49 protein-coding genes, 2 tRNA genes, 1 other RNA gene and 1 pseudogene (1 of these 53 running past the window's edge) are annotated in these 57671 nt (G+C 57.7%); 21 read left to right on the top strand and 32 right to left on the bottom strand.

Annotation, left to right across the window (positions count from 1 at the left end; translation table 11 throughout):
• The 7 genes from panB to K7431_RS21160 all read left to right on the top strand — a co-directional run.
• Positions 1-384, top strand: the 3' end of a protein-coding gene (gene panB / locus K7431_RS21190) for a 3-methyl-2-oxobutanoate hydroxymethyltransferase (protein WP_015885907.1). The gene continues 417 nt to the left of window position 1, outside the view; the window shows 384 of its 801 coding nt (coding positions 418-801); the start codon falls outside the window, past its left edge; it ends in the stop codon at positions 382-384.
• Entirely contained in the window at positions 381-1232 is an 852-nt protein-coding gene (panC, locus tag K7431_RS21185; protein ID WP_015885908.1) for a pantoate--beta-alanine ligase, read from the top strand. Before panB ends, panC begins: the two co-directional genes overlap by 4 nt.
• 213 nt (positions 1233-1445) lie before the next feature.
• Positions 1446-3110 (top strand): glucose-6-phosphate isomerase, encoded by a 1665-nt coding sequence (pgi, locus tag K7431_RS21180; protein WP_015885909.1) that lies wholly within the window; start codon positions 1446-1448, stop codon positions 3108-3110.
• 105 nt (positions 3111-3215) lie between these two features.
• Entirely contained in the window at positions 3216-5153 is a 1938-nt protein-coding gene (gene acs / locus K7431_RS21175; RefSeq protein ID WP_015885910.1) for an acetate--CoA ligase, read from the top strand.
• 16 nt (positions 5154-5169) lie between these two features.
• Positions 5170-6039, top strand: a complete 870-nt coding sequence (locus tag K7431_RS21170) for an oxygenase MpaB family protein (protein ID WP_015885911.1) — start codon at positions 5170-5172, stop codon at positions 6037-6039.
• A 57-nt stretch (positions 6040-6096) separates the two neighbouring features.
• Positions 6097-7113: a class I SAM-dependent rRNA methyltransferase gene (locus tag K7431_RS21165; RefSeq protein WP_015885912.1), complete on the top strand. Its 1017-nt coding sequence runs from the start codon at positions 6097-6099 to the stop codon at positions 7111-7113.
• 87 nt (positions 7114-7200) lie between these two features.
• Positions 7201-10119 (top strand): DUF748 domain-containing protein, encoded by a 2919-nt coding sequence (locus tag K7431_RS21160; RefSeq protein WP_015885913.1) that lies wholly within the window; start codon positions 7201-7203, stop codon positions 10117-10119.
• Between the two features lie 221 nt (positions 10120-10340).
• On the opposite strand, the gene K7431_RS21155 is transcribed toward K7431_RS21160, so the two are convergent.
• The 16 genes from K7431_RS21155 to rlmE form a co-directional block, all read right to left on the bottom strand.
• Positions 10341-10964, bottom strand: a complete 624-nt coding sequence (locus tag K7431_RS21155; protein WP_015885914.1) for a BON domain-containing protein — start codon at positions 10962-10964, stop codon at positions 10341-10343.
• A 296-nt stretch (positions 10965-11260) separates the two neighbouring features.
• Complete coding sequence (gene pnp, locus K7431_RS21150; RefSeq protein ID WP_015885915.1) at positions 11261-13366, bottom strand: polyribonucleotide nucleotidyltransferase; 2106 nt, start codon at positions 13364-13366, stop codon at positions 11261-11263.
• Positions 13367-13560: 194 nt separating this feature from the next.
• Positions 13561-13830: a 30S ribosomal protein S15 gene (gene rpsO / locus K7431_RS21145; protein WP_003177875.1), complete on the bottom strand. Its 270-nt coding sequence runs from the start codon at positions 13828-13830 to the stop codon at positions 13561-13563.
• A 115-nt stretch (positions 13831-13945) separates the two neighbouring features.
• Entirely contained in the window at positions 13946-14863 is a 918-nt protein-coding gene (truB, locus tag K7431_RS21140) for a tRNA pseudouridine(55) synthase TruB (RefSeq protein ID WP_015885916.1), read from the bottom strand.
• Positions 14864-14866: 3 nt separating this feature from the next.
• A complete protein-coding gene (rbfA, locus tag K7431_RS21135) occupies positions 14867-15262 on the bottom strand; it encodes a 30S ribosome-binding factor RbfA (RefSeq protein ID WP_015885917.1) in 396 nt (131 codons plus the stop codon).
• Positions 15263-15421: 159 nt separating this feature from the next.
• Entirely contained in the window at positions 15422-17947 is a 2526-nt protein-coding gene (gene infB, locus K7431_RS21130; RefSeq protein ID WP_015885918.1) for a translation initiation factor IF-2, read from the bottom strand.
• A gap of 27 nt (positions 17948-17974) precedes the next feature.
• Positions 17975-19456 carry a transcription termination factor NusA gene (gene nusA, locus K7431_RS21125; protein ID WP_003212187.1) on the bottom strand — a complete coding sequence of 494 codons (1482 nt, stop codon included), beginning with the start codon at positions 19454-19456 and terminating at the stop codon, positions 17975-17977.
• A 47-nt stretch (positions 19457-19503) separates the two neighbouring features.
• Positions 19504-19962 carry a ribosome maturation factor RimP gene (gene rimP, locus K7431_RS21120; RefSeq protein WP_003235029.1) on the bottom strand — a complete coding sequence of 153 codons (459 nt, stop codon included), beginning with the start codon at positions 19960-19962 and terminating at the stop codon, positions 19504-19506.
• A gap of 140 nt (positions 19963-20102) precedes the next feature.
• Positions 20103-20179, bottom strand: a tRNA-Met gene (locus tag K7431_RS21115).
• Between the two features lie 96 nt (positions 20180-20275).
• Positions 20276-20361, bottom strand: a tRNA-Leu gene (locus K7431_RS21110).
• 22 nt (positions 20362-20383) lie between these two features.
• Positions 20384-20767 (bottom strand): preprotein translocase subunit SecG, encoded by a 384-nt coding sequence (secG, locus tag K7431_RS21105; protein WP_010206600.1) that lies wholly within the window; start codon positions 20765-20767, stop codon positions 20384-20386.
• Positions 20768-20771: 4 nt separating this feature from the next.
• A complete protein-coding gene (gene tpiA / locus K7431_RS21100) occupies positions 20772-21527 on the bottom strand; it encodes a triose-phosphate isomerase (RefSeq protein ID WP_015885920.1) in 756 nt (251 codons plus the stop codon).
• A gap of 66 nt (positions 21528-21593) precedes the next feature.
• Positions 21594-22931 (bottom strand): phosphoglucosamine mutase, encoded by a 1338-nt coding sequence (gene glmM, locus K7431_RS21095; protein WP_015885921.1) that lies wholly within the window; start codon positions 22929-22931, stop codon positions 21594-21596.
• 16 nt (positions 22932-22947) lie between these two features.
• Positions 22948-23799, bottom strand: coding sequence for a dihydropteroate synthase (gene folP, locus K7431_RS21090; RefSeq protein WP_015885922.1), 852 nt, complete (start codon positions 23797-23799; stop codon positions 22948-22950).
• Positions 23800-23807: 8 nt separating this feature from the next.
• Entirely contained in the window at positions 23808-25718 is a 1911-nt protein-coding gene (gene ftsH / locus K7431_RS21085; protein WP_043205904.1) for an ATP-dependent zinc metalloprotease FtsH, read from the bottom strand.
• A 200-nt stretch (positions 25719-25918) separates the two neighbouring features.
• The gene (rlmE, locus tag K7431_RS21080) at positions 25919-26569 is read right to left on the bottom strand and encodes a 23S rRNA (uridine(2552)-2'-O)-methyltransferase RlmE (protein WP_015885924.1); all 651 of its coding nucleotides are present in this window, start codon (positions 26567-26569) and stop codon (positions 25919-25921) included.
• Positions 26570-26675: 106 nt separating this feature from the next.
• Here rlmE and K7431_RS21075 point away from each other — a divergent pair, with 106 nt between their 5' ends.
• Complete coding sequence (locus K7431_RS21075; RefSeq protein WP_010206607.1) at positions 26676-26984, top strand: YhbY family RNA-binding protein; 309 nt, start codon at positions 26676-26678, stop codon at positions 26982-26984.
• Positions 26985-27004: 20 nt separating this feature from the next.
• Here K7431_RS21075 and K7431_RS21070 read toward each other — a convergent pair whose 3' ends face one another.
• The 8 genes from K7431_RS21070 to grpE form a co-directional block, all read right to left on the bottom strand.
• On the bottom strand, positions 27005-27409 hold the full coding sequence (locus tag K7431_RS21070) for a hypothetical protein (protein ID WP_043205906.1): 405 nt from the start codon (positions 27407-27409) through the stop codon (positions 27005-27007).
• Between the two features lie 28 nt (positions 27410-27437).
• Positions 27438-27914, bottom strand: a complete 477-nt coding sequence (gene greA, locus K7431_RS21065) for a transcription elongation factor GreA (protein WP_015885926.1) — start codon at positions 27912-27914, stop codon at positions 27438-27440.
• Entirely contained in the window at positions 27911-31132 is a 3222-nt protein-coding gene (carB, locus tag K7431_RS21060; RefSeq protein ID WP_015885927.1) for a carbamoyl-phosphate synthase large subunit, read from the bottom strand. The genes greA and carB overlap by 4 nt, the downstream gene beginning before the upstream one ends.
• Before the next feature lie 105 nt (positions 31133-31237).
• Positions 31238-32374: a glutamine-hydrolyzing carbamoyl-phosphate synthase small subunit gene (carA, locus tag K7431_RS21055; RefSeq protein WP_015885928.1), complete on the bottom strand. Its 1137-nt coding sequence runs from the start codon at positions 32372-32374 to the stop codon at positions 31238-31240.
• Between the two features lie 259 nt (positions 32375-32633).
• Positions 32634-33440 carry a 4-hydroxy-tetrahydrodipicolinate reductase gene (dapB, locus tag K7431_RS21050; protein ID WP_015885929.1) on the bottom strand — a complete coding sequence of 269 codons (807 nt, stop codon included), beginning with the start codon at positions 33438-33440 and terminating at the stop codon, positions 32634-32636.
• 10 nt (positions 33441-33450) lie between these two features.
• Positions 33451-34575: a molecular chaperone DnaJ gene (gene dnaJ / locus K7431_RS21045; RefSeq protein ID WP_015885930.1), complete on the bottom strand. Its 1125-nt coding sequence runs from the start codon at positions 34573-34575 to the stop codon at positions 33451-33453.
• 316 nt (positions 34576-34891) lie between these two features.
• Positions 34892-36808 carry a molecular chaperone DnaK gene (dnaK, locus tag K7431_RS21040; protein WP_015885931.1) on the bottom strand — a complete coding sequence of 639 codons (1917 nt, stop codon included), beginning with the start codon at positions 36806-36808 and terminating at the stop codon, positions 34892-34894.
• A gap of 102 nt (positions 36809-36910) precedes the next feature.
• Positions 36911-37471, bottom strand: coding sequence for a nucleotide exchange factor GrpE (gene grpE, locus K7431_RS21035; RefSeq protein WP_015885932.1), 561 nt, complete (start codon positions 37469-37471; stop codon positions 36911-36913).
• 254 nt (positions 37472-37725) lie between these two features.
• Between grpE and recN the strand changes: the two genes are divergently transcribed.
• A complete protein-coding gene (gene recN, locus K7431_RS21030; protein WP_015885933.1) occupies positions 37726-39399 on the top strand; it encodes a DNA repair protein RecN in 1674 nt (557 codons plus the stop codon).
• Positions 39400-39496: 97 nt separating this feature from the next.
• Here recN and fur read toward each other — a convergent pair whose 3' ends face one another.
• Positions 39497-39901 carry a ferric iron uptake transcriptional regulator gene (gene fur, locus K7431_RS21025; protein WP_003194220.1) on the bottom strand — a complete coding sequence of 135 codons (405 nt, stop codon included), beginning with the start codon at positions 39899-39901 and terminating at the stop codon, positions 39497-39499.
• A gap of 98 nt (positions 39902-39999) precedes the next feature.
• On the opposite strand from fur, the gene K7431_RS21020 reads away from it, so the two are divergent.
• On the top strand, positions 40000-40527 hold the full coding sequence (locus K7431_RS21020; RefSeq protein WP_015885934.1) for an outer membrane protein assembly factor BamE: 528 nt from the start codon (positions 40000-40002) through the stop codon (positions 40525-40527).
• A gap of 63 nt (positions 40528-40590) precedes the next feature.
• On the opposite strand, the gene K7431_RS21015 is transcribed toward K7431_RS21020, so the two are convergent.
• Positions 40591-40893: an RnfH family protein gene (locus K7431_RS21015; protein WP_015885935.1), complete on the bottom strand. Its 303-nt coding sequence runs from the start codon at positions 40891-40893 to the stop codon at positions 40591-40593.
• The gene (locus K7431_RS21010) at positions 40886-41320 is read right to left on the bottom strand and encodes a type II toxin-antitoxin system RatA family toxin (protein ID WP_015885936.1); all 435 of its coding nucleotides are present in this window, start codon (positions 41318-41320) and stop codon (positions 40886-40888) included. The genes K7431_RS21015 and K7431_RS21010 overlap by 8 nt, the downstream gene beginning before the upstream one ends.
• Before the next feature lie 168 nt (positions 41321-41488).
• Here K7431_RS21010 and smpB point away from each other — a divergent pair, with 168 nt between their 5' ends.
• Positions 41489-41971: an SsrA-binding protein SmpB gene (gene smpB, locus K7431_RS21005; RefSeq protein ID WP_003235073.1), complete on the top strand. Its 483-nt coding sequence runs from the start codon at positions 41489-41491 to the stop codon at positions 41969-41971.
• A gap of 36 nt (positions 41972-42007) precedes the next feature.
• On the opposite strand, the gene K7431_RS21000 is transcribed toward smpB, so the two are convergent.
• A complete protein-coding gene (locus K7431_RS21000; protein WP_015885937.1) occupies positions 42008-42775 on the bottom strand; it encodes an FCD domain-containing protein in 768 nt (255 codons plus the stop codon).
• 250 nt (positions 42776-43025) lie between these two features.
• Here K7431_RS21000 and K7431_RS20995 point away from each other — a divergent pair, with 250 nt between their 5' ends.
• The 6 genes and pseudogenes from K7431_RS20995 to K7431_RS20970 all read left to right on the top strand — a co-directional run.
• Positions 43026-44720, top strand: coding sequence for a lactate permease LctP family transporter (locus K7431_RS20995; RefSeq protein ID WP_015885938.1), 1695 nt, complete (start codon positions 43026-43028; stop codon positions 44718-44720).
• A gap of 69 nt (positions 44721-44789) precedes the next feature.
• Positions 44790-47600 (top strand): FAD-binding and (Fe-S)-binding domain-containing protein, encoded by a 2811-nt coding sequence (locus K7431_RS20990; RefSeq protein ID WP_015885939.1) that lies wholly within the window; start codon positions 44790-44792, stop codon positions 47598-47600.
• A 150-nt stretch (positions 47601-47750) separates the two neighbouring features.
• Positions 47751-48029 carry a hypothetical protein gene (locus K7431_RS20985; protein ID WP_015885940.1) on the top strand — a complete coding sequence of 93 codons (279 nt, stop codon included), beginning with the start codon at positions 47751-47753 and terminating at the stop codon, positions 48027-48029.
• 104 nt (positions 48030-48133) lie between these two features.
• Positions 48134-48530: a transfer-messenger RNA gene (gene ssrA, locus K7431_RS20980) on the top strand.
• Between the two features lie 173 nt (positions 48531-48703).
• Positions 48704-49909 carry a tyrosine-type recombinase/integrase gene (locus K7431_RS20975; RefSeq protein WP_015885941.1) on the top strand — a complete coding sequence of 402 codons (1206 nt, stop codon included), beginning with the start codon at positions 48704-48706 and terminating at the stop codon, positions 49907-49909.
• A gap of 140 nt (positions 49910-50049) precedes the next feature.
• Positions 50050-50733 (top strand): annotated as a pseudogene (locus tag K7431_RS20970) (restriction endonuclease); the annotation flags it as partial.
• On the opposite strand, the gene K7431_RS20965 reads toward K7431_RS20970, so the two are convergent.
• Positions 50648-51283 carry a recombinase family protein gene (locus K7431_RS20965; protein WP_015885942.1) on the bottom strand — a complete coding sequence of 212 codons (636 nt, stop codon included), beginning with the start codon at positions 51281-51283 and terminating at the stop codon, positions 50648-50650. The pseudogene K7431_RS20970 and the gene K7431_RS20965 sit on opposite strands and share 86 nt — an antisense overlap.
• A 226-nt stretch (positions 51284-51509) precedes the next feature.
• Between K7431_RS20965 and K7431_RS20960 the strand changes: the two genes are divergently transcribed.
• Positions 51510-52478, top strand: coding sequence for a hypothetical protein (locus K7431_RS20960; protein ID WP_043205918.1), 969 nt, complete (start codon positions 51510-51512; stop codon positions 52476-52478).
• Between the two features lie 540 nt (positions 52479-53018).
• A complete protein-coding gene (locus K7431_RS20955; RefSeq protein ID WP_015885944.1) occupies positions 53019-53384 on the top strand; it encodes a hypothetical protein in 366 nt (121 codons plus the stop codon).
• 379 nt (positions 53385-53763) lie between these two features.
• Here the strand turns inward: K7431_RS20955 and mobI are convergent, their stop codons facing one another.
• The 3 genes from mobI to K7431_RS20940 form a co-directional block, all read right to left on the bottom strand.
• The gene (gene mobI / locus K7431_RS20950) at positions 53764-54225 is read right to left on the bottom strand and encodes a conjugative transfer protein MobI(A/C) (protein WP_043205920.1); all 462 of its coding nucleotides are present in this window, start codon (positions 54223-54225) and stop codon (positions 53764-53766) included.
• A gap of 589 nt (positions 54226-54814) precedes the next feature.
• Positions 54815-55702, bottom strand: a complete 888-nt coding sequence (locus tag K7431_RS20945; protein ID WP_043205922.1) for a TIR domain-containing protein — start codon at positions 55700-55702, stop codon at positions 54815-54817.
• Between the two features lie 179 nt (positions 55703-55881).
• The gene (locus tag K7431_RS20940; RefSeq protein ID WP_148270938.1) at positions 55882-56526 is read right to left on the bottom strand and encodes a hypothetical protein; all 645 of its coding nucleotides are present in this window, start codon (positions 56524-56526) and stop codon (positions 55882-55884) included.
• A gap of 139 nt (positions 56527-56665) precedes the next feature.
• Here K7431_RS20940 and K7431_RS20935 point away from each other — a divergent pair, with 139 nt between their 5' ends.
• Both K7431_RS20935 and K7431_RS20930 read left to right on the top strand, forming a co-directional pair.
• The gene (locus K7431_RS20935) at positions 56666-57022 is read left to right on the top strand and encodes a hypothetical protein (protein WP_003192646.1); all 357 of its coding nucleotides are present in this window, start codon (positions 56666-56668) and stop codon (positions 57020-57022) included.
• A 159-nt stretch (positions 57023-57181) separates the two neighbouring features.
• On the top strand, positions 57182-57466 hold the full coding sequence (locus tag K7431_RS20930; protein ID WP_032900782.1) for a hypothetical protein: 285 nt from the start codon (positions 57182-57184) through the stop codon (positions 57464-57466).
• The last annotated feature ends 205 nt before the right edge of the window (positions 57467-57671 follow it).

Raw genomic sequence — 57671 nt, 5'->3', positions numbered from 1 at the left:
ACACCACAGTCGGTGAACCTCCTCGGCGGCTACAAGGTACAGGGCCGTAATGAGGCCCAGGCGCGCCAGATGCGCGCCGATGCCATCGCCTTGGAACAAGCCGGCGCGGCAATGATCCTGCTCGAATGCGTGCCAAGCGAACTGGCGGCAGAAATCACCCAGGCCGTGAAAGTGCCGGTGATCGGTATTGGCGCGGGTTCCGCCACCGATGGCCAGGTACTGGTGTTGCACGACATGCTCGGCCTGTCGATCACCGGTCGCGTGCCGAAGTTCGTGAAAAACTTCATGACCGGCCAAGCCAGCATCCACGACGCATTGAGCGCCTACGTCGCTGAAGTCAAAGGCGTGACCTTCCCTGGCGCCGAACACGGATTCTCTGCATGAACACCGTAAAAACCGTACGTGAACTGCGCGCAGCCGTAACGCACGCCCGCAGCGCCGGCAAGCGCATTGGCTTTGTGCCCACCATGGGCAACCTGCACAGCGGCCATGCCACCCTGGTGACCAAGGCCGCCCAACAGGCCGACTTCGTGGTGGCGAGCATCTTCGTCAACCCGCTGCAGTTTGGCGCGGGCGAAGACTTGGACAAGTACCCACGCACCCTCGCCGCCGACCAGGAAAAGCTGCTGCAAGCCGGCTGCAACCTGCTGTTCGCGCCCACCGTCGAGGAAATGTACCCCGGCGGCATGACCGGCCAGACCCGCGTCAGCGTGCCGCAACTGTCTGAAGGCCTGTGCGGCGCCAGCCGTCCAGGGCACTTCGAAGGCGTGGCGACGGTGGTCAGCAAGCTGTTCAACATGGTCCAGCCGGACATGGCCGTGTTTGGCCAGAAGGATTACCAGCAACTGGCGGTGATCCGCGCCATGGTCCACGACCTGAACATGCCCATCCAGATCATCGGCGAACCCACCGTGCGCGCCGACGACGGCCTCGCACTGTCGTCGCGCAATGGCTACCTCACCGATGAGCAGCGGGCCATTGCCCCGGTGCTGTACCGCAGCCTCAGCCAGATTGGCGCAGCGATCAAAGCCGGTGATCACGACTTCGCCAAGCTGCGTGCCGAACAGGTCCAGCAGATCGAAGCTGCCGGGTTGCGCCTGGACTACTTTGAAGTACGCCAGGGCGTGCATTTGCGCCCCGCCACGCCCGAGGACCGCGATATCGTGATCCTGGTAGCCGCTTATCTGGGGGCCACCCGCCTCATCGACAACCTGCACCTGACCCTCGACTGACCCCTCCTTGCTGCGGAAATAAAAAGTGCCGGTATAAAAAAGTACCGGCCTGAGCGCAGACAAAGCCAAGACATATCGACACGCTAGGTTTAATGTAATCGCCCTGCGCTATGGTTAGCGCTGTCCGGAACCCATTGCTTGATAAAAGACTGGACGTTCCGGGCTTAAAAGTGTCCTAAAGGCAGTCCCCGTAATAAAAGGAAACCCGCAGCGATGGCGTACTACCGCACTCCTCATGACGTTACCGCTCTGCCCGCCTGGCAAGCGCTCAATCAACATCGCCAAGCCATGCAGGATTTCAGCATGCGCGAAGCATTCAATGCCGATCCTCAGCGTTTCTCCCAGTTCACCTTGAGCAGCTGCGGACTTTTCCTCGATTACTCGAAAAACCTGATCACCAGCGAAACCCGTGACCTCCTCGTGGGCCTGGCCAAAGAAGTCGGCCTGAAAGACGCGATCAATTCGCTGTATGCCGGCGAGCCCGTCAACTCTTCCGAAGGTCGCCCAGCGCTGCACACCGCTCTGCGCCGTCCGGTGGGTGACAAGCTGTCGGTGAACGGCGTGAACATCATGCCGGACGTGCACAAGGTGCTGAACCAGATCACTGACCTGGTCGGCCGCATCCATGATGGCCTGTGGCGTGGCTACACCGAAAAGCCGATCACCGACGTGGTGAACATCGGTATCGGTGGCTCGTTCCTCGGCCCGGAACTGGTCTCCGAAGCGTTGTTGTCCTACGCCCATAAAGGCGTGCGCTGCCATTACCTGGCGAACATCGACGGCAGCGAGTTCCACGAGCTGACCATGAAGCTGCGCGCCGAGACCACGCTGTTTATCGTCTCGTCAAAATCCTTCAACACCCTCGAAACCCTGAAAAACGCCCAGGCCGCCCGCGCCTGGTACCTGGCTCAGGGTGGCTCGGAAGCCGAGTTGTATCGTCACTTCATCGCCGTATCCAGCAACAACGCGGCAGCCGTGGCCTTCGGTATCCGCGAAGAAAACATCTTCCCGATGTGGGACTGGGTCGGCGGCCGTTACTCACTGTGGTCGGCCATCGGCTTGCCCATCGCCCTGGCGATCGGCATGTCCAACTTCAAGGAACTGCTGTCCGGTGCCTACACCATGGACCAGCATTTCCAGAACGCCCCATTCGAAGCCAACATGCCGGTGCTGCTGGGCTTGCTGGGCGTGTGGTACGGCAACTTCTGGGGTGCGCAGAGCCACGCGATCCTGCCGTACGACCACTACCTGCGTAACATCACCAAGCACTTGCAACAGCTGGACATGGAATCCAACGGCAAGAGCGTTCGCCAGGACGGTACGCCCGTCGCTACCGATACCGGCCCGGTGATCTGGGGTGGCGTGGGTTGCAACGGCCAGCACGCTTACCACCAGTTGCTGCATCAGGGGACCCAACTGATCCCGGCCGACTTCATCGTGCCGATCGTCAGCTTCAACCCGGTGTCCGACCACCATCAGTGGCTGTACGCCAACTGCCTGTCCCAGAGCCAGGCGCTGATGCTCGGCAAGACCCGCGTCGAAGCCGAAGCCGAGCTGCGCGACAAAGGCATCCCGGAAGACGAAGTGCAGAAGCTGGCACCGCACAAGGTGATCCCGGGCAACCGTCCGAGCAACACCCTCGTGGTCGAGCGCATCAGCCCGCGTCGCCTGGGGGCACTGGTCGCCATGTATGAGCACAAAGTGTTCGTGCAGAGCGTGATCTGGGGCATCAACGCCTTCGACCAATGGGGCGTGGAACTGGGCAAAGAGCTGGGCAAAGGCGTCTACAACCGCCTGACCGGCGCCGAAGAAACCTCGGCCGAGGACGCTTCGACCCAGGGCCTGATCAACTACTTCCGCGGTCGTCACCGCGGCTGATACAGGTATTGCAGGGCCAACGTCCGTTTGGAGGTTGGCCTTGAACCCTCCCCCTGCAGGGTGCATCTTTATGACTTGTGGCTAAAACAAGAATAAGGATCGCTCATGTTCGATATCAGCACGTTTCCCACCGCCGATGCCGTCCGCCGGGCTGCGCAACTCAGTCAAGAGGACTACCAGCGCCTCTACCGCCAATCCATCGAACAGCCGGATACCTTCTGGGCTGAACAGGCCAAGGCCTTTCTCGACTGGATAACCCCTTGGCACACGGTTCATCGCTCAGACATCAACACCGGCGCCGCCCAATGGTTTGCCGGCGGGCAACTGAACGTCAGCTACAACTGCATCGACCGTCACCTGGGGCAACGCGCCGATCAGCCAGCCTTCATCTGGGAAGGCGATGATCCTGCGAAATCTTCCACAATCACTTACCGCCAGCTGCACCAGAACGTCAGCCGCCTGGCCAATGTACTGAAAAGCCGTGGCGTGAAAAAAGGCGACCGGGTGTGCATCTACATGCCGATGATCCCGGAAGCCGCCTACGCCATGCTTGCCTGCACGCGGATTGGCGCCGTGCACTCCGTGGTGTTTGGCGGGTTCTCACCGGACGCCCTGCGTGATCGCATTCTCGACGCGGACTGCCGCACCGTGATCACCGCCGACGAAGGCGTACGCGGCGGCAAGCCGGTGGCGTTGAAACAAAATGTCGACAAAGCCCTGGCCAGTTGCCCCAACGTCAGCACCGTGCTGGTGGTGGAGCGCACGGGGGCTGACCTGATCTGGGTGAAAGACCGCGACATCAAGTATCGACAAGCCCTGGACGCCGCCAGCGACGACTGCCCGCCCGAGCCGATGGACGCTGAAGACCCGCTGTTCATCCTCTACACCTCCGGCAGCACCGGCAAACCCAAGGGCGTGTTGCACACCACCGGGGGCTACCTGCTGCAAGCAGCGATGACCTTCAAGTACGTGCTCGACTACCGCGACGGCGAAGTGTTCTGGTGCACCGCCGATGTGGGCTGGGTCACCGGCCACAGTTACATCGTGTACGGCCCGCTGGCCAATGGCGCGACCTCGCTGATGTTTGAAGGGGTGCCGAGCTACCCGGACAGTTCGCGCTTCTGGCAGGTGATCGACAAGCACAAGGTCAATATTTTCTACACCGCGCCCACGGCCTTGCGTGCATTGATGCGTGAGGGCCATGGCCCGCTGGAGAACACGTCCCGCGCCAGCCTGCGCCTGCTGGGCAGCGTCGGCGAACCGATCAACCCAGAAGCCTGGGATTGGTACTTCAACGCCGTGGGCGAACAACGCTGCCCGATTGTCGACACCTGGTGGCAGACCGAAACCGGCGGCATCATGCTCAGCCCCTTGGTCAGCGCGCAACGGATCAAGCCGGGCTGTGCAACCCAGCCCATGTTCGGCGTACAGCCCGTGTTACTGGATGAACACGGCAAGGCCTTCAGCGGCGCCGGCAGTGGCGTGCTGGCGATCAAAGCGAGCTGGCCGGGGCAGATCCGCAGTGTGTACGGCGATCCGCAGCGGATGATCGACACCTACTTCAAACCCTACCCCGGCTACTACTTCACCGGTGACGGTGCGCGGCGCGATGAAGACGGTGACTACTGGATCACCGGACGCATCGACGATGTGATCAACGTGTCCGGTCACCGTATCGGCACCGCCGAGGTCGAGAGCGCCCTGGTATTGCACGACCAGGTCGCCGAAGCCGCCGTGGTGGGCTACCCCCATGACGTCAAAGGCCAGGGCATTTATGCCTTTGTCACGCCCATGAATGGCGTGGAGCCCAGCGACGCGTTAAAAAAACATTTGCTGGAATTGGTCAGCAAGGAAATTGGCAGCTTCGCCAAGCCGGAACTGATTCAATGGGCACCGGCCTTGCCCAAGACCCGCTCCGGCAAGATCATGCGCAGGATTTTGCGCAAGATCGCCTGCAACGAACTCGACAGCCTCGGCGACACGTCGACCCTGGCTGACCCGAGCGTCGTAGAGGGCTTGATCGACAAGCGCCTGAACCGATAGGAAATCCCACGTCGCCATGGAATTTATTCGCAGCCGTATCGAAACCCAGTTGATGAGCCTCACCGGCCTGTCGCTGGGCCAACTGGACCTGGAAAACCCCAAGGGTGACCCAGGCCTGTTCGGGCCTGACTCGGTGAGTTGGCAAGTCCATGGCGACTTCACCAGCATGCTCGTCGGCGGCATCAGCGCCTTGATGCTGCAGGCCTTGCACCCCTTGGCCCTGGCGGGTGTATGGGACCATTCGAACTTTCGCCAGGACATGCTCGGGCGCTTACGGCGTACCTCGCAGTTCATCTCGGGCACGACCTTTGGCTCGCGCAAAGACGCCGAATGGCTGATCGAAAAGGTCCGTACCATTCATTTGCAGGTGGTCGGCCATGCGCCGGATGGTCGGCCCTATGCGGCCAGCGATCCGGAACTGCTGACCTGGGTGCATGTGGCGGAAGTCAGTCACTTCCTGGCCGCCCACTTACGGTATCGCAACCCACACCTCTCAGGCCGGGACCAGGACCGTTACTACAGTGAAATTGCCTTGGTGGCCGAGCGGCTGGGCGCACGGCATGTTCCGCGCTCGCGGCAGGAAATTTCGGATTATCTGGCACGTATTCGTCCACAACTGCTGTGCGACGATCGCAGCCGCGAGGTCCTGCGTTTGCTGCTGAATGCGCCCTCTCCCAGTACGCTGGCCAAACCTTTTGGCGCCTTGATGATGCAAGCCGGGATCGACCTGCTGCCGGATTGGGCCAGCGCCATGCTTGGACAGCACCAGAGCCCGCTGCAACGCCAGATGATCCGAGCCGGGGTCAAACGCAGTGCGCCGATGCTGCGTTGGGCCATGCGCAACGGTTCGGTACAACGCGCCCATCGGCGGATGGGGTTGATGTAGGCGACGGCGCATAGCTGTTAAACTTCGCGCCCTCAATTCCCCAGCAAGGCGCGCTCCATGTCTTCCTTGAATCAGGCGCTGCGCGCCGCCCTCGATCATCGCCAAGACCTGATCAGCGAGTTGCACGCCCAGGGCACCGACTGCTACCGCGTGTTCCACGGCAGCCAGGAAGGCGCCGGCGGCCTGACCATCGACCGCTACGGCCCGCAATTGCTGGTGCAGAGCTTCCACCAATCCCTGCAAACCGAAGCGCTGTTGGACCTGCATCAACAGATCAACCAGTCCATGGGGCTGGAATTGCTGCTGGTGTACAACGACCGTTCCCGTGGCAATTCGCGCATCGACCGCGAAGACACGGTATACCGTGCCGAGCCCGCCGCGCTGGAAGACCTGGTTGGACACGAGTGGGGCCTCAATTACCGCGTGCGCGGGCGCCATGCCGGGCAGGACCCACTGCTGTTCCTTGACCTGCGCAATACCCGTGGCTGGGTCAAGGCGCACAGCGCCGGCAAAAGCGTGCTGAACCTGTTCGCCTACACCTGCGGCGTGGGGCTGAGCGCGGCTGCCGGCGGTGCGCGTGAGGTGTGCAACCTGGACTTTGCCGAGGGCAACCTGGCGGTCGGTCGCGAAAATGGCCTGCTCAACCCGCAATTGCCCACCATGGAGTTCGTACAATCCGACTACTTCCCGGCCATTCGCCAACTGGCCGGCCTGCCGATCACCCAGCGGCGTGGGCAGAAACTGCCGAGCTATCCGCGCCTGGAGCAACGTCAATACGACCTGGTTTTGCTTGACCCTCCGGCCTGGGCCAAGAGCGCATTCGGTACCGTCGACCTGCTGCGCGACTATCAGAGCCTGCTCAAACCCGCGCTACTTGCCACGGCTGAAAATGGCGTGCTGATCTGCTGCAACAACCTGGCAAAAGTCAGCATGGAGGATTGGCGCGAGCAGGTACTGCGTTGCGCTGAAAAAGCCGGCCGACCGGTGCGCGACTGCAAAATCATGACGCCCGGAGTGGACTTTCCCTCACAGGATCAACAGCCCCCCCTGAAAACCCTGATACTTCAACTGTAAGACCTTTCCCAAAGGCCCGGCTCTTCGGAACCGAAAACCCGTGCCATACTCCAAGGCACTCCTGTATGACATAGATGGCGCCGCCCCATGCCCAAAGGATTGATCCGCGCCGCTGGCGCCTTGTTGACTGCCCTTGCCCTGTACAGCTTACTGGGCTTTCTGATTCTCCCCGGTATTGCGCTTCGTATCGCCAACCAGCAGTTGGCGAATTACGCCACGGTGCCGGCGCGGATCGAACGGATCGAGTTCAATCCGTTCAGCCTGGAAGTGACGGCCTGGGGCCTGCAAATCGGTGAGCCCGGCAAGGAGCAGGTAGGTTTCGAACGCCTCTATGCCAACCTGCAGATCGACAGTCTCTGGACCCGCGCCTTGCACCTCGCTGATATACAACTGGACAAGCCCAAGACCGAGCTGTTGTTCGACAAGTCCGGCCAGTTGAATCTGGCGCAGTTGTTCAAGCTGCCACCCAGTGAGCCCACCCCGACCGATCCGGATGCCAAGCCGTTTCCGTTGCGTATCGACAGCATCAAGCTGGCGGCCGGCTACGTGCACTTCCAGGATTTACGCCCCAGCGAGCCTATCGAATTCCTCTACGACACACTCGACTTCGAGTTGAAGAACCTCAGCACCCTGCCAGAAGACAATGCCGACATGACCTTGGTCGCGGCAGGCCCTGAAGGTGGGCAGATCGACTGGAAAGGCAATTTCAGCCTGGTGCCGATCACCTCCGAAGGTACGTTGAAGGTCACTGGCGGCAAGATGAAAGCCTGGTGGCCCTACGTACGTGACGCGCTGCCACTGGTGCTTGAAGACGGCGTGCTCAACTTCAGCACCGAGTACACGTTCAGCCTGGCCAAAGAGACCGAACTGAAGCTGACCAACACCGCCGCCAGCATCGCACCGTTCTCCATCAAGGCCCCCGACGGCCGCCCATTGGTACGCCTGGAGCGCCTGGACGTCAGCGAGACCACCGTGGACCTGGCCAAGCAGCAGGTGGTCGTCGGCAAGATCCGCAGCAACAAACTGGAAACCTGGGCGGCGCTTGAGGCGGACGGGCAACTGGACTGGCAAAAGCTGTTCGCCGGCCAACCGAGTAAACCCGCCAAGGCGCCGGAGCCTGCGACCGCACCGGCCACTGCCGACTCGCCAAAACCCGCGCCCGCCGCGCCAAGCAAACCGTGGCAAGTGCTGCTCAAGGACGTGCAACTGCGCAATTACCAGGTGCACCTGGCTGACCGTCAGGCCAAGCCGGCGGTCGCGTTGGAAGTGGGCCCGCTGAACGTCGATATGCAGAACTTCGATAGCCTCAACCAGAGCCCGTTCACCTTGAAAGTCGACACCGGCCTGGGCAAGCAAGGCAAGCTCCAGGCGACCGGCGAAGTCAACCTCAACCCGGTCAGCGCCAAGCTCAAAGTGAACACCCAAGACATCGACCTGCGAGTTGCCCAGTCCTATATCAGCCCGTTCATCCGCCTGGAACTGCGCAGCGGCATGCTCGGCAGCGCCCTCGATGTAAACCTGAAAAGCACTGCCCCATTGAAACTGCAAGTCACTGGCCGGGCACAGATCGACCAGTTGCACACGCTGGACACCCTCAAGACCCGCGACTTCGTCAAATGGCAGCGCCTGGTGCTGGAAGGTGTGAACTATCAACACGGCGACAGTCTGTCGATTGACAAGGTCAACCTGCTGCAGCCGTATGCGCGCTTCATGATCAATGATGACCGCACCACCAACGTGGATGACCTGTTGATACCGCAACAAGCCGACAAGAGCGCCAAGCCCGCCAGCAAAGACAAGCCCTTGGGCATTCGTATCGGGCAAATTGCGATCAATGACGGTTCGGCCAACTTTGCTGACTTCAGCCTCACACCCAACTTCGCCACGGCCATTCAACAGCTCAACGGGCAGATCGGCACGATCGACAGTCGCCAGGCCAAGCCGGCCAGCGTCGATATCAAGGGCAAGGTGGACCGGTATGCGCCGGTGACCATCAAAGGCAGCGTGAACCCGTTTGATCCTATGGCAGCGCTGGATATCGCCACCAGCTTCAAACGTGTCGAGCTGACCACCCTGACCCCCTATTCCGGTAAGTTCGCGGGGTTCCGGATCCGTAAGGGGCGTCTGAATCTCGACCTGCACTACGTGATCACCAAGGGCCAATTGAAGGCTGAGAACAAAGTGGTGGTTGAACAGCTGCAACTGGGTGAGAAAGTTGACAGCGCCGATGCCGTGGACTTGCCGATTCGCCTGGCAATCGCCCTGCTGAAGGACTCCGACGGCAAGATCTCCATCGAACTGCCGGTGACCGGCGACCTGAATAACCCGCAATTCAGCGTAATGCCGATCGTCTGGCAGACCCTGCGTAACCTGGTAGTGCGTGCGGCGACAGCGCCCTTCAAGTTTATCGGGGGGTTGGTGACGGGTGGGGGATCGGAAGACCTGGGGAATGTGTCGTTCGCCGCAGGTTCCAGCGAGTTGAACAAAGACGCTGAGGGTGCGTTGAATAAGCTGGCCAACGCGCTGAAAGAGCGCCCTACCCTGCGCCTGGAAATCGAAGGTACCGCCGCTGCCAGCAGCGATGGCCCACTTCTCGCCGCACAGCGTCTGGAGCGCGAATACCAATACAACTACTACAAGATGCTCCAGCGCCGTGGCGACAAGGTTCCGGCCCAGGCTTCCTTGGTGGAAGTACCGGAAAGTGAAAAAGCGCCCTTGCTGGAAGGCATCTACCGCACCCGTCTGAAACAGCAACCGCCGGCGGAGTGGAAAGACCTTAGCCGTGATGAGCGCACAGCGAAGCTCAAGGACGGCGTGATCAAGTTCTGGAGCACAAGTGATGTACTGCTGCGCCAGTTGGGTCAGGACCGGGCCAGCACCATCAAGGACTACCTGGTCGACAAAGGGAAGTTGGAAGATGACCGGGTGTACTTCATCGATGCCAACCTGGGCCAGGCCGAGAAGGATGGTCGGGTCGTGACACCGATGCACCTGGATGCCGAGTAACGCCTGAGCGACACCTGTGCAACGGTGGGAGCTGGCTCCCACAGTTGTTATCGGCTGACCTTGCGATTGTGTTCCAGTCCACAATAGAACAGGCCCCAGCACAAGTGCCGGGGCCTGTAATGACCACATCCGTGTGGTCGGTCGCATGAACCTTAGAGGTGCATTGAGTGGATATCTAACTCACGCGCCGCCGCCGCCTAGTTCAGACGAATTATTGAGCGTTACTCTGCTTTCAGGCCGTCGGCCGATACAGCTTTGACGCCTTTGATTTTCTTGGTGATATTCACCGCGGTAGTTTTCTGAGCTTCGGTGACTGCTGCAGTCGAAGACAGGGAAACTACGCCTTTGTTGGTCTCGACTTTGATGTCGGTGCCAGGAATGCCTTTCTCGGTTACCAGATCAGCTTTTACTTTGGTAGTGATCCAAGTATCGGAGGTCGACTCTTTGGCGTTAGCCGCTGCGCCTTTGGTTTTGTCGATGTTGTCAGCCTTGGTAGCGCCGCCAGCCATCAGGCCGTCAGCAGAAACGGCAGTCACACCTTTAATTTTCTTGGTGATGGCAACAGCAGTCGCTTTTTGCGCATCCGAGATAGCGACTTCCGAGGACAGGGAAACCACACCTTTGTTGGTTTCAACCTTGATGTCCGAACCCGGAATGCCTTTTTCGGTCAGCAGATCAGCTTTAACTTTGGTGGTGATCCAAGTGTCAGAAGTCGATTCTTTTGCCTTGGTGACTTCACCGGCTGCCAGGGTCATTGGCGCCTGGGAATTCTGTGCGAAGGCTACGTTAGCCATAGCCAGGGTCAGAGCGGTAGCAGTTGCAGTAGCGAGAGCGAACTTCTTCATACGAGTAACTCCTGTTTTATTAAAAGTCTGCAGTGTGTGAACCTTGATGCTGCAGCGTTAACAGGGTTATTGCAGGCAGTGTGCCAAGTCTTGATCTGGAATTAAATCGTTATAAAACAATCACTTATAAAAACAGGTAATTTTCGAAATCGTGCAACTTGCATGAAACAGTCCGCCCCTGCATGCAAGTTGCGGCTTTTTTTGAGTTTAGTAAGCGCCTGATTATTAGGCATTTTCTCACGGGCATAAAAAAAGGACTCCGAAGAGTCCTTTTTTCAGCGTAAAGCCCGGGGTGATTAAACGCCCGAAGCCTTCGCTGCTGCTACGTCCTTGATGGACAGCTTGATACGGCCGCGGTTGTCCACGTCCAGAACCAGCACTTCCACTTCCTGGCCTTCTTTCAGAATGTCGGTCACTTTCTCAACGCGAGCGTCGCTCAGCATGGAGATGTGAACCAAACCGTCTTTGCCTGGCAGGATGTTGACGAATGCGCCGAAGTCGACGATGCGCTCAACCTTACCAACGTAGATCTTGCCGATCTCGGCTTCAGCAGTGATGCCCAGAACGCGCTGACGCGCGGCTTCTGCAGCTTCCTTGGTTTCGCCGAAGATCTTGATCGAACCGTCATCTTCGATGTCGATCGAAGCCTTGGTTTCTTCGCAGATCGCACGAATGGTCGCGCCGCCTTTACCGATAACATCACGGATTTTGTCGGTGTCGATTTTCATCGCGATCATGGTCGGAGCATTTTCCGACAGCTCGGTACGCGACTGACCAATGATCTGGTTCATCTGACCGAGGATGTTCAGGCGCGCTTCCAGGGCTTGGCCCAGAGCGATTTCCATGATTTCTTCGGTGATGCCTTTGATCTTGATGTCCATCTGCAGCGCGGTCACACCTTTGGCGGTACCGGCTACTTTGAAGTCCATGTCACCCAGGTGGTCTTCGTCGCCCAGGATGTCGGTCAGGATGGCGAACTTCTGGCCTTCTTTAACCAGACCCATGGCGATACCGGCAACCGGCGCCTTCATCGGCACACCGGCGTCCATCAGTGCCAGGGAAGCACCGCAAACGGAAGCCATGGAGCTGGAACCGTTCGACTCAGTGATTTCCGATACGACACGGATGGTGTACGGGAACACGTCGGCGGCTGGCAGCATGGCCGAAATCGAACGACGGGCCAGGCGGCCGTGACCGATTTCGCGACGACCAGCACCGCCCATGCGACCACACTCGCCCACCGAGAACGGAGGGAAGTTGTAGTGCAGCATGAAGGGGTCTTTTTTCTCGCCTTCCAGGGTGTCCAGCAGCTGTGCGTCGCGGGCAGTACCCAAGGTCGCAACAACCAGTGCCTGGGTTTCACCACGGGTGAACAGGGCCGAACCGTGAGTCTTCGGCAGAACGCCGACTTCGATGTTCAGCGGGCGCACGGTGCGGGTGTCGCGGCCGTCGATACGTGGCTTGCCGTTAACGATGTTTTCGCGAACGGTGCGGTATTCGATTTCACCGAAGGCTGCTTTGACTTCGCTGGAAGAAGGCTGGCCTTCTTCGCCGGACAGCTTGGCAACGACTTGGTCCTTCAGCTCACCCAGGCGAGCGTAACGGTCGGCCTTGACAGTGATGGTGTAGGCGTCGGAGATAGCAGCGCCGAACTCGGAGCGGATAGCGCCCAGCAGTGCGGTGGCTTCTGGCTGTGGAGCCCAGGTCCAGGTTGGCTTGGCCGCTTCGGCAGCCAGTTCTTTGACGGCGTTGATCACCACTTGGAACTCGTCGTGAGCAAACAGTACCGCGCCCAGCATCTGGTCTTCGGTCAGCTCTTTGGCTTCCGATTCAACCATCAACACGGCTTCCGAAGTACCGGCAACGACCATGTCCAGGCTCGAAGCTTTCTGCTGCTCGTAAGTCGGGTTCAGCAGGTAGCCGGTGCTTTCGTGGAAGGCGACGCGGGCAGCGCCGATCGGGCCATCGAAAGGAATGCCGGAAATAGCCAGGGCCGCCGAGGTACCGATCATCGCAGCGATGTCCGGATCGGTCTTCTTGCTGGTGGAAACGACGGTGCAGACAACCTGCACTTCGTTCATGAAGCCTTCTGGGAACAGCGGACGGATCGGACGGTCGATCAGTCGGGAAGTCAGGGTTTCTTTCTCGGAAGGACGGCCTTCGCGCTTGAAGAAACCGCCAGGGATCTTACCGGCAGCGTAAGTCTTTTCCTGGTAGTGAACGGAAAGAGGGAAGAAGCCTTTGCTCGGGTCAGCGGTCTTGGCGCCAACAACGGTCACCAATACGGTGACGTCGTCGTCAACGGTAACCAGCACTGCGCCGGAGGCTTGACGGGCGATACGGCCTGTCTCGAGGGTAACGGTCGACTGACCGAACTGGAATTTTTTGATAACCGGGTTCACGGTGTCCTACCTTCTTTGTGGCTCTTGGGGAACTTGTCTTCTTGCGAAATTCTTGGGCAATGTCGGGAATCGGCCCGCCGCTTGTCCAGGGTAAAACGTGTATCCAGATAAAACTTGAGGCTGGGAGCCTGCCATGGGCCAGCGGGAATCCCACTGACACACGGCAGACAACCAACCTCTAGCGCAATCGCTGATTAGCGACGCAGACCCAGGCGACCGATCAGAGTCTGATAACGACCCAGATCCTTGCCTTTCAGGTAGTCCAGCAGCTTACGGCGCTGGTTTACCATGCGGATCAGACCACGACGGGAGTGGTGATCTTTACCGTTGGCCTTGAAGTGACCTTGCAGCTTGTTGATGTTGTGGGTCAGCAGTGCAACTTGCACTTCTGGCGAACCAGTGTCACCAACAGCTTGCTGATAGTCAGCTACGATTTGTGCTTTTTCTTGAACGTCGAGAGCCATGAGGCAATCCTTTTTTCAGGAAACCACCCAAAGGGCGGTTTCAACAGGCCAGGGACAAATCCCTGTATCTAAAAATGAGTGTTGACCGTGCCTGTTAACAGCCACACTCGTTCGGTCATTCTGACCGAATCAGTCGACGCGGCGCGATGCGCCCGTCTTCGCTCACTTCACCGATACCGATAAAGCGACCGTTATGATCCTGTACCCGCACCATACCGAACTTCGGAGCGTCCGGGGCACGTACCGGTTGGCCGTTGAGCCAGTAGAACGCGCTGTGCTCCGAAAAGTGCAGCAATGGCCAATCCAGTAGACCGCTGTCCGACGGCATCAGGAAACGATCAACCGCTTCGTTCCCCCCTTCGGCGTGTACGGCTTCCAACTCTTCCAGCGTGACCGTCTGGGCCAGGCTGAACGGACCTGCCTGGGTGCGTCGCAGCTCTGCAACGTACGCGCCGCAACCAAGCTTTTCACCGATATCTTCCACCAGGGTACGGATATAGGTGCCTTTGCTGCAGTCCACGGCCAAGCGGGCAGTGTCGCCTTCATGAGCGAGCAATTCCAAGCGCGCAATAGTAACAGAACGCGGTTCGCGCTCCACTACTTCGCCCGCACGTGCCAGCTTGTAGAGCGGCTGGCCATCACGCTTGAGAGCCGAGTACATCGGCGGTATCTGACTGATTTCCCCACGAAAACCGGGTAAAGCAGCTTCAATATCAGCACGACCAACGGTCACGTCGCGAACCTGCAAAACATCACCTTCAGCGTCGGCCGTGGTGGTGGTCTTGCCCAGTTGCATCAGGGTTTCGTACCCCTTGTCGGAATCGAGCAGGTATTGCGAGAACTTGGTGGCCTCACCAAAGCACAACGGCAGTACGCCGGTGGCCAGGGGGTCAAGGCTGCCGGTGTGCCCGGCCTTCTCCGCATTGAGCAGCCAGCGGACTTTCTGCAACGCGGCATTGGAGGTGAAGCCAATGGGCTTGTCGAGCAGAATGATGCCGCTGACATTGCGACGGATACGTTTGACCTGAGCCACCGCTTACTCCTTGGCGTCTTCAGGTGTGGACGGATGCTGGCTGTCTTCAGCCACGGCGCGCTCGATCAGCGCCGACAGGTGCGCACCACGTACGACGCTTTCGTCGTAGTGGAAGTGCAACTGGGGAACACTGCGCAGCTTCATCTCACGGGCCAACTGCATACGCAGGAAGCCTGCGGCGGCGTTGAGCACCTTGATGCTTTGTGCAATTTCTTCGGCGCTGTCCTGCCCCATCACGGTGATGAAGATCTTGGCGTGACCCACGTCACGGCTCACTTCAACAGCAGTGATCGTGACCAGGCCAACGCGGGGGTCTTTGACTTCGCGACGGATCAGTTGGGCCAGCTCGCGCTGCATCTGATCGCCGATACGCTGGGTACGGCTGTATTCTTTTGCCATGTCTTGTTACCTGTTACTGCCACACGGTGAAACCCGTGGGGTCTGAAAGCGGCAAACGCCCGGCCTGACAAAAGCCAGACCGGGCGTTGCGTTTAGAGTCCGGACACTGCGCGGGGCATTTGCATGCCCACACACGGCGTGGCTCCTGAAGTGCGCGAGTTAGAGGCTGCGAGCAACCTGAACCTTCTCGTAGACTTCGATCTTGTCGCCAGCCTTGACGTCGTTGTAGCTCTTGACGCCGATACCGCATTCCATGCCGGCACGTACTTCGGAAGCGTCATCCTTGAAGCGGCGCAGGGATTCCAGCTCGCCTTCGAAGATAACGATGTCTTCACGCAGTACACGGATTGGACGGTTACGGTACACAGTACCTTCGATAACCATGCAACCGGCGATCGCGCCGAATTTCGGCGAGCGGAACACGTCACGCACCTCGGCCACACCCAGGATGTTCTCCCGGACGTCGCTGCCAAGCATGCCGGTGAGGGCCTTCTTGACGTCTTCGATGATGTCGTAGATGACGTTGTAGTAACGCATATCCAGGCCTTCCTGCTCGACGATCTTGCGAGCGCCAGCATCGGCACGCACGTTGAAGCCGAACAGTACAGCGTTGGAGGCCAGTGCCAGGTTGGCGTCGGATTCGGTGATACCACCGACACCGCCACCGACAACGCGCACTTGCACTTCGTCGTTACCCAGGCCGTTCAAGGCGCCGTTCAACGCCTCGAGGGAACCACGGACGTCAGATTTGAGGACGATGTTAAGCGTCTTCTTCTCTGCCTGGCCCATGTTCTCGAAGATGTTTTCCAGCTTACCGGCGTGAGCACGAGCGAGTTTGACTTCGCGGAACTTGCCTTGACGGAACAGAGCCACTTCACGGGCTTTCTTCTCGTCCGACAGCACGCTCATCTCGTCGCCAGCGTCCGGGGTACCGTCCAGGCCGAGGATCTCGACAGGGATGGAAGGACCGGCTTCTTTGATTGGCTTGCCGTTCTCGTCGAGCATGGCACGTACACGGCCGTAGTTCGAACCAACCAGCACCATGTCGCCTTGGCGCAGGGTACCGTCTTGAACCAGAACGGTTGCAACCGGGCCACGACCTTTGTCGAGACGCGATTCAACCACAACACCGCGACCTGGGGCCGATGGGGTTGCCTTGAGTTCGAGTACTTCAGCTTGCAGCAGGACGGCTTCGAGCAGCTCGTCTACGCCAGTACCGACTTTCGCCGAGACCGAAACGAACGGCGTATCACCGCCCCACTCTTCGGACGTCACGCCGTGAACCGACAGTTCGCTACGGATGCGATCGAGATCGGCGCCCGGCTTGTCGATTTTGTTCACGGCAACAACCAGTGGAACACCAGCGGCCTTAGCGTGCTGGACAGCTTCAATGGTCTGCGGCATCACGCCGTCGTCCGCTGCAACTACCAGGATCACGATGTCAGTCGCCTTGGCACCACGGGCACGCATTGCGGTAAACGCGGCGTGACCAGGGGTGTCGAGGAAGGTGACCATGCCGCGCTCGGTTTCAACGTGGTATGCACCGATGTGCTGGGTGATACCGCCGGCTTCGCCAGCAGCTACCTTGGCACGACGGATGTAGTCGAGCAGCGAAGTCTTACCATGGTCAACGTGGCCCATTACGGTCACAACTGGCGCACGGGAGAACGTCTCACCTTCAAACTTCAAGGACTCGGCCAGGGAGTCTTCCAAGGCGGTGTCGCTGACCAGGGTCACTTTGTGGCCCAGTTCTTCGGCTACCAGCTGAGCAGTTTCCTGATCAAGCACCTGGTTGATGGTCGCTGGGGTACCCAGTTTGAACATGAACTTGATGATTTCAGCAGCCTTGACCGACATCTGATTGGCGAGATCGCCAACCGTGATGGTCTCGCCGATCTGCACATCACGCACGACAGGGCCGGTTGGGCTCTGGAAACCGTGGGCGTTGCGTTTTTTCAGCTTGGCCTTGCCGCGACCACCACGACGGAAGCCATCGCTTTCTTCGTCGGTGGTGCGTGGAGCAACGCGTGGAGCAGGCGCTTTCTCTTTGACCGAGGCACGATGCGGAGCGTTTTTACGCTCGCCATCGCCACCACCACCGCGACGATTGTTATCGTCGGCACGTGGTTTGTCCGGACGACGAGGTTCGTCGCGCTTGCGGGCGTCAGCAGCCGGTGCTGGTGCGGCGGCAACCGGAGCGGCCTCACGCACAGCTTCAACAGGCGCTACAGGAGCGGCGACCGCTTCAGTACCAGCAGGTTGCGCAGCAGCAGGCTGGCGACGCGCTTCTTCTTCGGCGCGACGCTTGGCTTCTTCTTCAGCCTTCTGACGAGCAGCATTTTCTACTGCGCGACGTTCTTCCAGTTCGCGTTTGCGCTCGGCTTCGATTTCTTCCGGGCTGCGCTGTACGAAGACTTTCTTCTTGCGTACTTCAACGCTGATGCTCTTGCTACCAGCAACACGCAGGGTGCTGGTGGTTTTGCGCTGCAATGTAATCTTGCGCGGTTCTTCCACTTTCGCCTTGTGGCTGCTCTTCAAGTGAGTCAGCAAAGACTGCTTCTCACTATCGCTCACACCTTCATCGGCGGCGGTGTGCGGCAGACCTGCCTCACGCATCTGCTGCAACAGGCGCTCTACCGGTGTTTTGACCTCATCGGCCAGTTGTTTCACCGTGACTTGCGTCATGCACTTCTCTCCTCAGGCCGCGCCTAGTTACTCGAACCAATGGGCTCGGGCGGCCATGATCAACTTGCCGGCACGATCATCGTCAATGCCGTCGATGTCGAGCAGATCGTCAATAGACTGCTCGGCCAGGTCTTCGCGGGTAATTACGCCGCGCACCGCCAGTTCCATCGCCAAATCCTTGTCCATACCCTCAAGCGAGAGCAGGTCTTCGGCCGGATGGGCGTCTGCCAGCTTTTCCTCAGTAGCGATGGCTTTAGTCAACAAACGATCCTTGGCCCGAGCGCGAAGCTCGTTGACGGTGTCTTCGTCAAAGCCGTCGATGTTGAGCATTTCTTCCAACGGTACGTAGGCAATCTCTTCCAGGCTGGTGAAGCCTTCATCTACCAGCACCTGTGCCAGGTCTTCGTCGACTTCCAGCTCGTCGATGAAGTTGCGCAGGATGTCACCGGTTTCAGCTTGCTGCTTAGCCTGGATGTCCGATTCGGTCATCACGTTCAGGGTCCAACCGGTCAGTTGGCTCGCCAGACGCACGTTCTGACCACCACGACCAATGGCCTGAGCCAGATTGTCTGCGCCAACGGCGATGTCCATTGCATGGGCATCCTCGTCAACGATAATTGCCGCCACTTCAGCTGGCGACATGGCGTTGATCACGAACTGCGCCGGGTTATCGTCCCACAGGACGATGTCCACACGCTCACCACCCAGTTCGCCCGACACTGCCTGGACGCGCGAACCGCGCATACCAATGCAAGCGCCTTGCGGGTCGATGCGTTTGTCCTTGGACCGAACCGCGATCTTGGCGCGCGAACCCGGGTCGCGGGACGCAGCCATGACTTCGATCAGGCCTTCGGCAATTTCCGGCACTTCGATACGGAACAGCTCGATCAGCATTTCCGGCGCGGTACGCGACAGGATCAACTGAGGGCCGCGGTTCTCGGTGCGGATTTCCTTGAGCAGCGCACGCAAGCGCACGCCAACCCGGAAGGTTTCGCGAGAGATGATGTCTTCGCGGGCCAGCAACGCTTCGGCGTTGTTGCCCAGGTCAACGATCACGTTGTCGCGGGTTACTTTTTTCACGGTGCCGGAGATGATTTCACCCAGGCGTTCGCGATAGGCGTCAACGACTTGAGCGCGCTCAGCTTCGCGAACCTTCTGCACGATGACCTGTTTGGCGGTCTGTGCAGCAATACGGCCGAATTCGATCGACTCGATCTTTTCTTCGACGACATCACCGACCTGGGCGCCTGGATGCGTTTCGGCAACCTTGCTTGGCCAGGTTTCGATGGCCGGATCATCAAGATCGGCCTCTTCGACGACCGTCCAGCGACGGAAAGTCTCATAGGCACCGGTGTGGCGGTTGATTTCCACACGCAGATCAACTTCGTCTTCAAAACGCTTTTTGGTAGCAGTGGCCAGGGCCAGCTCCAGCGCTTCAAAAATCACGTTTGCCGGTACGCCCTTTTCATTGGATACCGACTCAACAACCAGCAGTACTTCTTTGCTCATCGTACGCCTCGCCTTTCGCAAGCCATTGGATCCGCGGGATCCGCGTCTCAGTCAAAACTGGGAATAATGTTGGCCTTGTCGATCATATCGATCGGCAACAGGAACTCATGGTCTTCTACCTGCACCACGACGTCCTGCTCTTCTACACCGCGCAGAAGGCCCTGAAAGTTGCGTCGCCCTTCGAACGGGGAGCGCAGCTTGATCTTCACTTGTTCACCGGCAAATTTTGCAAACTGATCAATAGTGAACAGTGGGCGTTCCATGCCTGGCGAGGAAACTTCTAAGGTGTATTCAACGGAGATCGGATCTTCAACATCCAGCACACCGCTGATCTGACGGCTGACAATGGCACAATCGTCCACCAGCACGCCGCCCTCTTTATCGATATAAACGCGCAACATTGAGTGGCGACCTTGAGCCGAAAACTCAATACCCCAGCATTCATAGCCTAGGGCCACGACCACCGGGGCCAACAAGGCCTGCAACTCTTCTAGCTTGCTCGACACCTGAACCCCCTCGTGCATGTATGTGCATGCTGTGCAAAATAAAAAAATGGGCGAAACGCCCATCCTTGAAACGCCGTCGAACAGCGGCGTTGAAAGTGTCCAGCTAACAAAAAGCCCCTTAAAAGGGGCTCCGCTAAAACTGGTTGCGGGGGCCGGATTTGAACCGACGACCTTCGGGTTATGAGCCCGACGAGCTACCAGACTGCTCCACCCCGCGACAAAGCTGGGGCGGAAGTATACGACCGATCCCTTACAGGGTCAATGTAACCTTCCACCTACAAGAAAGCCCGCAACAGCGGGCTCTCCTGATAATTGGTACCGAGAAGGGGACTCGAACCCCTACACCCTATGGGCACAACCACCTCAAGGTTGCGTGTCTACCAATTCCACCACCTCGGCAATACAGCGCTTACAACCCTTCTTACTTCTGCTCTTGAGCTGGAGGTACGTCAGTCGCTGGAGTAGCCGACTTTTGCTCTTGAAGCACCGGGACATCATCAGAAGCCGGTTTTGCTTTTGGTACTTCCAACACTGCTGGGTTTGGGAGACCTACTTGAGTCAGCACATGAGCTTTCTCTTTAGCAAAGTAACCTAACCCCAAGCTGGTTATGAAGAAACCGGCGGCAAGTATAGCAGTAAACTTACTAAGAAAGGTAGAGGAACCTTGGCTTCCGAATACAGTATTTGAAGCACCTGCACCGAAAGACGCACCAGCATCCGCACCTTTACCCTGTTGCAACAAGACCAGGGCAACTACGCCCAAGGCAGCCAACAGATGAAAAACGACTACGACTGTTTCCAGCATTTTTTCAGTTTCCCGCGGCGCGACAGATCGCACCGAACTCATCTGCATTCAGGGAAGCTCCACCAATGAGCCCCCCATCGATATCCGGCATGCCGAACAGTTCGACCGCATTGGCCGCCTTCACGCTGCCGCCGTATAGAAGCCGCACACCTTGTGCGACTTCAGAATTCTCTGCCGCCAACTGCGCGCGGATGGCTGCGTGCACATCCTGCGCCTGTTGCGGTGTAGCAGTCAGCCCGGTGCCAATGGCCCAGACCGGCTCGTAAGCAATAACCGCCTTTGCAAACGCACCAACACCCAGCTCCTCGATGATGCTGCCAAGCTGACGCGAGACAACCTCAAGAGTCTTGCCCGATTCACGCTGCTCAAGGGTCTCCCCTATGCACAACACTGGAATCAAGCCACAAGCCTGTGCCGCTGCGAACTTGCGATTGAGTGTCCCATCACGCTCGCCCATCATCTGACGACGCTCGGAGTGCCCGACAAGCACATAGGAACAACCCGCATCAACCAGCTGACTCGGTGCAATCTCACCGGTCAACGCACCTTGCATGGCTTCCACCGCAGAATTCTGCGCGCCGACCTGAATCGACTTACCTTTCAAGCCATCAACCACTTGGGTGATATGCAAGCAAGGCGGGAACACCGCGATATCAACACCGCTAGGCAAGGCCAAGTGACGAAGGCCATTGATCAGCTCAGCGACACTGGCGCGGGTACCGTGCATCTTCCAGTTACCAGCTACCATAGTGCGACGCATGCTGTACCTCGTCGGTCAAAGTGGGCGCAGATGTTACCCAACCACATCATCACTGGCAAGCCGAATTCAGGCGCAAACTTCAGTTACCAGTTTTGCCAGGTCTTCGGCATGGCCGCGAACCTGTGTTTCGTCATCACCTTCGACCATGACACGCACCAGAGGCTCTGTGCCGGACTTGCGCAACAACACTCGACCACGCCCCGCCATTGCCAGGGTCACGCGCTCGCAAGCCTCTTTGACAGCGGGGTGCTCGATCGGGTTTTCACCACCGGCAAAACGCACATTGAGCAACACTTGCGGGCATTTGCGCAGCGCCTGACGCGCCTGGGCAAGACTCTCTTCACGACGACGCAACGACAGCAGCACCTGCAACGCAGCAATGATCGCATCGCCCGTAGTGGTGTGCTGGAAGCAGACAACGTGCCCGGAATTCTCACCACCCACCTGCCAATTACGCTCCAGCAGTTCGGCGATCACATAGCGGTCACCGACATTGGCGCGCACGAACGGAATGCCCAGGTCCGCCAAGGCCAATTCAAGCCCCAGGTTACTCATCAGCGTACCGACGACACCACCTTGCAGCTTGTTACGCTCATGCAGGTCGCGGGCAATGATGAACAAAAGGTCGTCCCCATCAACGATCGCCCCCGTGTGGTCCACCATCAGCACACGGTCACCATCACCATCGAAGGCAATACCCAGGTCAGCATGCTCGGCAAGGACGGCGGCCTGCAGTTGCTCCATATGCGTGGAGCCGCAGTTGTCGTTGATATTCAGCCCGTTCGGCTGGGCCGACAGAACGGTCACGTCCGCCCCCAATTCCTTGAATACGCTTGGCGCCACTTTATAGGTCGCACCATGGGCGCAATCGACCACAATCTTCAAACCGGCGAAATTGGTGCTGCTCGGCACACTGCTCTTGCAGAATTCGATATATCGACCCGATGCGTCGTTGATACGCGACACCTTGCCCAACTTGCTGGACTCAACCACCGTCATCGGCGCATCCAGCAGCTCTTCGATCATCAACTCGATCTCATCCGGCAGCTTAGTGCCCTGACCTGAGAAGAATTTGATGCCGTTGTCGTCATGGGGGTTGTGCGAGGCACTGATCACAATACCGGCTTCAGCGTGAAAGGTGCGCGTCAGGTAGGCGATCGCCGGGGTCGGCATAGGGCCCAGCAGCATGACATCGGCACCCGCGGCGGACAGGCCTGCCTCCAGTGCGGACTCAAACATGTACCCTGAAATACGGGTGTCCTTGCCCACCAGGATGCGACACGCCCCCATACTGCGGAACGCCATACCCGCCGCCCAACCCAGCTTGAGCATGAAATCAGGAGTAATCGGAAATTCGCCGACCCGACCACGGATACCGTCGGTGCCAAAGTATTTTTTAGTCATAAGTGCTCCATCATTCTTATTCGGCTGATTCTACCGCAGCAATCATGCGCACCACATCCACCGTCTCGGCGACATCATGCACACGCAAGATACGCGCGCCCTTGCTGACTGCAAGCGCCGCCAGTGCAAGACCACCATACAGCCGCTCACCCACCGGACGATTCAGCGCCAGCCCTATCATGCTCTTGCGCGAAACGCCGACCAAAAGAGGCCGACCAAGCGCATGCAGGGATTCCATATGCTTGAACAGGCTTAGATTGTGCTGCAGGGTTTTAGCAAAGCCGAAGCCGGGATCGAGGATGATCTTTTCCGCGGCAATCCCCGCGACAGCACACTGAGCGACCCGCTCAGCGAGAAAACCACACACCTCGCCAACAAGGTCCTCGTAATGAGGGCTGTCCTGCATGTTGCCGGGCTCTCCCAGCATATGCATCAGGCACACCGGCAAACCGGTAGCGGCAGCGGCATCGAGGGCACCGTCACGCTGAAGAGAGCGCACATCGTTGATCAACCCCGCTCCCAGTCGCGCAGTTTCGCGCATCACGGCCGGGGTTGAAGTATCAACAGAGATGATCACATCCAGCTCGTGCGCAATGCGCTCGACTATCGGCGCCACCCGCTCCAGCTCCTCCAAGGGAGAAACGATGCGAGCGCCAGGTCGGGTCGATTCACCACCGACATCAATGAGCGTCGCTCCCGCAGCCACCATTGCCGCAGCGTGACGCAACGCAGCATCGAGCTGGCTGAAGCGGCCGCCATCGGAAAAGGAGTCAGGGGTTACGTTAAGAATGCCCATGACATGTGTATGGGCCAAATCAAGAACCCGGTTGCCGCAAGGCAACCGGGTGGAGGACAACGCAGAAGTCATTTCAAACCTTAGTGGTCGGCTGCCGGGCCGCCGATTGGGGTTTCAGGGCGCTCGTTCTGAACCACTGGCGGAGTGCCAGAGGTGCCCGAACCGCCTTCCCAATCGCGAGGCTCGCGGGGTGCGCGACCGGCCATGATGTCATCGATCTGGTCGGCATCAATGGTCTCGTACTTCATCAGCGCATCAGCCATGGCGTCCAACTTGTCGCGGTTGTCAGTCAGGATTTGCTTGGCCGTGCCGTAGCACTGGTCAATGATGCTGCGCACTTCGGAGTCAATCAGCTTGGCTGTCTCACCCGAGAAGCTGGCGCTTTGACCACCACCGCCACGACCCAGGAACACTTCGCCTTCTTCCTCGGCATACATCAGCGGGCCGAGTTTTTCCGACAAGCCCCACTTAGTCACCATGTTCCGCGCGATCTGGCTGGCACGCATGATGTCGTTCGAGGCACCGGTAGTCACGCCGTCGAAACCCAGGGTCATCTCTTCAGCAATCCGGCCGCCGTACAGCGAGCAGATCTGACTGATCAGGGCGCGCTTGGAAAGGCTGTAGCGGTCCTCTTCCGGCAGGAACATGGTGACACCCAGCGCCCGCCCCCGAGGAATGATCGACACTTTGTAGACCGGGTCATGCTCAGGCACAACGCGACCGACAATGGCGTGACCGGCTTCGTGATAAGCGGTGTTCTGTTTCTCTTTTTCGGACATGACCATGGATTTGCGCTCGGCGCCCATCATGATTTTGTCTTTGGCCAATTCGAACTCTTTCATCTCCACGATGCGCTTGCCGGTACGGGCAGCGAACAACGAAGCCTCGTTGACCAAGTTGGCCAGGTCAGCACCCGAGAAACCTGGCGTACCACGGGCAATCACGGCCGGAGCCACGTCATCGCCCATGGGCACCTTGCGCATGTGCACTTTCAGGATCTGTTCGCGACCACGGATATCCGGCAGGCCAACCACAACCTGGCGGTCGAAACGGCCTGGACGCAGCAAGGCAGGGTCCAATACGTCCGGACGGTTGGTTGCAGCGATGACAATGATGCCGTCGTTCATTTCAAAGCCGTCCATCTCAACCAGCAACTGGTTAAGGGTCTGCTCACGCTCATCATGACCGCCGCCCATGCCGGCACCACGATGGCGACCAACGGCGTCGATTTCATCGATGAAGATGATGCAAGGCGCATGCTTTTTAGCCTGCTCGAACATATCGCGAACACGGCTGGCACCCACACCCACGAACATCTCGACGAAGTCAGAGCCGGAAATAGTGAAGAACGGCACCTTGGCTTCGCCGGCAATTGCCTTGGCGAGCAGGGTTTTACCGGTACCTGGTGGCCCCACCATCAAGACGCCGCGAGGAATGCGGCCACCCAGACGCTGGAACTTGCCCGGGTCGCGCAGGAACTCGACCAACTCACCTACTTCTTCCTTGGCTTCGTCGCAACCGGCAACGTCAGCCAGGGTGGTCTTCACCTGATCTTCGGAGAGCAGGCGTGCCTTACTCTTGCCGAAGCTCATCGGCCCGCCCTTGCCTCCCGCGCCGCCCTGCATCTGGCGCATGAAGAACATGAACACGGCGATGATCACCAGGATCGGGAAGCTGGCTACCAGCAATTGGGTCCAGATACTTTGCTGCTCAGGCTGCTTACCTTCGACAACCACGTGGTTATCCACCAGGTCGCCGATCAGACCATTGTCCTGGATTGCCGGACGAATGGTCTTGAAGCTGTCGCCATCGTTGCGTTTACCGGTGATCACATAGCCATCAACCGCTACGCGCTCGACCTTGCCATCCTTAACTTGCTGGATGAAGTCGGAATAGTTGAGGGTCTGCGGCTCGTTAGGGCTGGAGAAGTTGTTCATCACCGTCACCAGGACTGCCGCGATGATCAACCACAGGATCAGATTCTTTGCCATATCGTTCAATTAACTACCCTCTGAAGCAAGCTCCGCTACTGGCGCGCGCTTCGCATGATATTCACCGGCCTAACTTACTACATTACCTACAACACTGGCAGGCGCCGTCTGTAACCCTTTGTGAAACTTTGACTACACAATATTCGTAAAGCTTCGTGACGAAAGCGATATAAAAAAACCTATCGCCCTCCTCGAATTCCTCAAAAGCGCTCTTCACTCGCCGCGCCTTCGACGCCGCGGAAGCCGCGGCACAGCAGGTATTGCTCTCTGGAACGGTCTCGGGAGGAGTCGGGCTTGCGCGTCTGCACCTTGTCGAACAACTTGCGGATGTTCTTGTGGTACTCGTCGAAACCCTCGCCCTGGAAGACCTTCACCAGGAAATCACCACCCGGACGCAACACCCGACCCGCCAAATCCAGCGCCAATTCGCAAAGGAACATGGCACGTGGCATATCGACAGCCGGTAATCCACTCATATTGGGGGCCATGTCGGAAATCACAAGGTCTACCTGCGAATTTCCCACAGCCTCAAGAATCTGTGCGAGCACCGTATCCTGGGTAAAGTCACCATGAACAAAGGTCACATCGGGGATGCTGTCCATTTCCAGAATGTCGGAAGCGATCAGACGACCCTGCCCACCAATCAGACGACTGGTCACCTGGGACCAGCCACCCGGGGCCGCGCCAAGGTCGATAACGCTCATGCCTGGACGAATCAACTTATCCTTGTCCTGGATCTCCAGCAACTTGTAGCTGGCCCGGGAACGGTAGCCATCCTTTTGCGCCTTTTTGACGTAAGGATCGTTGAAATGTTCTTGTAGCCACTTAAGGCTGGTTTTGGAACGGGCCACGGGCCACCTCGAAAAATAAAACGGGTCGTGATTAACTGGGCGGTCCCGGACTCGCTCGGGTAAACTGGCCGCCGCTTTTTACAAGATCAGACGCAGGGGTCAGATTATGCCGCTCACTCAAGAGCAGAAGAAACAGTACAAATCCATTGGCCACCATCTGAAACCAGTTTTGATTGTGGCAGATAACGGTTTGACTGAAGGTGTGTTAGCCGAGTTCGAACGCGCACTGAACGATCATGAACTGATCAAGATCAAGGTCAATATCCTCGACCGCGAAGCGCGCCTGGCCGCCATTGCAGAATTGTGCAAGGTGGGCAAAGCGGACCTGGTCCAGGTCATCGGCAAGATGGCGCTGCTGTATCGCAAGAACTTCAGCGTCAACAAGCAGCTGTCGAACGTACATCGCTTCAAGTAGTTTTCAAATGATAAAAAGGGTCACGGGCGTGCTTCGCGCGCCCCGCCACTCCATCCCGGTGCGGGCTGTATAACCAGCACCAGGCCGGAGAACCCTAGCACAAGATAGCTGAATAGCTGCCAGCGCAACGCTTCCGGCTGCCAGACATGCACGATGCAATACATTGCACACGCATACAGCGCCATCAACAGCAGTTGCCCGCGAATATCCCGCCACAAACTCTCCAAGCCTTCAGCCCTGACCAGCACCAGTGCCTGGAGCGTTACGCACGCCGCCGCAAAACCCACCAGCAACGCACTGAGTAATCCGTCGATCTCATCGATCAACAACGGCGCCAGCCCAATCAGGCCCAGCGCCGGTAACACACCAATATGCAGCAACCACAGGCCGCCGACCCAAAGCATCTGGGAGAGCTGCCAAAGCATGGCGCCCGCATGAAGCGGGCGCCGCCTTTCAGACGTGACGAACTTCAACAATCTCGTACTCGATCACGCCACCCGGCGTCTTCACGGCCACCACATCACCCTCTTCCTTGGCAATCAAGGCGCGGGCAAGCGGGGAACCGACGGAGATTTTGCCGAGTTTGAAGTCAGCCTCGTCCTCGCCAACGATGTGGTAAACCACGCTCTCATCAGTTTCGACGTTGGCGATTTCCACGGTGGTGCCGAAAATCACCTTGCCGGTGTGCGGAATAGTCGTGACGTCGATGATCACAGCATTCTGCATACGGCCTTCGATGTCACGAATCCGCGCTTCGACCATACCCTGCTGCTCGCGAGCAGCGTGGTATTCGGCGTTTTCCTTCAAGTCACCCAGCTCGCGGGCCGTACCGATGTCCTGGCTCAGCTTTGGACGTACGACCTTGGTCAGATGGGCGTGCTCCTCTTCCAGGGCCTTGGCGCCCTGGACGGTCATTGGGTATTTGATCATGCCTTCAATCCTGCGTGTAGGTCCTGCAAGCGACGCACGGTTTTTTCCGGACCGAACTTGAGCGCTTCGCAGATGGCTTCGCCAGCAGCAATGGTAGTGGTGCAGTAGATCTTGTGCTGCAAGGCATTACGACGAATGGAGTAGGAGTCCGCGATCGACTGGCGACCTTCGGTGGTGTTGATGATCAGGGTGACTTCGTCATTCTTGATCATGTCGACCACGTGCGGACGGCCTTCCGTCACCTTGTTCACGCGACGCACTTTCAGGCCGGCAGCTTCGATCAGCTTGGCGGTCCCGGCAGTGGCCACGACTTCGAAGCCCAAGTTGATCAGATCACGGGCTACGCCCGCAACCAGCGGTTTGTCGTCATCACGCACGCTGATAAACGCGGTACCGCCGGTTGGCAACACTTCGCTGGCGCCCATCTGAGCCTTGGCGAACGCTTCACCGAAGGTATCGCCCACGCCCATCACTTCACCGGTGGACTTCATCTCTGGGCCCAGGATCGGGTCCACGCCAGGGAATTTGGCGAATGGGAATACCGCCTCTTTCACGCTGTAGAAGTTCGGAATGATTTCCTTGGTGAAGCCGATTTCCTTCAGGGTCTTACCGGCCATCACGCGAGCAGCGACCATGGCCAGGGACACACCAATGCACTTGGAAACAAATGGCACGGTACGCGAAGCACGCGGGTTGACTTCGATGACGTAGATGTCTTCGCCTTGCAGCGCCAACTGTACGTTCATCAAGCCGACCACGCCCAGCTCCAGGGCCATTTTCTTGACCTGTTCGCGCATTTCGTCCTGGATATGCGCCGGCAGCGAGTACGGCGGCAGCGAGCAAGCGGAGTCACCGGAGTGAACGCCCGCCTGTTCGATGTGCTGCATGATCGCACCGATCACCACGTCGGTCCCGTCGCAAACAGCGTCTACGTCCATCTCGATGGCGCAGTTGAGGAAGTGGTCCAGCAGCACCGGGCTGTCGTTGGACACTTTCACTGCATCGCGCAGGTAACGTTTGAGCTCGTCTTCTTCGTAGACGATTTCCATCGCACGACCGCCCAGTACGTAGGACGGACGCACCACCAAGGGGTAACCGATCTTGCTGGCCGCGCGGATCGCTTCATCTTCGCTGCGCACGGTGGCGTTCGGCGGCTGACGCAGGTTCAGACGCTCAACCATCTGCTGGAAACGCTCACGGTCTTCGGCACGATCGATAGCGTCAGGGCTGGTGCCGATAATCGGGACGCCAGCGGCTTCCAGTGCGCGAGCCAGTTTCAACGGAGTTTGGCCGCCGTACTGAACGATCACGCCTTTTGGCTTCTCGACGCGACAGATTTCGAGCACGTCTTCCAGTGTTACCGGCTCAAAGTACAGACGGTCGGAAGTGTCGTAGTCAGTGGAAACAGTTTCCGGGTTGCAGTTGACCATAATGGTCTCGTACCCGTCTTCGCGCAGGGCGAGAGCGGCGTGTACGCAGCAATAATCGAACTCGATGCCTTGACCGATACGGTTTGGACCGCCACCCAGGATCATGATTTTGTCGCGGCCCGACGGCGCAGCTTCGCACTCTTCCTCGTAAGTGGAGTACATATACGCGGTGTCGGTTGCGAACTCGGCCGCACAGGTATCAACGCGCTTGTAGACCGGGAAGATGTCCAGCTTGTGGCGATGCGTGCGCAGGTTCTTCTCGGTCACACCCAGCAGCTTGGCCAAGCGCTGGTCAGAGAAACCTTTGCGCTTGAGGCGGAACATCAGGTCGCGGTCGATAGAAGACAGACCGAGGGTCTTGACCTTCTCTTCTTCCTTGATCAGATCTTCGATCTGCACCAGGAACCACGGGTCAATCATGTTCATGCCGAAGATGTCTTCGACGGTCATGCCGGCGCGGAAAGCATCGGCTACGTACCAGATACGCTCGGCACCCGGCACGGTCAGCTCACGCTTGAGCACGCTCATGCTTTCCGGGTTGCTCAGGTCGAGCTTCTCGTCCAGACCGCAAACCCCCACTTCCAGGCCACGCAGGGCTTTCTGCAGGGACTCCTGGAAGGTCCGGCCGATAGCCATGACTTCACCGACTGACTTCATCTGAGTGGTCAGGCGCGCGTCGGCTTTCGGGAATTTCTCGAAAGCGAAGCGTGGCAGCTTGGTGACGACGTAGTCGATCGACGGCTCGAAGGACGCCGGCGTTGCGCCGCCAGTAATTTCGTTCTGCAGCTCGTCCAATGTGTAACCGATCGCCAGCTTGGCAGCGATACGCGCAATCGGGAAGCCGGTAGCTTTCGATGCCAGCGCCGAAGAACGCGATACACGCGGGTTCATTTCGATCACAACCATACGGCCAGTGTCCGGGCAGATGCCGAACTGGACGTTGGAGCCACCGGTTTCCACGCCAATCTCACGCAGCACCGCCAAGGAGGCGTTACGCATGATCTGGTATTCCTTGTCCGTCAGGGTCTGTGCCGGAGCAACAGTGATCGAGTCACCGGTGTGCACGCCCATCGGGTCAAAGTTTTCGATAGAGCAAACGATGATGCAGTTGTCCTTCTTATCGCGGACAACTTCCATCTCATATTCTTTCCAGCCGATCAGGGATTCGTCGATCAGCAGCTCTTTGGTCGGAGACAAGTCCAGGCCACGGGCGCAGATTTCTTCGAATTCTTCACGGTTGTAGGCAATACCGCCGCCCGTGCCGCCCATGGTGAAGGACGGACGGATGATGCACGGGAAGCCCAAGCGTTCCAAGACAGAATTGGCCTCTTCCATGCTGTGGGCGATACCGGAACGCGGGCAATCAAGGCCGATGGACTTCATGGCCTTGTCGAAACGCGAACGGTCTTCAGCCTTGTCGATGGTGTCGGCATTGGCGCCGATCATCTCTACGCCAAACTTTTCCAGGACGCCTTCGCGCTCCAGGTCCAATGCGCAGTTCAGGGCGGTCTGGCCACCCATGGTTGGCAGCAGTGCGTCCGGACGTTCTTTCTCGATGATCTTGGCAACGGTCTGCCACTTGATCGGCTCGATGTAGGTGGCGTCGGCCATGTCCGGGTCGGTCATGATAGTGGCCGGGTTAGAGTTCACCAGGATGACGCGGTAACCCTCTTCGCGCAGGGCTTTACAGGCCTGGGCGCCGGAGTAGTCGAATTCGCAGGCCTGGCCGATCACGATCGGGCCAGCGCCGAGAATCAGGATGCTTTTTATGTCTGTACGTTTTGGCATGGGTTTGTCACTCAAATCCGCAGGTCAGTCGGCAAGCCGTCTTGAACAATCTTTGATGAGCCTGCGGGGGCCACCGAAGCTCGGGGCCGCCCGCAAGCCGCTCAGTCAGCGTCGCTTGGCCATCTCATTGATGAAACGGTCGAACAGCGGCGCTACGTCGTTCGGGCCCGGGCTGGCTTCAGGGTGGCCCTGGAAGCTGAACGCGCTCTTGTCGGTGCGCTCGATGCCCTGCAGGGAACCGTCGAACAGCGACTTGTGAATCGCGCGAACGTTGCTCGGCAGGGTCGCTTCATCCACCGCAAAACCGTGGTTCTGGCTGGTGATCATCACAATGCCGGTGTCCAGGTCTTGCACAGGGTGGTTGGCACCGTGATGGCCGTGCCCCATTTTCAGGGTCTTGGCGCCAGAGGCCAGGGCCAGCAGCTGGTGACCGAGGCAGATACCGAATACCGGAATCTCGGTCTCCAGCACTTCTTTGATCGCCTGGATAGCGTAGTCGCAAGGCTCAGGGTCACCCGGGCCGTTGGACAGGAACACACCGTCCGGCTGCAGGGCGAGCACGTCGCTGGCCGGGGTTTGCGCCGGCACCACGGTCACGCGGCAACCGCGCTCGACCAGCATGCGCAGGATGTTGTACTTGACGCCGTAGTCGTAGGCGACCACGAGGTAAGGCAACTCGGCCGCATCGATGGTCGCGTGGCTATCGGTCTTCAAGTCCCAGACAGTGGAGCGCCACTCGTACTTCTCTTTGACGCTGACGACTTTCGCCAGGTCCATGCCCTTCAGGCCAGGGAAGCCTTGGGCTGCGGCAATCGCCGCCTCTTCGGAAATATTGTCACCGACCATGATGCAGCCGTTCTGCGAGCCTTTCTCACGCAGGATGCGTGTCAGGCGACGCGTATCGATACCGGCGATCGCCACAACGTTGTTGGCTTTCAGGTAATCGGACAGCGACATCGTGTTACGCCAGTTGCTCGCAACCAGCGGCAGGTCACGAATCACCAGACCGGCCGACCAGACACGATCAGACTCGACATCTTCCGGTGTCGTACCGGTGTTGCCGATGTGCGGATAGGTCAGGGTAACGATCTGTTGGGCGTAGGAAGGATCGGTAAGGATTTCCTGATAGCCGGTCATGGCAGTGTTAAACACCACCTCTCCAACGGTTTGACCGTCGGCTCCAATGGCTTCGCCGCGAAAGATGCTGCCATCAGCAAGGGCGAGTATGGCTGGCTTAGTCAAGAAGACCTCCCGTAAATAAAGCCTGAAAGGGCGATCGCAGGTTGTAAAAAAGCGGAGTGACGTATGGACACGTCACCCCGCTTCTTCACTGAATTATTCTGCGCGCTTTTAGTGGACACACTAAAGCTGTAGCTTACAGAAAAAGGCTTTTTTGGTCCACCGCTAATGAGCCTTAAAGGCAGGGGAATGCGACAGGACGTCGCTTAGCGGGTAAAAACGGGGCCTAAGCATAAGCTTGAGCCCCTGTTTTAGCTACTGATTAGTGCAGATCCAGCACGTCACGCATGTCATAAAGGCCCGCCGCACGACCTTCCAGCCAGAGCGCAGCACGTACCGCCCCCTTGGCAAACGTCATGCGGCTGGACGCCTTGTGCGTGATTTCCAGGCGCTCGCCCTCGCTGGCGAACAATACGGTGTGATCACCCACCACATCGCCACCGCGCACGGTTGCAAAACCAATGGTGTCACGCGCACGCGCACCGGTATGGCCTTCACGGCCGTACACCGCCACTTTCGACAAGTCGCGACCGAGCGCATCGGCGATCGCTTCACCCATGCGCAACGCGGTACCCGACGGTGCGTCGATCTTGTGACGGTGATGAGTCTCGATGATTTCGATATCCGCCTCATCCCCCAGCACGCGCGCCGCCAGATCCAACAGCTTGAGCGACAGGTTCACACCCACACTGAAGTTGGCCGCGAAGACGATCGGAATGTCCTTGCCCGCCTCCGCCAGCAACTGCTTCTGTTCAAGCGTCAAACCGGTGGTGCCGATCACCATCGCCTTGCCCGCCTTGCGGCAGAAAGCCAGGTTTTTCAGCATGACGTCCGGCAGAGTGAAATCGATCAGCACGTCGAATTCGTCAGCCACCTGCTCCAGGTTGCCGGACAACGAAACACCGATACGCCCCAGCGAAGCCAACTCACCCGCATCCGCACCGATCAATGTGCTGCCGGGACGAACGATCGCTGCGGTCAGCCCGGAGGCCGGCGAGCGCTGCTGCACCGCCTCTACCAGCGTCTTGCCCATGCGCCCGGCAGCGCCCATTACGGCTATACGTCGCATACCCAACTCCTTACAGGTCGCCGAAGAAGCGCTTCACGCCATCGAAAAAGCCCGTGGTTTTCGGCGAGTGGGAGTCATCGCCTTCCAGCGAGCTGCGGAACTCTTCCAGCAATTCGCGCTGACGACGCCCCAGATTGACTGGCGTCTCAACGGCAACGCGGCACATCAGGTCGCCAGCACCACCACCGCGCACCGGCGCAACGCCTTTGCCACGGATACGGAACTGTTTGCCGGTCTGCGTGCCTTCAGGGATCTTGAGTTTGACGCGACCATCAAGGGTCGGAATTTCCAACTCGCCACCCAGCGCCGCATCAACAAAGCTGATTGGCACTTCGCAGAACAGGTGCTTGCCGTCGCGCTGGAAGATCGAGTGCTCGCGCACATTGATCACCACATACAGATCGCCCGTAGGGCCACCTTGAGTACCCGCCTCGCCTTCGCCCGACAGACGAATACGGTCGCCGGTATCCACACCCGCAGGCACTTTTACCGACAGCGTCTTGTACTCTTCGACACGACCTTCGCCGTGGCAGGAGTCGCACGGGTCGGAAATGATCTTGCCCTGGCCATGGCAACGCGGGCAGGTCTGCTGCACCGAGAAGAAGCCCTGCTGCATGCGGACCTGGCCAATACCGCCACACGTCGGGCAAGTGATCGGCGAGGAGCCTTTTTTGGCACCCGAACCATCGCACGGCTTGCAGTTGACCAGCGTCGGCACACGGATATTGACGCTGGTGCCGCGCACGGCTTCTTCCAGGTTCAACTCCAAGGTGTAGCGCAAATCACTGCCACGCTGGGCGCCGCCCCGCTGACCACCCCGGCCACCGCCGAAGAAGTCGCTGAATACGTCACCGAAAATATCGGAGAAGTTCTGGCCGCCAAACCCGGCACCGCCACCGCCCATGCTCGGGTCGACCCCTGCGTGACCGTACTGGTCGTAGGCCGCACGCTTGTTGGGATCAGACAGGCATTCGTAGGCCTCATTGGCCTCTTTGAACATTTCTTCGGATTCTTTGCTATCCGGATTACGGTCCGGGTGATGCTTCATCGCCAGGCGACGGTAGGCCTTCTTCAGGTCCGCCTCGCTGGAGCCGCGCTCCACACCCAACACTTCGTAATAGTCACGCTTTGCCATAAGTCTTTGCACTCTTAAGGACGTTCGGCCAGACCCTCCTGAGCCCTGCCAAACTCGTTGAGCCCCAATACAGGCCCGGACCCAACTCACGTCAATTCAACGATCCTGGTCATTACTACTTTTAGCCAGGGACCCGGCCAAAATGCGGTACTTCTTACTCGGAAAGCAGGAGCATTCCCGATCGCACCGCCAGCATCCGAACCTTGTCGCATGCTGTAAAAATTCGCATACCCCAGACACGCCAACGCGGGAGCAAGCTCCCGCGCGGCGACATCCTACCAGTCACCGCTTGATAGCGGTCAACCGGGCGACCAACTTACTTCTGGTCTTTGACTTCTTCGAACTCGGCATCGACAACGTCGTCGTGCTTGGCTTCAGGCTCTGCCTGTTGCGCGGCACCATCAGCTGGCTGACCTTGTTCGGCATACATTTTCTGCGCGACAGGTGCGGAAACTTTCGACAGCTCTTCGATCTTGGCTTCGATAGCGGCCTTGTCGTCGCCTTTGACGGCGGCTTCCAGGGCAACCACGGCAGCTTCGATCGCGGCCTTCTCTTCAGCCGTCACTTTATCGCCAGCATCAGCGACCATTTTGCGCGTCGAGTGAACCAGTGCATCACCCTGGTTACGGGCGCCAGCCAGCTCGGCAAACTTGGCATCCGCATCAGCGTTGGCTTCAGCATCACGAATCATCTGTTGAATTTCTTCATCAGACAGACCGGAGTTGGCCTTGATGGTGATCTTCTGCTCTTTGCCAGTTGCCTTGTCTTTCGCGCCGACGTGCAGGATACCGTTGGCGTCGATGTCGAAGGTCACTTCAATTTGTGGCACGCCACGCGGTGCTGGTGGAATCTCAGCCAGGTCGAACTTGCCCAGGGACTTGTTCTGCGCCGCTTGCTTACGCTCACCTTGCAGCACGTGAATGGTCACCGCGCCTTGGTTGTCGTCGGCAGTCGAGAACACTTGGGATTTCTTGGTAGGAATCGTGGTGTTTTTCTCGATCAGCGCAGTCATCACGCCGCCCATGGTTTCGATACCCAGGGTCAGCGGGCTGACGTCCAGCAGCAGCACGTCTTTCACGTCACCGGCCAATACCGCGCCTTGGATGGCAGCACCCATGGCAACCGCTTCGTCCGGGTTCACGTCTTTACGTGCTTCCTTGCCGAAGAACTCGGTAACTTTCTGCTGCACCAGTGGCATACGGGTTTGACCGCCCACCAGGATCACGTCGTTGATGGAACCTACGTCGATACCGGCGTCTTTCAGCGCAATGCGGCAAGGTTCGATGGTGCGCTGAACCAGGTCTTCAACCAGTGCTTCCAACTTGGCGCGAGAGATCTTCACGTTCAAGTGCTTAGGACCGGTGGCATCTGCAGTGATGTACGGCAGATTCACGTCGGTCGACATGCTCGAGGACAGCTCGATCTTGGCTTTCTCAGCTGCTTCTTTCAGGCGCTGCATGGCCAGCGGGTCACCCTTGAGGTTCATGCCGCTTTCTTTCTTGAATTCGTCAACGAGGTAGTCGATCAGACGAATGTCAAAATCTTCACCACCCAGGAAGGTGTCACCGTTGGTGGCCAACACTTCGAATTGGTGCTCACCGTCAACTTCAGCGATCTCGATGACCGAGACGTCGAACGTACCGCCACCCAGGTCATAAACGATCACAGTGTGGTCGCCCTTGGCCTTGTCCATACCGTAAGCCAGAGCAGCTGCGGTGGGTTCGTTGATGATACGTTTTACGTCCAGACCCGCGATGCGGCCGGCGTCTTTGGTCGCCTGGCGCTGGCTGTCGTTGAAGTAGGCCGGAACGGTGATGACCGCTTCGGTGACGGTTTCGCCGAGGTAGTCTTCGGCGGTTTTCTTCATCTTTTTCAAGACTTCAGCCGAAATCTGCGGTGCAGACATCTTGTTGCCATTTACTTCAACCCAGGCGTCACCGTTGTCAGCCTTGGCGATTTTGTAAGGCACCATCTTGATGTCTTTCTGTACGACTTCTTCGTCGAACTTACGACCGATCAGACGCTTTACCGCGTACAGGGTGTTGTGCGGGTTGGTGACAGCCTGACGCTTGGCCGATTGACCAACGAGGATCTCGCCATCATTTGCGTAAGCGATGATCGACGGCGTAGTACGCGCGCCTTCGGCGTTTTCGATAACTTTGGCTTTGCCGTTTTCCATGACGGAGACGCAGGAGTTGGTGGTCCCCAGGTCGATACCGATAATTTTGCCCATGATTTACTCTCCCGAAACTTGAACTTGGATGCCGCAGCAGTGGTGGCTAACTGCGGTAGCACTTAAACGCTTGACTTATAGATGGGGGCCTTACGGCGTATTTCAAGCCTGCTCATCAATAGAAGGCGAAACCGGTGCAGGTGCCTTGCTCACCACCACCATCGCCGGACGCAGCAAGCGACCGTTGAGCTGATAACCCTTCTGGAACACCTTCAACACACTGTTAGGCTCCAGATCATGGCTTTCCTGCATGGCCATGGCTTGGTGATGCTCAGCGTTGAACGGTTCGCCGCCGACTGGATCAATGGCTTCCAACTGGTAACGCTTCAGGGTGTCCTGGAACATTTTCAGGGTCAGCTCGATCCCTTCGCGCATCGGGCGGATGTTTTCGTCATCCGGGTTGGACAACTCAAGACCACGCTCCAGGCTGTCGATGATCGGCAGCAAGTCACTGGCGAATTTTTCCAGTGCGAATTTGTGAGCCTTCTCTACATCCTGCTCGGCACGGCGGCGGACGTTCTGCAGATCGGCGGCAACACGCAAAGACTGGTCCTGCGCAGCGGCCAATTGCTCTTCGAGCACCTGCACACGAGTTGCCAGCTCATCGCCGACAGCCGAATTGGCGTCTGGAGTTTGCGTATCCTGCGTCTGTTCGTCAGCCATAGTTTTCTCCTTTCAAAATCATGCGCGAACTCAACTCGCGCTTCTGTTCCGGTATATGGGGCCACAATTTCCAGGTTCAAGGGCGCGGGCGTTACCAAAAGTCTTTCCTATGACCGGGATCAATTCCTGCCTATACATTCCTCATCGCGCTAAAAAAAGCGTTCATCCAAGCAAATCGAGCTAATCATCAGGATTGTCAGCCCCGAATAAAACACTGTATAAATAACCAGACCTAAAACCTGGGAGCGGCCGTCATGCTCGTGCACCTGTCCGTACATAACTACGCCATCGTTGAACACCTGGATCTCGAACTGGATCGCGGGATGAGCGTAATCACAGGCGAAACCGGCGCCGGCAAGTCGATCATGCTCGACGCCCTGGGCTTGACCCTTGGGGACCGTGCCGACAGCGGCGTGGTGCGCCCCGGCGCGGACAAGGCCGATATCCTGGCCACTTTCGACCTGGCGGATATTCCCGAAGCCGAGGCGTGGCTGGCGGAGCGCGACCTTAATAATGAAGGCCCGTGCATCCTGCGCCGGGTCATTACTGCTGAAGGCCGCTCACGCGGCTATATCAACGGCACCCCCTGCCCACTGGGCGACTTGAAAGCCCTGGGCGAACTGCTGATCGATATCCACAGCCAGCATGAACACCAGTCGCTTCTGAAAACCGACACTCATCGCCGCCTGCTCGACGAATACGCCGGTGCGACAGACCTTGCCCGCCAGGTGCAACTTGCCGCCCAGCGCTGGCGCCAAACGCGCCAGGAACTGGAGCGACTCTCCAACTCCGGCGACGAACAACGCGCACGCCACCAGCTACTCAGCTATCAGCTCGAAGAGCTGGAAAGCCTGGGCCTGGGCGAGACTGAACTGGAGCAACTCGAGCAGGAACACAAGAACCTCACCAACGCAGAAACCCTGCTGGGCATTTGCCGCCAGGTGGTGGAGCAATGCAGCGAGAGCGACTCCGGTAACGTACTCAACGCGCTGACCGCCAGTCTCAATCGCTTGTCCAGCGTGAACAACGCCTCCGGCTCCCTGAGCGAGGCCACGACCTTACTCACCAGTGCACAGATCCAAGTAGAAGAAGCCGTCGGCGAATTGAACCGCTTCCTGGATCACTTCGATGCCGACCCGGCACGCCTGCAGGAAATAGAAGAACGCCTGGACACCATCTATACCCTGGCGCGCAAACATCGAATCCAGCCCACCGAAGTGGCGACGATGCAGCAAAAGTTGCTGGATGAAATCGAGACCCTGAATGCCAACGACGAATCCATCGAGCGCCTAGGTGACGAGCTCGCGTCCTTCGCCCGCCACTACCAGGAAAAAGCACGCGAACTGAGCGATCTGCGCCACCAGGCAGCAACGGGCCTGGCCAGCGCAGTGGAGCTGGAGATCCAACGCCTGGGCATGCCTGGTGGGCGCTTCACCATTGAACTGCACGCCAGCACCAGTAACGAATTGCAGCCATATGGCCTGGAACAGGTTGAACTGCTGGTCAGCGCCAACCCTGGGCAGCCGCTCAAAGCATTGGCAAAAGTGGCCTCCGGCGGTGAGCTGTCTCGGATCAGCCTGGCGATCCAGGTGATTACCGCGCAAACCTCTCGGGTTCCGACACTGGTGTTCGACGAAGTTGACGTGGGGATTGGCGGGCCGACAGCGGAGATTGTTGGCCAATTATTACGACGCCTCGGGGATCGGGGCCAGGTACTGACGGTCACTCACTTGCCACAAGTGGCCGCCCAGGGGCATCAACATCTGTTTGTGCACAAGGTACGCGGCAGTGATGCAACGCACACAGCCGTGTCCAAGCTGAACAAGTCGGAACGTGTGGAGGAAGTGGCGCGCATGCTTGGCGGCATTGATTTGACCAAGGAGTCCCTGGCACACGCGAAAAAAATGGTCGTGGCGGCGAAAGCCTGAGCAGAGCACTTTCGCTCATCTTTCCGGCTTATAGAAAGCACGAAGGCGACCCTAAGGTCGCCTTCAATCGTTTTGCAGAGCGAATCTGCAGCGATTTTTACTTTTTCTTACGGATGTACAGAACCAGATTATGGTCGACCAAATCGAAGCCATGCTCCTCGGCAATCTTATGCTGAAGCGCCTCGATTTCCGGGCTGGTGAACTCGATAACCTCATTGGTATCCAGGTCAACCATATGGTCGTGATGACCACCGTCAGCCAATTCGAACACTGCATGACCGCCGTCGAAATTATGACGAACCACCAGCCCTGCGGCTTCAAACTGGGTCAGCACACGGTAAACCGTGGCCAGGCCGACGTCCTCGTTAGACTCCATCAGCGCCTTGTAAACATCCTCGGCACTCATGTGGCGCTGCTCAGCAGAATCGAGCATTTGTAGAATCTTGACTCGTGGCAGAGTCACTTTAAGACCGGCTTTGCGTAGTTCGCTATTTTCAACCATGGTTAGCTTTCTCGCGGATGCTGCTTCGCAGCTTCTCTTAATACGGGTATGATCGGCGTTTACGTTGTCCCAGCCAAGATAGTGGAAGTCGCCCACCGATGCAAAACACCAAGCTCTTGCTAACCAGTTTCACCTTTGTGGGACTGCTCGCACTCGCCGGTTGTTCATTCCCCGGGGTTTACAAAATCGACATCCAGCAGGGCAATGTCGTCACGCAGGACATGATAGACCAGTTACGCCCCGGAATGACCCGACGGCAAGTACGGTTTATCATGGGTAACCCCCTGCTGACCGACACTTTCCATGCCGATCGCTGGGATTACCTCTACAGCCTGCAGCCAGGTGGCGGTGAACGCCAACAGGAGCGCGTCAGTGTCATCTTCAATGGCAACGACCAGCTTGTCAGCCTGTCCGGCGACTTCATGCCCGGCGTGAGTCGTGATGAAGCCCTGCTCGGCAAGGATAACGGCACTAACGTGACCGCGCCTGCGCAGGAAGGTGAAAAGCAGAAGTCGGAAGTACCGGCCAAGCCAGGCTCCCTGCTCGACAAGATCCAGAAAGACGTCGACGGCGTGGAAACAGTTCCCGTCCCGACACCACAGCCTCTGGACACCAGCCCGCAGTAAGTTTGCGTCGCTCAACAAAAAGCCCGGCATGCCGGGCTTTTTGTTGCGTGCCATTTGGCGAGCCTATGAGCCCTGCTGTTTAGCCAGCGCAGCCTTGGCCGCGCGCAGTCGGCGCACCTCTTTTGGGTCCGCCAGCAACGGCCGGTAAATCTCAATACGATCACCTGCTTGCACGGCACGCACCTCAGCATCCGCAACCACCTTGCCGAATATGCCCAAAGGGCAGCCAGCAAGATCCAGCTCAGGAAACTGCGCTGCGATACCTGACGCCCGCACCGCCGCGCGCAGGCTGGTGCCCGCCGCCACCTTCATCGCCAGCAGAACCTGGCGATCCACGGCCGCATACACCACTTCAATCTCAACCATGCAGTTGTTTGGCCCGCTGGCAAAATGCATCCACCAGCGTATTAGCTGCCTGATTGAACAAGGGGCCCAGCGTTGCTCGCACGATAGGCCCGGCGTAATCAAAGGAAAGATCCAGGCTGATTTTGCAGGCCTTATCCGTCAGCGCCTTGAATACCCACACCCCATGCAGTTGGGTGAACGGGCCTTCCTGCAGATTCATTTCGATGGATTTCCCAGGCACCAGCGCATTACGCGTCACAAAGTGCTGGCTAAGGCCGCCTTTCGCGACCCCAACACTGGCGACCATGTACTCATCACCGCTTTCCAGCACCTCGGCCTTCGAGCACCACGGCAGGAATTCCGGGTAACGCGCCACGTCGTTGACCAGGTCATAGAGCGCCTGAGCCGGATAAGGCAGCAGCGCTGAACGTTGAATATGCGTCGTCATGTGTGCGTTATTTCCACAGCTGAGCGGCAAACATCGCGAAAGAACAGCCCGATCCGCGAAAGAAAAAAACCAGAGAACTGCCCGCATTGTCCGGGATTCGTCGAACACGCTCAAGCACGCAGGTTGACCGTAGCCGACACGCTCGCAACTCCCTATAATGCCGCCCCTATGGCTAAACAAAAGAAACACCCCACAGGGACCATCGCGCAAAATAAAAAGGCGCGACACGATTACTTCATCGAACATCGGTTCGAGGCTGGTCTGGTCCTGGCCGGCTGGGAAGTAAAGAGTCTGCGCGCCAGCAAGCTGCAACTGGTCGACAGCTATGTGCTGCTCAAAGATGGCGAGGCATGGCTGCTGGGCAGTCATATCACCCCGCTGACTACCGCGAGCACCCACGTGATTGCTGACCCGGTGCGCACGCGCAAGCTGCTGCTCAATGCACGCGAACTGGAAAAGCTTGCCGCCGCCGTACAGCAGAAAGGCTATGCCTGTATCTGCCTGTCCTGGTACTGGAGCAAGCACCTGGTCAAATGCGAGATTGCGCTGGGCAAAGGCAAGAAGGAATACGACAAGCGTGATACCGAGCGCGAGCGCGATTCCAATCGCGAGTTGCATCGCGCCGTGCGCAACAAGGGCAAGGAAGACTGATCCTTGCAAACCTGTAGCCCTGGGAGACTCCCTCGGCTACAGGCCCTTGCGCCGCTCCGCACGCGCCACGCGCTGAACCTCCTGACGAACCTCCTCCAACACTTCCTGCACATACAGCAGATGACGCGTTGAAACTTCCCGCGCCTGCTCGGCACGCCCTTCGATAATCGCCAGGTACAAATCCCTGTGCTGACTGATCAGCATGTCGCGGGTTTCCGTACGCTGTTGATACATCCCCCCGATGTTGGTCACCACGTTACGCTTCAGCAGGTCGAACAGACCGCGAATGGTGTGCAGCAACACGGCGTTATGGCTGGCTTCGGCGATAGCCAAGTGAAACCTGGCATCCGCCGCCCCCTCTTCAGCTCGGCTCACTTCATCGGAGCGGGTGTAGCAGTCTTGGAGCGCTTCGAAAGCCGCCGTAAGTCGTTCGCGATCGACCTCGGTGGCACGTAGCGCCGCGTAATAGGCGCAAGAGGCTTCAAGGGTCTGGCGGAACTCCAGAAGATCACGCTGGACCTCGGGATTATTCTCCAACAGGTGGAGCAGCGGATCACTGAACGTGGAGCCCAAGGACTCCGCCACGTAGTTACCACCACCCTGACGACTGACGAGCAAACCTTTGGCCGCCAATTTCTGGATTGCCTCCCGCAAAGACGGACGCGACACACCAAACTGCTCAGCTAAAGCGCGCTCGGCGGGCAAGCGCTCGCCCGACTTCAGCGTGCCCTCAAGGATCATGCCCTCAAGCTGCTCGACGATATCGTCGGACAAACGGCGCTGACGCACCTGATCAAACCCCATAACTCACTCTCCACCATCCCGACCACTCGCCGGGCCCTCTATTCTGGCCTATCGCCGCACTTGCAGCACCTATCAGAACGCCTTCGATTTATCCGCTCAGATCCGTCGCCTACCCACCTACGACCAAAGTTTCGCGAGCGGCAAATTGACACACCGCCCCGAAGCCTTTTAACCTAGCCCACAGCGATTGTAAATTGGTATTACCAATTATCCAAGCTGACCAAACAACAACAATCAGGGGCCACCCCATATGCAAACCTGGCAACAGCTCTACAGCCCGCTCGGCAGCCTCGGCCTGTCCGCATTAGCGGCCGTCATTCCGATCGTATTCTTCTTCCTGGCCCTGGCCGTGTTTCGCCTCAAAGGCCACGTGGCCGGCAGCATCACCTTGGCGCTGTCGATCCTGGTGGCGATCTTTGCCTTTAAGATGCCGGTGGACATGGCACTGGCCGCCGCCGGTTATGGCTTTGCCTACGGCCTGTGGCCTATCGCGTGGATCATTGTCGCCGCGGTGTTCCTCTACAAACTCACGGTCAAGAGCGGCCAGTTCGAGATCATTCGCAGCTCGGTGCTGTCGATCACTGACGACCAGCGCCTGCAAGTGCTGCTGATCGGCTTCTGTTTCGGCGCCTTCCTGGAAGGTGCGGCCGGTTTCGGCGCCCCCGTGGCAATCACCGCCGCACTGCTGGTCGGCCTCGGTTTCAACCCGCTGTACGCCGCGGGTCTGTGCCTGATTGCCAACACCGCACCGGTGGCCTTTGGCGCATTGGGTATCCCGATCATCGTTGCGGGTCAAGTGACCGGCATTGATGCGTTCAAGATTGGCGCCATGACCGGTCGCCAACTGCCGCTGCTGTCGCTGTTCGTGCCGTTCTGGCTGGTGTTCATGATGGACGGCCTGCGCGGCGTGCGTGAAACCTGGCCGGCGGCGCTGGTAGCGGGCTTGAGCTTTGCCATCACTCAGTACTTCACGTCCAACTTCATCGGCCCTGAACTGCCGGATATCACCTCGGCCCTTGCCAGCCTGATTTCCCTGACCCTGTTCCTGAAAGTGTGGCAACCCAAGCGCACCGCTGGCGCACAGATTGCCGGCGCCACTTCCAGCGCGGCAGTCACCGCCAGTGCCGGCGGTTTCGGCCTGCCACGCAACACGGTTGTCTCGCCCTACAGCCTGGTGCAGATTTTCAAGGCCTGGTCACCGTTCCTGATCCTTACCGTGCTGGTGACGATCTGGACGCTCAAACCGTTCAAGGCGATGTTCGCCGCCGGCGGCTCGATGTACAGCTGGGTGTTCAACTTCGCGATTCCGCACTTGGACCAAATGGTGATCAAGGTCGCCCCCATCGTGACCAACCCCACCGCGATCCCGGCCGTGTTCAAGCTGGACCCGATTTCCGCGACCGGCACCGCGATTTTCTTCTCTGCATTGATCTCTATGCTGGTGCTAAAGATCAACATTAAAACTGGTCTTACCACTTTAAAAGAGACTTTCTATGAACTTCGCTGGCCCATCCTGTCCATTGGCATGGTGTTGGCGTTCGCATTCGTCACCAATTACTCCGGCATGTCGTCGACCATGGCGCTGGTATTGGCCGGCACCGGTGCAGCCTTCCCGTTCTTCTCGCCTTTCCTCGGGTGGCTGGGCGTTTTCCTGACAGGTTCTGATACCTCGTCCAACGCCCTGTTCAGCTCGCTGCAGGCCACCACTGCGCATCAGATCGGCGTGAACGACACGCTGCTGGTCGCGGCGAATACCAGCGGCGGCGTCACCGGCAAAATGATCTCGCCTCAATCGATCGCCGTGGCGTGCGCCGCCACTGGCCTGGTAGGCAAGGAATCCGACCTGTTCCGCTTTACCCTCAAGCACAGCCTGTTCTTTGCCACGATCGTCGGGCTGATCACCCTGGCCCAGGCCTACTGGTTCACCGGTATGCTGGTGCACTGAGACCTGCACGCAATAGGGTAAGAATCGACGCCGGATACGATTCCGGCGTCAGCTATTTCTGGAGGACCGATGAGCCTGCCTGCTGCTTTCCTGAGCGACGTCGCACACTTGATCCCGAAAGATCGGCGTTTCGACGACGCGCTTTCCACCCTCGCTTTCGGCACCGACGCCAGCTTTTACCGACTGATCCCACAGTTGGTGATCCGCGTGGAATCGGAGGACGAAGTCGTTACGCTGCTGCAACTCGCTCAGCGCGACCGCGTACCGGTAACCTTCCGCGCTGCGGGCACCAGCCTGTCCGGGCAAGCCATCAGCGATTCGGTGCTGATCGTACTGGGCGACAACTGGAGCGGCCGCGAAATCCGTGGGCAAGGCACACAAATCCGCCTGCAGCCCGGTGTCATCGGCGCTCAGGCGAATGCGTGGCTGGCACCGTTCGGGCGCAAGATCGGGCCGGATCCGGCGTCGATCAACGCCTGCAAAATCGGCGGCATTGTCGCCAATAACGCCAGCGGCATGTGCTGCGGCACCGCGCAGAACACCTATCACACCTTGGCCGGGATTCGCCTCGTACTGGCTGACGGCAGTCGCGTGGACACCGAAGACGCGGCCAGCGTTAAGGCGTTTCGTGAACAGCACGGGCCGCTGCTTGAACGCCTGGCGACACTGGGCCGCGAAACCCGGGCGAATGCTGAGCTGGCGGCAAAAATACGCCACAAATACCGTCTGAAAAATACCACCGGCCTGTCACTCAACGCCTTGGTGGATTTTGATGAGCCACTGGATATCCTCAGCCACCTGTTGGTGGGCTCCGAGGGCACCCTTGGTTTTATCAGCGCGGTCACCTACGACACCGTGATCGATCACCCGAACAAAGCATCGGCGTTGATTGTGTTTCCGGACGTCGAGACCTGCTGCAACGCAGTGAGCGTCCTTAAAACCCAACCGGTCTCGGCCGTCGAGCTACTGGACCGTCGCAGCCTGCGCTCGGTACAGAACAAGCCGGGCATGCCCACGTTCGTACAGCAGCTATCGGAAACTGCCTGCGCCCTGTTGATCGAATCCCGTGCGGCGTCGACGTCCTTGCTGCATGAGCAACTGGCGCTGATCATGGCCTCCCTCGCCCAATTCCCGGTAGAGAAGCAGGTCGATTTCACCGAAGACCCCGTGGAAAACGCCCGCCTGTGGGCGATCCGCAAAGACACCTTCCCAGCCGTCGGTGCCGTGCGCAAAACCGGCACCACCGTGATCATCGAGGACGTGACCTTCCCGGTTGAGCAACTGGCAATCGGCGTCAACCGCTTGATCGAACTGTTCGACAAACATCACTACGACGAAGCGATACTTTTCGGACACGCACTGGAAGGCAATCTGCACTTCGTGTTCACTCAAGGCTTCAACAGCGCGGAAGAAGTCACACGCTACCAAGCGTTCATGGACGACGTGGCGCAATTGGTGGCGGTGGAGTTTGGGGGCTCGTTGAAAGCCGAACACGGCACCGGCCGCAATATGGCGCCGTTTGTCGAGCTGGAATGGGGCAGCGACGCCTATCAATTGATGTGGCAACTCAAGCGGCTACTCGACCCCAACGGCATCCTCAATCCGGACGTGGTGCTCAGCGAAGACCCACACATCCACCTCAAGCACCTCAAGCCGCTGCCCGCCGCCGATGAGCTTGTGGATAAGTGCATCGAATGCGGCTTCTGCGAGCCGGTGTGCCCATCGAAAGGCCTGACCTTGAGCCCACGCCAACGCATCGTGATCTGGCGCGATATCCAGGCAAAAAAACGCGCCGGTGTCGACACCACTGAGCTGGAAGCCGCCTATCACTACCAGGGCATCGACACCTGCGCTGCCACCGGCCTGTGCGCCCAACGCTGCCCCGTGGGAATCAATACCGGCGACCTGGTGAAAAAACTGCGCAGCCGCGACGCCGACCGTACGAAAACGGCCGAATGGCTCGCCACTCATTTCGCCACTGCACTGCAAGGCGCGCGCTTTACGCTGCATGTGGCCAATGGCGCGCGCATGCTGCTGGGCGCGCCTCGCCTGGCGAAGCTGTCGGCCAGCGTGACCAAGCTGTCCAAGGGACAGATTCCGCAATGGACCCCTGCCATGCCGCAGCCGGAAAAAGCCATTCGCTTCAGCCCGGCCGTGACGGACGAGCGGCCACGCGTGGTCTACCTGGCCGCCTGCGTGTCACGCGCCATGGGCCCGGCGGCGGGGGACAAGGAACAGATGTCGCTGTATGACAAAACCCGCAATCTGTTGGAAAAAGCCGGTTACCAAGTCGTGTTTCCCGACAATCAGGACAGCCTGTGCTGCGGCCAACCTTTCGCCTCCAAAGGCTATGCCGAACAGGCCGAACACAAGCGCCAGGAACTGATCGGCGCGCTGCTGCACGCCAGCCGTGGCGGGCTCGATCCGATCTACTGCGACACCAGCCCCTGCACCCTGCGCCTGGTACAGGACCTGAGCGAAACCCGCCTGGATCTTTACGACCCCGTGCGTTTTATCCGAACCCACCTGATGGATCGCCTCGACTTCACACCCCAGGAAGCGCCGATCGCCGTGCACGTCACCTGCAGCACCCAGCACCTGGGCGAAAGCCAGGCCCTGATCGACCTGGCCCGACGCTGCTCCAACACCGTGGTCATCCCGGAGGGCATTCATTGCTGCGGTTTTGCCGGCGACAAAGGCTTCACCACGCCGGAGCTCAACGCCCACTCACTGCGCACGCTCAAGGGCGCGGTGCAATATTGCAGCGAAGGCATTTCCACCAGCCGCACCTGCGAGATCGGCCTGAGCCAGCATGGCGGCATTGATTATCACGGCTTGGTCTACCTGGTGGACCGTGTCACCCAGGCCCGCGCACACTGATCCAGCAAAAATGATCCTGCAAAAAAACAGAACCCCTGCGCGCCGGCACAGTCATCTGCATAGGCCTCGACAAACGAGGCTCATCCGTGATGTCGCTGGCAGCCGTTCAACGCCAGCAGCGTCGAGCCCCTTTGCGCAAGGAGATACCCTATGAAGCGTTCCGCTCTTGCTGGCTTGTTCGTTACCGCTGCGATGTTGACTTCGCCTGTGTTCGCTGCGGGCGATCCCGATCTGTGCAAAATCAATCTGGACAAAATCAACAACGGTAAAGCGCTGCTCGCCACTGACACCAGCGGTAAAAGCGGCGAGATCGACACCGCCGTCTCCCAGGCCAAAGCGGCCCACGCCGCGGGCGATGACAAAAGGTGCATCGAGATCACCTCGAAGGCGCTGCAAGACCTGCAGAACAGCGAAAAAGGCGGTCAATAGGCTGCTCTTTCACGGAAGGCCAACCTTCGGGTTGGCCTTCCGTGACCGTTTGGCGTACACTGCACAGGCTTGTCACTCACTAAGAAACAACGAGTTACAAGCACGGGGCCGTTTAGGATTCGACGCCGGTCGCGAAACTTTAGGTGCATGCCGAGTTGGTAACAGAACTCGTAAATCCACTGTTGCAACTTCTTATAGTTGCCAATGACGAAAACTACGGCCAGGAATTCGCTCTCGCTGCGTAAGCAGCCTTAGCCCTGAGCTTCTGGTACCTTCGGGTCCAGCAATCACCAGGGGATGTCTGTAAACCCAAAGTGATTGTCATATAGAACAGAATCGCCGTGCAGTACGTTGTGGACGAAGCGGCTAAAACTTACACAACTCGCCCAAAGCACCCTGCCCTTCGGGTCGCTGAGGGTTAACTTAATAGAAACGGCTACGCATGTAGTACCGACAGCGGAGTACTGGCGGACGGGGGTTCAAATCCCCCCGGCTCCACCATTTAGTCTTCCCAGGAAGACCCAGAAAAGCCGTAAAGCCTAGAGAAATCAAAGCTTTACGGCTTTTTTATTGCCCGCGTTTTCCCACCTGATCCCAGGGCATCCCACGGTTGACGGGGGCACATATGGGGGCATAAAACGCTCATCAGCTCGCTCGGAGAGGATGTGCCCCCAATGCCCCTGAAAGACACCAACTGCCGTAACGCCAAGCCCCAGGACAAGCCCTATCGGCTATACGACGAACAGGGTCTGTACCTTGAAGTGCAGCCCAACGGAGGCCGTTACTGGCGCTTGAAATACCGTTTTCTGGGAAAGGAAAAACGCCTGGCTCTTGGTGTTTACCCTGAGGTCGGCTTGCAGGAAGCTCGGCGCAAACGTGATGACGCTCGTGTCCAACTTGCCAGCGGCCAAGATCCTTCGCTGCAAAGACGCATGGCCAAGGTGGTCAGCCAACTTGATCACCAGCACACTTTTGAATCGGTTGCCACGCAGTGGCTCAATATTCGCGAATCCTCCTGGGACCCGGAGTACACCCGGACTGTACGGCAGCGCCTTGAGCTCAATGCCTTCCCCTGGCTGGGAAAACTCCCGATTAGCAGCATCAGCACGCCCATGCTGGTCGAAAACCTCCAGCGCATTATCAAGCGCGGCGCTCGCGAGACGGCGCGTCGTGTTGCCCAGATCTACAAACAGATTTTTGAGTTCGCCGAAGCTGCCGGCATCACCCCACCCAACCAGATAGGGAATCTCTCACGGACGCTCCCAGCCAAGCGGGTGAAACACTTTGCTGCCGTGACCGATCCTGAAAAACTCGGGGCACTGCTCAAAGCACTGGATAGCTACGCGGGAACAATGCCTGTTTGTTGTGCACTCAAACTGGCCCCATTGCTGTTCTGCCGGCCCGGTGATCTGCGCCACATGGAGTGGTCGGAGGTCAATCTGGATGCGGGCGAGTGGTTGATTCCCGGCCACAAGATGAAAGGGCTCACTGCCACCAAACAGGATCGTCCGGATCATTTGGTTCCCCTGAGCCAGCAAGCAATCGCTGTTCTGCACGAGCTGAAACCACTCACCGGCAGACATCGATACGCCTTCCCCTCGGCACGAGGAGGCGACCGGCCGATGTCCAACAATGCCGTACTCAGCGCATTACGCCGCATGGACATCAGCGGCGACGAAATGACTGGGCACGGCTTTCGTGCGACAGCGAGAACCATAGGTGCGGAGGTGCTGGGATTTCGCCCAGATCTCTTGGAGCATCAGCTTGCTCACACGGTAAAAAATCCGCTGGGACGTGCGTACGATCGAACCAGCTTCTTGCCAGAGCGGCGTGAAATGATGCAGATCTGGGCCGATTTTTTGGACTCGATAAAACGCTGAATGCAAGCGCCCCCATCAGCCAGCGAGCCCTCAAGCTAATACGAGCACTATCTTATCGCTCCAGTACTGGCTGAATTGCTAAACTGCGTCGATTTGGCGCCTGTAATGCGCCAGGCGCAGTCCAAAAGGAATTCCTACCGATGTCAGCCTTATCAGCTTTGCTGAATACCTACCGCAGCGCTTCTGTCACCGAACGCGAAAAAGGTACTTACTTCGAAGAGCTGATTTGCACTTACCTCCGCAACGAAGCCACCTACCGCGACCTTTACGACAAAGTATGGACGTATGCGGAGTGGGCGAAGGAACAAAGCCTCAGTGGCAAAGATGCGGGCATTGATTTAGTGGCTCGCACTCAGGGCACCGGCGAGTACCACGCAATACAGTGCAAGCTGTACGCCGAGGATTACAAAGTCCAGAAGAAGGACATAGACAGTTTCTTCACCGCCTCGGGCAAAGCGCCGTTCTCGCACCGCGTCATCGTCGCCACCACCAACAACTGGAGCGAGCATGCCGAGGACGCGTTGCAGGGCCAGCAGCCTCCGGTCAGTAAAATCGACCTGCAAGCCCTGGAAGACAGCCAGATAGACTGGGCCAAATACCAGCCCCATCAAGCCGTCGCGCTCAAGGCCAAGAAGCAGCTGCGCGAGCACCAGCAAACCGCGCTGAATGCCGTTGCCGCTGGCCTAAAGGACGCCGAACGCGGCAAGCTGATCATGGCCTGCGGCACCGGCAAGACCTTCACCAGCCTGAAAATTGCCGAGCAGCAGGCCGGCAAGGGCAAGCGCGTACTGTTCCTGGTACCCAGCCTGTCGCTACTGTCGCAGAACCGACGTAGCGGTAAAGCGTTGTTCGGGAAACGCCATACCGTCGGGCAACATCGGTTACTCGTATCTCCGGATCTCTGAGAAGGGCCCGTATCTCACGTACCTGACGATCATCCAGCGCAGGCTTGCGCCCCCCCTTACGCCCACGAGCCCGAGCCGCGGCCAGTCCTGCACGAGTTCGCTCTCGAATGAGGTTGCGCTCGAACTCCGCCAGGGCAGCAAACACATGAAAGATCAGCTTGCCGGCAGCGCTGGTAGTTTCGATTCGTTCGGTTATGGACTCGAAGGCCACCCCTTCCTGCTCCAAACGACTGACGATCCCGACCAGGTCAGGCAAAGAGCGCCCGAGACGATCCAGTCGCCACACGACCAAAGTATCCGCGCTACGCAAAGCCTTGAGGCAATGCCCCAGCTCCGGCCTGTCCGCTGACTTGCCGCTCATTGTCTCCTCGTAAACCACGGAGCACCCAGCCAGGGCAAGTGCATCTCGCTGCAGGTCGAGATTCTGATCATCAGTCGAAACTCGGGCGTACCCAATTCGCTTTCCCATACGTTTTTCTCACACTGTTTTCGATACAGGAAAAGTGACAGGAAAGCGGTAAATCCCAAGTCCAAAAGATCAGCTGGAATAGGTGTGCCGTAAACGACCGTTTACCGGACGGATGCGCTCGTCAATTTCAGGCGCTGAAAGCGACCGAAAACGAACCCCAGAATATTTTTCCTCGCTCAACATTTCCTTCAGCAGCTCAGCACCTGAGCTGAATGGAGGAATGACCATGAAGCAGAGTTTCCACGCACATTTTGATCAGGACTTGACCAAGGTCGGTTCGGCAATTCTCAGGGAGGCAGTCCGGCGCGGGCTTCTCAGTCAGCACGAGGCCATGATCCACGACCAGCAATGGGCGCAGTTTAGTGTTTATGCCAACGAGTCTCATGAGGTAGACATCCTGGAATTCGTCAATAAAAAATTGGTTAGGGAGTACGGGGAAGAGCTCTATAACCAGGCATACCAAGGAAATCTCCCGCTGCAAAGCGTGTCTGGCCTGCTTGAGACTGTATATTCAGTAATGGGCTTCGCAACTAATGGGCGCTGGAAAGGCGCAGCGGCTAACATCGGTAGCCGTCTTGGCTTTCCAAGCCATGCACGGATTACCGTACCGCGCAGTCTTGACCGTACTAACTTTGAAGCCGCGATGGTGGATATTCAGGCTCTCTACTCAGAGCAGCTAGCAACATTAATCAGGTCAGTTCGATACCTCGGCATGTCATTGCTTGAGGCTTTTTTCTTCGACGCGGAAGATGCTCACAAGGAAGCCGAAGAAGAAAACATCTTTTATGTGTTCAGCAAAGATAAACATGAGCATCGGATCATTAATATCTCTGCCACTGAGCAAATTGTAATTTTGGAGAAGGCCGCGGCATTTCAAAAACTTCAGGGCAGCAGTCAGGCGACGCCAGCAGCTTGGCGTACATGGAAATTAGAGAACCTACCTGCAGCTCAAGAGCTTTTACTTTCTCACGGACTAAACATTGATGATTGTCGCGCGGCATATGCCTGCGAGCTCTACCGGCGATTGTCTGGTCACCACGCTCCGATTCTTGGGGGAGAAGCTCCCTACGATGAGGATCTGGAGGCTCGGAATCACGTCGCCTACGAACTCGGAAATATGCGTATCTGGGAAACTGATGCGTACGTCGGTGCCCGGGCCGACCTGCGGAAGGAAGCCGCTGCTATCAGTCGCTAAGCCATCGCACAGCAGATTTGGGATTAGATCAGACGCCCTTAACCTTGGCAGACCTCGAATCAAAGGAGTCAGGGTATGGATCGCTTTGAGTTGCTTGTATATGCCGTGCTTGCCGTCATCAGTGTGCTGACTATCGCAGGTGCATTTGGCTATATGGTCGCAGCGTATCTGGACAAGAAGCACGGCGACGATTGAGCCTTCAGCGGAGCGACCAGATACCTGCAAAAAACTGTCCGCTGCCATTGGCAGCGGGCGCTTCCCAAATCCATCGGCAAGGCACCCTAACGCTGCGATACGCAGTACTTTCCCAAGCCTATGAGGTCATGGGATGACTTCAGAACGGCTGTCAATTTCCGCAGCCTAACGAAGTTACCGGAGCGCCGAAGCGTATAGATTAGCAACATGCACGCCCTCCATGTGGCGAGCTAGCTTGCCCAGTACGCTAAAACCCGTGCACCGACTCGCAGGCAACATCTGATCTTGGGTTTTTCGAAAGCTACCGGAGAGTGTCTAGCGACCTCATCTATCCGGAACACACGCATGGAATTTCGTCGCCTCGGTAACGGGCTGTACTTCCCACCTATTGCACCAAACGGTCGTGTTTACGCTGTACCTCTTGGGCAGGAAACCCAGGTGGAAATTTTCTGCCTGACCCCAGTAGGCATCATGGGCGCGGGCATCCTATCGCACTGGTCAGAAATCGTTGGTTTTTACTACGACGACGAATCATGGGAGATCATCCCGCGCAATTACTCGGGACGAGGAATGCGCTTCCGCAGAGGCCTATCCTGCATCATGGTGATCGCAGGCAACGAGGCTCTTACGACCCACATCCAGGGCTACCCAATCCCTATCTGCGTAATGAACCGCATTGCATTCGAACAGCAGCGAGGCAGTAAGGGGTAGCGCGTTACCGTCACCACCCGCTGCGCGACACAGGTACCAGTTGGACCGGCACCTACCAATGTTTATTTTATGAAAGTGAAGCCTTTCACTACTAATACAGATCAAAGCTGACCGGCTGACTTGGTCGTAAGCGTCACTGCTAATAGCAAAAACGGCCTACGCGCCCGCCTGCATGGGCCTGATGGCCGACAGCGAGTAGATTTAGCGCCCTACACTGCTTATAGCCCGAACCCGTCGCCTTCCCTGATCAAGCGCAGCAATATATCTCGCCGTAGTTCACTGCTGATACGAGAAAGCCCCGCCAGACCAAGCTGCACGGGGCTTTCGGGATTTACAATCGGGTCAAATCTGTTCGGCACTGCTTATAAATACTCATCCGCTACCCTCCCGAATAGAGGTCGCCATGATTAAGCGCTTGGTATCTAGACAGCTTCTTCTCATAAGCGACCAACGTCCGACGTAGCTGACGATTGTCGCTCGCAACTCTGCGAATCTCAGCAAGCCGCCCCTCAACTTGCAGAACGAGGTGACGGTATGGGTATTCAACAAACTCAAACGAGGAAGCCGGGTATTTATGTTTGCCATTCCCCTTGGCAATAGTCAGGGGCGCGAATTTGTTTTTTTGTCCTTGCAGCGGCACCAGTTTGCACCAGTAGATCGAATACGCATTCGGGCTCACCTGCTTGATTGATACGCCGGCCACAACAGATTTGACCCCGGTCTTTTTGTACAGCTTCATGGACGCATCCACATAGCTTGCTACCAAGCATCTCGCGTCCACAAGCAGCTGCTCGTACTGCTGATCCAACAGGGTGACTATCGTTTGTGCTTCTTTACTCATGGCCAAGGCTCTCATTGCTGTAAGAGCCAAAATGGTGAACGATCGATGAGCACGCGGAATTCGATTTCAGACCGTTCTACCGTCGGAAATCTACCGAAAGTGGGTAGTCTGGCTCAGGCTGTCATCCTACCTAGCGCCAGATGATCGACGGATGACGACATGTCAGTCGCAGAAAAATATAACGTACAAAGGATGCACAATAGATGACGACGGCAGCCTTGACCTGAGCGGGACAATATCTACATGTTCGAAATAGATGATAGTGTGCTGACGTGCATCCCTGCCTAGCTGCAACTGGCCGATTTATACCAGTTACTACGGGCAGAAATCGGCCGATTGTGTTGAAAAAGTCGGCGTTCCCGAAACACTCGAATATTGAGGGATGAAAACACCTCAGTTGCACGCGGCTACGCGAAATCCGAGTCCTGAACCTTCTGCCAAAAATTCAGATTTCAATCTCAGGCGCGTACTTTTCTGGCGCGGAATTCGAAGCCGACTTTTTCAACAGAATCGGCCATAAGCGGTCACCAAACAGGTTTGCTTGCCGCTCATCAATGGAAGGCTGACAAGGAAGAAATTAGAAGCTGGCTTACCCCCGCATGACCTTGTTCCAATCGATCTCATGACCGGCGGCTTCAAGCTCACGGCCCAAGGCTTGTTTCCAGCTATTACCTTCCATGGACTCCCACACCACACCAGCAAAATCACTAGGAATCTCCAGAGTGCCGCGTTTCAACGCACAGACCTTGGCGCGGCCTAAACGGCCCAGAAAATAACCCAACTCCAGCAGGACGTTCTGCCGGGCTCGCGGCTCCGGCTTGCCACCCTTGGCACAACCCTCGTCGTCCGGCGTCAGCAGCACCACGGCAAAATCGACTTGTCCATGTGCTTCGACCTTCTCCATGACCGTACGGCCCTGATTGGCTTGCTCGTGCAAAATGATCGGCTCAAAGCCCAGCTGCATCAAAAATCGAGCCACGGTCTCACGTGCGCCTTCATCATGGCCATGCACTACAAATACGCGGCGTGATAACGCTGGCTTCACATTGTCTAGGTCGGTAGAAGAAACAGGAATCGCCGCATGATCGTGGTCCGCGAGGTCTTCCCTAAGCGTTCGCTGCGCCTCTGCAAGCATTAGGATTGATTGCTGAATATTTTCCTGAGTGCCAGTCACGTAATGATGCCTAAGCGGGTAGTCAGATGAATAATACCCAGGGAAGAAGTGCAGGTTTGCTGCGGATGAGAGGCGGTAATAAACCGAGGTGTTTTCACCAAAGCATCGCTCTAGGGTGTCTTGAATTGACGTTGCGAGGGCGGTCAGTTTTGGTGAGTCTCCCTCACCATTGAGTTCTGATACATCAAAACCTTCCAACTCGGTTATGCGATCTTGAAGGCGTTGAATCCCCCGCTGTATTTGGTCTGGGGTCAATTTCAGTTTGGGAGCGACGGTAGTGGTGGGAGCTTTAGCGCGGGCCATCGGCGTGAGTCCTTTTTGTTTTACATGTGATAAAGGACATTATCACTTATAGGCAAGGATAGCGGTGACTGCCTCGGTTACCTGCCGCATCCATGTAGCGGTCAAAATCTTTCTCCGGAACACTATTTTTTTCCCCATTTTTTCGAACCGCTTGTAACGTAGTCCGATGATCGACTTGCTCACCGCTTCCCATGTCCGAAGCTACCCGGCAGGCGTGCCCACGAGTCGAGCATATCAACACGCTTTGGCGCCTTCTTCTCCTTCGTAGCAACAGGCTTCACCGGCACTTTTGCTTTAAATTTCGCTCCTGCAAACTCTTCCACACTTACCTTAAAGCTCATATGCGTATTGGGAGGTTTCCCGCTCCTTGCGAAGACGGTTCCCACCGGCCCCATTTTGCTTGTTAGCCCAAGGCGTTCACAGATCCATGCTGAAACGAACAGCTTGAAGTCACGACCTTCGAATACATTCACTAATGCACCGAGAAGGGTGTAATCACCATGCTTCTCCGAATGCTCTATACAGTGCGTAAGCGCCTGGCTATACAGGTAGGACATGAGAACCTTTCTTTCGTCGAGAAGTGTTCGTACAGTGCCTTTGCTCAGGGCTACGATTTGTTTATATGAGTCCTTCATACTGCTTCCAGCTCCTGCCGCTCGTGTATTGAAGTCAATTAAACCTAAAAAGCAGGGTTTTGAATCGTCCATTGTTTCGTAGGCAAACCATAACTCAATTTTTGCCAGACGCCACCAGGGCTGATGGTCAGCTTTTGGCCGATTGCTGCCTGTCGTAACTGGCAGCAATCGGCCAAAAGCTGACGTCACCCAAGCCGCTTCCGCTAACGTCGGACGGTCAGCCTGGGTGGCCGCGCTAACAAATGGTTATATGATCTGCCTACTAAATGAGAGCCGATTCAGGCCTATGCTTCTTCAACAACCACCTGTATGAAAAGAGCACGGCACGATGATAAATGATTCAGATTTGGCCGAAATGATTCCTTCCGCGCTAACAGGTGTAACTGTCGGGATCGGTTCGCAGATCCTGCTTTTTGGCGATATGGCTAGCGTGTTAATTCAGTGCCCATTCGCTTGTGATATCAATAGGGTATGCAAGTGGGGGCATGGTGAAGATGCTGCCACAAGCCCTTTACTTTTCGACTTTCTAAACCACGATGTAGAAGCTTTTTCAATTGATAGTTTTGGGGTTTTCACCATCACCTTCAGTACGCAAATGATCTTGCAAATCCATCCTGAGAAAAATGGATTGGAGTCTTATGTCGTGAGTACGCGGCACGATATATTTCCCATCTTGGTGTGGTAGCCAGGAACGCGATGGCTATACGACGCGAGCCCCGGCCTCCGCTCTGACTCTGGTTGCTGACACCTGTGGGTCGTCAGCTGCCGGTAGAGATAGGCTGCAACCGACCCTGTGCTGTCGCTTGTACCCCATGCACCACTTGAGCAGTGAAGGAGTCCCTATATGAAAAAGCCCCCCTTGTACCTCTTTGCCAAGGTGCGGTGCATTTGTGAGTATCGCCCCAGTGTTACGGCTATCGTGCTGTTTGGTCTCGAGGTTGAGGGTGAGGACGAACCACCGGTTTATATGGAGATTCGCTTCATTGATTACACCAGCCAGCAGATTGAAGGGGACCATCTGATGCTTTCGCTGGAGGAGGCACTTGAGTACGCTCAAGCTGATTACGGTATCCACCAGACTGATTGGCGTGCGATGAACCAAGAGGAAATTGATCGGATTACATGGTAGCTAGAGCAGCTACCGGGCCTGTTCCTGACTCGGCGTTAAAAGACGAGTGAGAACCGCAACTGATCAAGAGGAGCCCCTTTGTTCTGGTCAAGTTTTTCCGGACACCGACTACGGTAATTAAGCGGCCTGCTGCTCCATTGCTATTGGCGACAGGTAGTTGTTGTAGCTGTGGAGCCTGATTCGGTTGTATCGCATGAAGAAGCTG

Origin of the sequence: Pseudomonas fluorescens group sp. (assembly GCF_020093335.1) — a bacterium.
Lineage (GTDB): Bacteria > Pseudomonadota > Gammaproteobacteria > Pseudomonadales > Pseudomonadaceae > Aquipseudomonas > Aquipseudomonas petroselini.
Note: the sequence above shows the minus strand (reverse complement) of the source record. Positions and strands in the feature narration are given on the sequence as shown.

What these genes read in the sequence shown, in the direction of transcription:
- panC (WP_015885908.1), top strand. Translation starts at nt 381, where the DNA reads ATGAACACCGTAAAAACCGTACGTGAACTGCGCGCAGCCGTAACGCAC.
- pgi (WP_015885909.1), top strand. Translation starts at nt 1,446, where the DNA reads ATGGCGTACTACCGCACTCCTCATGACGTTACCGCTCTGCCCGCCTGG.
- acs (WP_015885910.1), top strand. Translation starts at nt 3,216, where the DNA reads ATGTTCGATATCAGCACGTTTCCCACCGCCGATGCCGTCCGCCGGGCT.
- K7431_RS21170 (WP_015885911.1), top strand. Translation starts at nt 5,170, where the DNA reads ATGGAATTTATTCGCAGCCGTATCGAAACCCAGTTGATGAGCCTCACC.
- K7431_RS21165 (WP_015885912.1), top strand. Translation starts at nt 6,097, where the DNA reads ATGTCTTCCTTGAATCAGGCGCTGCGCGCCGCCCTCGATCATCGCCAA.
- K7431_RS21160 (WP_015885913.1), top strand. Translation starts at nt 7,201, where the DNA reads ATGCCCAAAGGATTGATCCGCGCCGCTGGCGCCTTGTTGACTGCCCTT.
- K7431_RS21155 (WP_015885914.1), bottom strand. Translation starts at nt 10,964, where the DNA reads ATGAAGAAGTTCGCTCTCGCTACTGCAACTGCTACCGCTCTGACCCTG.
- rpsO (WP_003177875.1), bottom strand. Translation starts at nt 13,830, where the DNA reads ATGGCTCTCGACGTTCAAGAAAAAGCACAAATCGTAGCTGACTATCAG.
- rbfA (WP_015885917.1), bottom strand. Translation starts at nt 15,262, where the DNA reads ATGGCAAAAGAATACAGCCGTACCCAGCGTATCGGCGATCAGATGCAG.
- infB (WP_015885918.1), bottom strand. Translation starts at nt 17,947, where the DNA reads ATGACGCAAGTCACGGTGAAACAACTGGCCGATGAGGTCAAAACACCG.
- nusA (WP_003212187.1), bottom strand. Translation starts at nt 19,456, where the DNA reads ATGAGCAAAGAAGTACTGCTGGTTGTTGAGTCGGTATCCAATGAAAAG.
- secG (WP_010206600.1), bottom strand. Translation starts at nt 20,767, where the DNA reads ATGCTGGAAACAGTCGTAGTCGTTTTTCATCTGTTGGCTGCCTTGGGC.
- tpiA (WP_015885920.1), bottom strand. Translation starts at nt 21,527, where the DNA reads ATGCGTCGCACTATGGTAGCTGGTAACTGGAAGATGCACGGTACCCGC.
- glmM (WP_015885921.1), bottom strand. Translation starts at nt 22,931, where the DNA reads ATGACTAAAAAATACTTTGGCACCGACGGTATCCGTGGTCGGGTCGGC.
- folP (WP_015885922.1), bottom strand. Translation starts at nt 23,799, where the DNA reads ATGACTTCTGCGTTGTCCTCCACCCGGTTGCCTTGCGGCAACCGGGTT.
- ftsH (WP_043205904.1), bottom strand. Translation starts at nt 25,718, where the DNA reads ATGGCAAAGAATCTGATCCTGTGGTTGATCATCGCGGCAGTCCTGGTG.
- K7431_RS21075 (WP_010206607.1), top strand. Translation starts at nt 26,676, where the DNA reads ATGCCGCTCACTCAAGAGCAGAAGAAACAGTACAAATCCATTGGCCAC.
- K7431_RS21070 (WP_043205906.1), bottom strand. Translation starts at nt 27,409, where the DNA reads ATGCTTTGGCAGCTCTCCCAGATGCTTTGGGTCGGCGGCCTGTGGTTG.
- greA (WP_015885926.1), bottom strand. Translation starts at nt 27,914, where the DNA reads ATGATCAAATACCCAATGACCGTCCAGGGCGCCAAGGCCCTGGAAGAG.
- carB (WP_015885927.1), bottom strand. Translation starts at nt 31,132, where the DNA reads ATGCCAAAACGTACAGACATAAAAAGCATCCTGATTCTCGGCGCTGGC.
- dapB (WP_015885929.1), bottom strand. Translation starts at nt 33,440, where the DNA reads ATGCGACGTATAGCCGTAATGGGCGCTGCCGGGCGCATGGGCAAGACG.
- dnaJ (WP_015885930.1), bottom strand. Translation starts at nt 34,575, where the DNA reads ATGGCAAAGCGTGACTATTACGAAGTGTTGGGTGTGGAGCGCGGCTCC.
- dnaK (WP_015885931.1), bottom strand. Translation starts at nt 36,808, where the DNA reads ATGGGCAAAATTATCGGTATCGACCTGGGGACCACCAACTCCTGCGTC.
- grpE (WP_015885932.1), bottom strand. Translation starts at nt 37,471, where the DNA reads ATGGCTGACGAACAGACGCAGGATACGCAAACTCCAGACGCCAATTCG.
- recN (WP_015885933.1), top strand. Translation starts at nt 37,726, where the DNA reads ATGCTCGTGCACCTGTCCGTACATAACTACGCCATCGTTGAACACCTG.
- fur (WP_003194220.1), bottom strand. Translation starts at nt 39,901, where the DNA reads ATGGTTGAAAATAGCGAACTACGCAAAGCCGGTCTTAAAGTGACTCTG.
- K7431_RS21020 (WP_015885934.1), top strand. Translation starts at nt 40,000, where the DNA reads ATGCAAAACACCAAGCTCTTGCTAACCAGTTTCACCTTTGTGGGACTG.
- K7431_RS21015 (WP_015885935.1), bottom strand. Translation starts at nt 40,893, where the DNA reads ATGGTTGAGATTGAAGTGGTGTATGCGGCCGTGGATCGCCAGGTTCTG.
- K7431_RS21010 (WP_015885936.1), bottom strand. Translation starts at nt 41,320, where the DNA reads ATGACGACGCATATTCAACGTTCAGCGCTGCTGCCTTATCCGGCTCAG.
- smpB (WP_003235073.1), top strand. Translation starts at nt 41,489, where the DNA reads ATGGCTAAACAAAAGAAACACCCCACAGGGACCATCGCGCAAAATAAA.
- K7431_RS21000 (WP_015885937.1), bottom strand. Translation starts at nt 42,775, where the DNA reads ATGGGGTTTGATCAGGTGCGTCAGCGCCGTTTGTCCGACGATATCGTC.
- K7431_RS20995 (WP_015885938.1), top strand. Translation starts at nt 43,026, where the DNA reads ATGCAAACCTGGCAACAGCTCTACAGCCCGCTCGGCAGCCTCGGCCTG.
- K7431_RS20990 (WP_015885939.1), top strand. Translation starts at nt 44,790, where the DNA reads ATGAGCCTGCCTGCTGCTTTCCTGAGCGACGTCGCACACTTGATCCCG.
- K7431_RS20985 (WP_015885940.1), top strand. Translation starts at nt 47,751, where the DNA reads ATGAAGCGTTCCGCTCTTGCTGGCTTGTTCGTTACCGCTGCGATGTTG.
- K7431_RS20975 (WP_015885941.1), top strand. Translation starts at nt 48,704, where the DNA reads ATGCCCCTGAAAGACACCAACTGCCGTAACGCCAAGCCCCAGGACAAG.
- K7431_RS20965 (WP_015885942.1), bottom strand. Translation starts at nt 51,283, where the DNA reads ATGGGAAAGCGAATTGGGTACGCCCGAGTTTCGACTGATGATCAGAAT.
- K7431_RS20960 (WP_043205918.1), top strand. Translation starts at nt 51,510, where the DNA reads ATGAAGCAGAGTTTCCACGCACATTTTGATCAGGACTTGACCAAGGTC.
- K7431_RS20955 (WP_015885944.1), top strand. Translation starts at nt 53,019, where the DNA reads ATGGAATTTCGTCGCCTCGGTAACGGGCTGTACTTCCCACCTATTGCA.
- mobI (WP_043205920.1), bottom strand. Translation starts at nt 54,225, where the DNA reads ATGAGTAAAGAAGCACAAACGATAGTCACCCTGTTGGATCAGCAGTAC.
- K7431_RS20945 (WP_043205922.1), bottom strand. Translation starts at nt 55,702, where the DNA reads ATGGCCCGCGCTAAAGCTCCCACCACTACCGTCGCTCCCAAACTGAAA.
- K7431_RS20935 (WP_003192646.1), top strand. Translation starts at nt 56,666, where the DNA reads ATGATAAATGATTCAGATTTGGCCGAAATGATTCCTTCCGCGCTAACA.
- K7431_RS20930 (WP_032900782.1), top strand. Translation starts at nt 57,182, where the DNA reads ATGAAAAAGCCCCCCTTGTACCTCTTTGCCAAGGTGCGGTGCATTTGT.